At 72.8% G+C, this 56,041-nt stretch carries 49 protein-coding genes, 1 tRNA gene, 1 pseudogene and 1 riboswitch (1 of these 52 cut by a window edge); of the genes and pseudogenes, 36 read left to right on the top strand and 15 right to left on the bottom strand.

The window, feature by feature from the left end; all coding sequences use genetic code 11:
* A protein-coding gene (locus ACFFGY_RS05315) for an electron transfer flavoprotein-ubiquinone oxidoreductase (RefSeq protein ID WP_377043379.1) crosses the window boundary here: on the bottom strand, positions 1 to 174 show its 5' portion. 1,545 nt of this gene lie to the left of the window's left edge; 174 of the gene's 1,719 nt are visible here — the first part of the coding sequence; the start codon lies at positions 172 to 174; the stop codon falls past the left edge of the window.
* Between the two features lie 156 nt (positions 175 to 330).
* Between ACFFGY_RS05315 and ACFFGY_RS05310 the strand changes: the two genes are divergently transcribed.
* From ACFFGY_RS05310 to ACFFGY_RS05265, 10 genes are all read left to right on the top strand, one after another.
* Complete coding sequence (locus tag ACFFGY_RS05310; RefSeq protein WP_377043378.1) at positions 331 to 1,263, top strand: uracil-DNA glycosylase; 933 nt, start codon at positions 331 to 333, stop codon at positions 1,261 to 1,263.
* A gap of 285 nt (positions 1,264 to 1,548) precedes the next feature.
* A complete protein-coding gene (locus tag ACFFGY_RS05305; RefSeq protein ID WP_377043377.1) occupies positions 1,549 to 3,555 on the top strand; it encodes a lytic transglycosylase domain-containing protein in 2,007 nt (668 codons plus the stop codon).
* A 268-nt stretch (positions 3,556 to 3,823) separates the two neighbouring features.
* Positions 3,824 to 4,360, top strand: a complete 537-nt coding sequence (gene moaB / locus ACFFGY_RS05300) for a molybdenum cofactor biosynthesis protein B (RefSeq protein WP_377043376.1) — start codon at positions 3,824 to 3,826, stop codon at positions 4,358 to 4,360.
* A 72-nt stretch (positions 4,361 to 4,432) separates the two neighbouring features.
* Positions 4,433 to 4,933, top strand: a complete 501-nt coding sequence (locus ACFFGY_RS05295) for a cupin domain-containing protein (protein ID WP_377043375.1) — start codon at positions 4,433 to 4,435, stop codon at positions 4,931 to 4,933.
* 184 nt (positions 4,934 to 5,117) lie between these two features.
* Complete coding sequence (locus ACFFGY_RS05290) at positions 5,118 to 6,149, top strand: sulfate ABC transporter substrate-binding protein (protein ID WP_377043374.1); 1,032 nt, start codon at positions 5,118 to 5,120, stop codon at positions 6,147 to 6,149.
* Positions 6,146 to 6,991: a sulfate ABC transporter permease subunit CysT gene (gene cysT / locus ACFFGY_RS05285; RefSeq protein WP_377043373.1), complete on the top strand. Its 846-nt coding sequence runs from the start codon at positions 6,146 to 6,148 to the stop codon at positions 6,989 to 6,991. Before ACFFGY_RS05290 ends, cysT begins: the two co-directional genes overlap by 4 nt.
* A gap of 50 nt (positions 6,992 to 7,041) precedes the next feature.
* Complete coding sequence (gene cysW / locus ACFFGY_RS05280) at positions 7,042 to 7,845, top strand: sulfate ABC transporter permease subunit CysW (RefSeq protein ID WP_456316149.1); 804 nt, start codon at positions 7,042 to 7,044, stop codon at positions 7,843 to 7,845.
* Between the two features lie 96 nt (positions 7,846 to 7,941).
* On the top strand, positions 7,942 to 8,982 hold the full coding sequence (locus tag ACFFGY_RS05275; RefSeq protein ID WP_377043371.1) for a sulfate/molybdate ABC transporter ATP-binding protein: 1,041 nt from the start codon (positions 7,942 to 7,944) through the stop codon (positions 8,980 to 8,982).
* Between the two features lie 147 nt (positions 8,983 to 9,129).
* On the top strand, positions 9,130 to 9,588 hold the full coding sequence (locus ACFFGY_RS05270; protein ID WP_377043370.1) for an IS630 family transposase: 459 nt from the start codon (positions 9,130 to 9,132) through the stop codon (positions 9,586 to 9,588).
* Positions 9,573 to 10,136 carry an IS630 family transposase gene (locus ACFFGY_RS05265; protein WP_377043424.1) on the top strand — a complete coding sequence of 188 codons (564 nt, stop codon included), beginning with the start codon at positions 9,573 to 9,575 and terminating at the stop codon, positions 10,134 to 10,136. Before ACFFGY_RS05270 ends, ACFFGY_RS05265 begins: the two co-directional genes overlap by 16 nt.
* A gap of 33 nt (positions 10,137 to 10,169) precedes the next feature.
* Here the strand turns inward: ACFFGY_RS05265 and ACFFGY_RS05260 are convergent, their stop codons facing one another.
* Together ACFFGY_RS05260 and ACFFGY_RS05255 are read right to left on the bottom strand one after the other, a co-directional pair.
* Positions 10,170 to 10,913, bottom strand: a complete 744-nt coding sequence (locus ACFFGY_RS05260) for an SH3 domain-containing protein (protein WP_377043369.1) — start codon at positions 10,911 to 10,913, stop codon at positions 10,170 to 10,172.
* A 29-nt stretch (positions 10,914 to 10,942) separates the two neighbouring features.
* Positions 10,943 to 12,010, bottom strand: a complete 1,068-nt coding sequence (locus ACFFGY_RS05255) for a YihY/virulence factor BrkB family protein (protein ID WP_377043367.1) — start codon at positions 12,008 to 12,010, stop codon at positions 10,943 to 10,945.
* Between the two features lie 247 nt (positions 12,011 to 12,257).
* On the opposite strand from ACFFGY_RS05255, the gene ACFFGY_RS05250 reads away from it, so the two are divergent.
* Positions 12,258 to 13,229 (top strand): SAM-dependent methyltransferase, encoded by a 972-nt coding sequence (locus ACFFGY_RS05250; RefSeq protein ID WP_377043366.1) that lies wholly within the window; start codon positions 12,258 to 12,260, stop codon positions 13,227 to 13,229.
* Between the two features lie 114 nt (positions 13,230 to 13,343).
* Here the strand turns inward: ACFFGY_RS05250 and ACFFGY_RS05245 are convergent.
* Positions 13,344 to 13,427, bottom strand: a tRNA-Leu gene (locus ACFFGY_RS05245).
* 117 nt (positions 13,428 to 13,544) lie between these two features.
* Here ACFFGY_RS05245 and ACFFGY_RS05240 point away from each other — a divergent pair.
* The 4 genes from ACFFGY_RS05240 (at position 13,545) to ACFFGY_RS05225 (ending at position 18,670) form a co-directional block, all read left to right on the top strand.
* The gene (locus ACFFGY_RS05240; RefSeq protein ID WP_377043423.1) at positions 13,545 to 14,339 is read left to right on the top strand and encodes a YdcF family protein; all 795 of its coding nucleotides are present in this window, start codon (positions 13,545 to 13,547) and stop codon (positions 14,337 to 14,339) included.
* 351 nt (positions 14,340 to 14,690) lie between these two features.
* Positions 14,691 to 16,145 carry an aldehyde dehydrogenase family protein gene (locus tag ACFFGY_RS05235; RefSeq protein WP_377043365.1) on the top strand — a complete coding sequence of 485 codons (1,455 nt, stop codon included), beginning with the start codon at positions 14,691 to 14,693 and terminating at the stop codon, positions 16,143 to 16,145.
* Positions 16,146 to 16,379: 234 nt separating this feature from the next.
* Entirely contained in the window at positions 16,380 to 17,126 is a 747-nt protein-coding gene (locus ACFFGY_RS05230) for a glucose 1-dehydrogenase (RefSeq protein ID WP_377043364.1), read from the top strand.
* Positions 17,127 to 17,320: 194 nt separating this feature from the next.
* Positions 17,321 to 18,670: an MFS transporter gene (locus tag ACFFGY_RS05225; protein WP_377043363.1), complete on the top strand. Its 1,350-nt coding sequence runs from the start codon at positions 17,321 to 17,323 to the stop codon at positions 18,668 to 18,670.
* Between the two features lie 37 nt (positions 18,671 to 18,707).
* On the opposite strand, the gene ACFFGY_RS05220 is transcribed toward ACFFGY_RS05225, so the two are convergent.
* Entirely contained in the window at positions 18,708 to 18,956 is a 249-nt protein-coding gene (locus ACFFGY_RS05220) for a hypothetical protein (protein ID WP_377043362.1), read from the bottom strand.
* 179 nt (positions 18,957 to 19,135) lie between these two features.
* The gene (locus ACFFGY_RS05215) at positions 19,136 to 20,251 is read right to left on the bottom strand and encodes a DNA/RNA non-specific endonuclease (protein ID WP_377043361.1); all 1,116 of its coding nucleotides are present in this window, start codon (positions 20,249 to 20,251) and stop codon (positions 19,136 to 19,138) included.
* Between the two features lie 262 nt (positions 20,252 to 20,513).
* On the opposite strand from ACFFGY_RS05215, the gene ACFFGY_RS05210 reads away from it, so the two are divergent.
* Positions 20,514 to 22,559: a diguanylate cyclase gene (locus ACFFGY_RS05210; protein ID WP_377043360.1), complete on the top strand. Its 2,046-nt coding sequence runs from the start codon at positions 20,514 to 20,516 to the stop codon at positions 22,557 to 22,559.
* 328 nt (positions 22,560 to 22,887) lie between these two features.
* A complete protein-coding gene (locus ACFFGY_RS05205; RefSeq protein ID WP_377043359.1) occupies positions 22,888 to 23,985 on the top strand; it encodes an outer membrane lipoprotein in 1,098 nt (365 codons plus the stop codon).
* 25 nt (positions 23,986 to 24,010) lie between these two features.
* Here the strand turns inward: ACFFGY_RS05205 and ACFFGY_RS05200 are convergent, their stop codons facing one another.
* The 3 genes from ACFFGY_RS05200 to ACFFGY_RS05190 form a co-directional block, all read right to left on the bottom strand.
* Positions 24,011 to 24,775, bottom strand: coding sequence for an ABC transporter ATP-binding protein (locus ACFFGY_RS05200; RefSeq protein ID WP_377043358.1), 765 nt, complete (start codon positions 24,773 to 24,775; stop codon positions 24,011 to 24,013).
* Between the two features lie 117 nt (positions 24,776 to 24,892).
* Entirely contained in the window at positions 24,893 to 26,017 is a 1,125-nt protein-coding gene (locus ACFFGY_RS05195) for a FecCD family ABC transporter permease (RefSeq protein WP_377043357.1), read from the bottom strand.
* A gap of 196 nt (positions 26,018 to 26,213) precedes the next feature.
* Positions 26,214 to 27,425 carry an ABC transporter substrate-binding protein gene (locus ACFFGY_RS05190; RefSeq protein ID WP_377043356.1) on the bottom strand — a complete coding sequence of 404 codons (1,212 nt, stop codon included), beginning with the start codon at positions 27,423 to 27,425 and terminating at the stop codon, positions 26,214 to 26,216.
* 97 nt (positions 27,426 to 27,522) lie between these two features.
* A riboswitch (cobalamin riboswitch) is annotated at positions 27,523 to 27,805 on the bottom strand.
* A gap of 460 nt (positions 27,806 to 28,265) precedes the next feature.
* On the opposite strand from ACFFGY_RS05190, the gene ACFFGY_RS05185 reads away from it, so the two are divergent.
* The 6 genes from ACFFGY_RS05185 (at position 28,266) to ACFFGY_RS05160 (ending at position 36,174) form a co-directional block, all read left to right on the top strand.
* A complete protein-coding gene (locus ACFFGY_RS05185) occupies positions 28,266 to 29,936 on the top strand; it encodes a c-type cytochrome (protein WP_377043355.1) in 1,671 nt (556 codons plus the stop codon).
* Between the two features lie 217 nt (positions 29,937 to 30,153).
* Positions 30,154 to 30,651 carry a (2Fe-2S)-binding protein gene (locus ACFFGY_RS05180; protein ID WP_377043354.1) on the top strand — a complete coding sequence of 166 codons (498 nt, stop codon included), beginning with the start codon at positions 30,154 to 30,156 and terminating at the stop codon, positions 30,649 to 30,651.
* Positions 30,652 to 30,703: 52 nt separating this feature from the next.
* A complete protein-coding gene (locus ACFFGY_RS05175; RefSeq protein WP_377043353.1) occupies positions 30,704 to 32,947 on the top strand; it encodes a xanthine dehydrogenase family protein molybdopterin-binding subunit in 2,244 nt (747 codons plus the stop codon).
* Between the two features lie 169 nt (positions 32,948 to 33,116).
* Positions 33,117 to 33,578: a cyanase gene (gene cynS / locus ACFFGY_RS05170; RefSeq protein WP_377043352.1), complete on the top strand. Its 462-nt coding sequence runs from the start codon at positions 33,117 to 33,119 to the stop codon at positions 33,576 to 33,578.
* A gap of 356 nt (positions 33,579 to 33,934) precedes the next feature.
* On the top strand, positions 33,935 to 35,173 hold the full coding sequence (locus ACFFGY_RS05165; protein WP_377043351.1) for an MFS transporter: 1,239 nt from the start codon (positions 33,935 to 33,937) through the stop codon (positions 35,171 to 35,173).
* A 62-nt stretch (positions 35,174 to 35,235) separates the two neighbouring features.
* Positions 35,236 to 36,174, top strand: coding sequence for a 2-hydroxyacid dehydrogenase (locus ACFFGY_RS05160; protein WP_377043349.1), 939 nt, complete (start codon positions 35,236 to 35,238; stop codon positions 36,172 to 36,174).
* A 171-nt stretch (positions 36,175 to 36,345) separates the two neighbouring features.
* On the opposite strand, the gene ACFFGY_RS05155 is transcribed toward ACFFGY_RS05160, so the two are convergent.
* Positions 36,346 to 37,782, bottom strand: a complete 1,437-nt coding sequence (locus ACFFGY_RS05155; RefSeq protein ID WP_377043348.1) for a hypothetical protein — start codon at positions 37,780 to 37,782, stop codon at positions 36,346 to 36,348.
* Positions 37,783 to 38,100: 318 nt separating this feature from the next.
* Between ACFFGY_RS05155 and ACFFGY_RS05150 the strand changes: the two genes are divergently transcribed.
* From ACFFGY_RS05150 to ACFFGY_RS05105, 10 genes are all read left to right on the top strand, one after another.
* A complete protein-coding gene (locus ACFFGY_RS05150; protein WP_377043347.1) occupies positions 38,101 to 38,514 on the top strand; it encodes a VOC family protein in 414 nt (137 codons plus the stop codon).
* A gap of 491 nt (positions 38,515 to 39,005) precedes the next feature.
* Positions 39,006 to 39,728, top strand: coding sequence for a PIG-L deacetylase family protein (locus ACFFGY_RS05145; protein ID WP_377043346.1), 723 nt, complete (start codon positions 39,006 to 39,008; stop codon positions 39,726 to 39,728).
* Entirely contained in the window at positions 39,725 to 40,408 is a 684-nt protein-coding gene (locus ACFFGY_RS05140) for a 4-carboxy-4-hydroxy-2-oxoadipate aldolase/oxaloacetate decarboxylase (RefSeq protein ID WP_377043345.1), read from the top strand. The genes ACFFGY_RS05145 and ACFFGY_RS05140 overlap by 4 nt, the downstream gene beginning before the upstream one ends.
* Positions 40,401 to 41,255: a substrate-binding domain-containing protein gene (locus ACFFGY_RS05135; protein ID WP_377043344.1), complete on the top strand. Its 855-nt coding sequence runs from the start codon at positions 40,401 to 40,403 to the stop codon at positions 41,253 to 41,255. The genes ACFFGY_RS05140 and ACFFGY_RS05135 overlap by 8 nt, the downstream gene beginning before the upstream one ends.
* Before the next feature lie 170 nt (positions 41,256 to 41,425).
* Positions 41,426 to 42,427, top strand: coding sequence for a Bug family tripartite tricarboxylate transporter substrate binding protein (locus tag ACFFGY_RS05130; RefSeq protein WP_377043343.1), 1,002 nt, complete (start codon positions 41,426 to 41,428; stop codon positions 42,425 to 42,427).
* A 15-nt stretch (positions 42,428 to 42,442) separates the two neighbouring features.
* On the top strand, positions 42,443 to 43,495 hold the full coding sequence (locus tag ACFFGY_RS05125) for a Bug family tripartite tricarboxylate transporter substrate binding protein (protein ID WP_377043342.1): 1,053 nt from the start codon (positions 42,443 to 42,445) through the stop codon (positions 43,493 to 43,495).
* A gap of 196 nt (positions 43,496 to 43,691) precedes the next feature.
* On the top strand, positions 43,692 to 44,570 hold the full coding sequence (locus ACFFGY_RS05120; protein WP_377043340.1) for an NAD(P)-dependent oxidoreductase: 879 nt from the start codon (positions 43,692 to 43,694) through the stop codon (positions 44,568 to 44,570).
* 442 nt (positions 44,571 to 45,012) lie between these two features.
* Positions 45,013 to 46,065: a LysR family transcriptional regulator gene (locus ACFFGY_RS05115; protein WP_377043339.1), complete on the top strand. Its 1,053-nt coding sequence runs from the start codon at positions 45,013 to 45,015 to the stop codon at positions 46,063 to 46,065.
* A gap of 431 nt (positions 46,066 to 46,496) precedes the next feature.
* Positions 46,497 to 46,961, top strand: coding sequence for a hypothetical protein (locus ACFFGY_RS05110; protein WP_377043338.1), 465 nt, complete (start codon positions 46,497 to 46,499; stop codon positions 46,959 to 46,961).
* A gap of 195 nt (positions 46,962 to 47,156) precedes the next feature.
* Positions 47,157 to 47,963 (top strand): ABC transporter permease, encoded by an 807-nt coding sequence (locus tag ACFFGY_RS05105; protein ID WP_377043337.1) that lies wholly within the window; start codon positions 47,157 to 47,159, stop codon positions 47,961 to 47,963.
* A 102-nt stretch (positions 47,964 to 48,065) separates the two neighbouring features.
* Here the strand turns inward: ACFFGY_RS05105 and nagB are convergent, their stop codons facing one another.
* From nagB to ACFFGY_RS05080, 5 genes are read right to left on the bottom strand one after another with little or no spacing between them, the layout of a single operon-like run.
* Positions 48,066 to 48,857, bottom strand: coding sequence for a glucosamine-6-phosphate deaminase (gene nagB / locus ACFFGY_RS05100; protein ID WP_377043336.1), 792 nt, complete (start codon positions 48,855 to 48,857; stop codon positions 48,066 to 48,068).
* 13 nt (positions 48,858 to 48,870) lie between these two features.
* Positions 48,871 to 49,755 (bottom strand): PIG-L deacetylase family protein, encoded by an 885-nt coding sequence (locus tag ACFFGY_RS05095; RefSeq protein ID WP_377043335.1) that lies wholly within the window; start codon positions 49,753 to 49,755, stop codon positions 48,871 to 48,873.
* On the bottom strand, positions 49,752 to 51,230 hold the full coding sequence (locus ACFFGY_RS05090) for a sodium:solute symporter (RefSeq protein WP_377043334.1): 1,479 nt from the start codon (positions 51,228 to 51,230) through the stop codon (positions 49,752 to 49,754). Before ACFFGY_RS05090 ends, ACFFGY_RS05095 begins: the two co-directional genes overlap by 4 nt.
* Before the next feature lie 46 nt (positions 51,231 to 51,276).
* Positions 51,277 to 52,545 (bottom strand): anhydro-N-acetylmuramic acid kinase, encoded by a 1,269-nt coding sequence (locus ACFFGY_RS05085; protein WP_377043333.1) that lies wholly within the window; start codon positions 52,543 to 52,545, stop codon positions 51,277 to 51,279.
* Positions 52,542 to 53,486 (bottom strand): BadF/BadG/BcrA/BcrD ATPase family protein, encoded by a 945-nt coding sequence (locus ACFFGY_RS05080; RefSeq protein ID WP_377043332.1) that lies wholly within the window; start codon positions 53,484 to 53,486, stop codon positions 52,542 to 52,544. Before ACFFGY_RS05080 ends, ACFFGY_RS05085 begins: the two co-directional genes overlap by 4 nt.
* 171 nt (positions 53,487 to 53,657) lie before the next feature.
* On the opposite strand from ACFFGY_RS05080, the gene ACFFGY_RS05075 reads away from it, so the two are divergent.
* From ACFFGY_RS05075 to ACFFGY_RS05065, 3 genes and pseudogenes are all read left to right on the top strand, one after another.
* Complete coding sequence (locus ACFFGY_RS05075) at positions 53,658 to 54,608, top strand: N-acetylmuramic acid 6-phosphate etherase (RefSeq protein ID WP_377043331.1); 951 nt, start codon at positions 53,658 to 53,660, stop codon at positions 54,606 to 54,608.
* Positions 54,598 to 55,389, top strand: coding sequence for a GntR family transcriptional regulator (locus ACFFGY_RS05070; protein WP_377043330.1), 792 nt, complete (start codon positions 54,598 to 54,600; stop codon positions 55,387 to 55,389). Before ACFFGY_RS05075 ends, ACFFGY_RS05070 begins: the two co-directional genes overlap by 11 nt.
* Before the next feature lie 337 nt (positions 55,390 to 55,726).
* Positions 55,727 to 56,041: pseudogene (locus tag ACFFGY_RS05065) on the top strand (UDP-N-acetylglucosamine 1-carboxyvinyltransferase); the annotation flags it as partial.

Genomic DNA, 56,041 nt, shown 5'->3' with positions numbered 1-56,041 from the left:
GCGGGGCTCGATCACCGCGCCCGACAGGATATGCGCCCCCACCTCGGAGCCCTTTTCCACCACGCAAACGGAAGCGTCGGGCGCCACCTGCTTGAGCCGGATCGCCGCCGCCAGCCCGGCCGGACCCGCACCGACGATCAGCACGTCGAACTCCATGCTTTCGCGCTCGGTCATCGGGAAACCTCCTCGGGCAGTGGCATCGGTGGCGCGTTCAGAACGGGGTTCTTCAGCGAAACAGGGTTCTTCGGGCGGCGGCCTGATGTAGCGGCCCCCTTCCGGGCGGGGAACCCCGGTTGCACGCGGGGCCCCCAAGGCCCGATATGGGGCGTGATGCACCCTGTCGAGGACGAGACCGCCGCCCTTCGCGATGCGCTCCGCGATGCCCTGGCCCTGCAACTGGCCTGGGGCGTCGACGAGGCGCTGGACGAGGACCCGCGCGACCGCACCGCGCCGGCGGCCGACGTCACGCCCTTCCGCCTCCCGCCCACGGCCCGTTCCGCGCCGGCGCCCGCGGCCGCCACCACCGGGAGCGAGCCGGACCTGGCGGCGGGCGCAGGGGGCAGTGCGGGGGCCAACCTCTTCGGCGAGGCCGCGGCCCCCCGCCGCGCCGCGGCCCGGATCTCCGCCGCCGCGGTGCTGACGCCGGCCGCGCGCCGGGCGGCGGACCTCGCGGCCGAGGCCGACAGCCTGGAGGCACTCAAGGCCGCGATGGAGCGCTTCGAGGCCAGCCTGCGCGACACCGCCACCAACATCGTCTTCTCCGACGGCGTGGCGGAAAGCGGGCTGATGATGATCGGCGAGGCGCCCGGCGCCGACGAGGACCGGCTGGGAAAGCCCTTCGTGGGCGTGTCGGGCCGGCTGCTGGACCGTATGGTGGCCAGCATCGGGCTGGACCGCGCGAGCAACTTCTACCTCAGCAACATCCTGTGCTGGCGCCCGCCCGGCAACCGCACGCCCACCGATGCCGAGGTGTCGCTGTTCCTGCCCTTTATCCGCCGCCACATCGCGCTGGCCCGGCCGCGCCACGTGGTGCTGCTGGGCGGCACGGCGGCCAAGGCGATGCTGGGCGCCAAGGAGGGCATCACCCGCCTGCGCGGCCGCTGGCACCGTATGGAGATCGAGGGGCTGGGAACCGTGCCGGCGCTGGCCACGCTGCATCCCGCCTATCTCCTGCGGCAGCCCTCGGCCAAGCGCGAGGCCTGGCAGGACCTGCTGCTGCTGCGCCAGGTGCTGGACGGCACCGCGACGATCCCCTGGAGCTGACCGCAACGCGCAGGACGGGGGTTTCGGCGCCGTGGAAAGTCGTGCTGCAGTGCAGGTATGACGTGAACGTGACCCTCGGAAGGCGCGGAAACTCGCCAGCTACGCGAGTTTGTCTCAATATTTGATGAATGTCTCGCATATCGGTCTTGCCATCGCCGTCCCCGAGCCGTTAACGCCTCGGGCATGGGAGTTCATCGCCTCAGAGGCCTGAACCGTCCGGCCTATCGCCGAACCGTTCGTGGCCTCGCGCTTCACCCCCGGCCGTTGCGAAGACTTGGCCTCATCATGCTGGTGGCAACGCTGGGCGCCGGCTCCGCCGCGCAGGCCTCCACCACCTCGGGGCCTGCCGCCGGCCGGTCGGTCAGCCAGGCCACGGCCGCCTTCAGCGCCTCGGCCGGCCGCGACGCCGCGCGCGCCCGCGGCTGGGCCACCACGCCACGCCGCCAGGTCGCGACCCTGGCCGAGGCCGCCCGTTCCGCGGCACCCCGCCGCCCGGCCCGCAGCACCGAGCGCACCGTCGCGTCCTCCGGCAGCCAGGGCGGCGGCAACGTTTCCAGCCGCGCCATCTCCGACCGCGAACTGGCGCTGGCCCCGGCGCTGCGCCCCAGCGGCGCGGCGCCCCTGCCGGAGCCCCTGGCGCCCTCCGATGCGGCGCGGCTGCGGCGGATCTTCGCGGCCCAGGCGGCCGGCGACCTCAACGCGGCCAGTGCGGAAACCGCCCGGCTCGACGACCGCCGCCTGCTGGGCCACGTGCTGGCCGATCGCTGGCTGCGCCACCTGGGGCCGGCCCCCGGAACCGGCGAGTTGCAGAACTGGCTCGCCACGAATGCCGACCACCCGGACGCCCCGCGGATCTACGCCATGCTGGTGGAAGCCAGCCCGCGCGGCGCCAGCCTGCCGCCGCCGCCGCCTGACGCGACCCTGTCCTCCTCCACCGACATCGTGCCGGAGGAAAGCGTTCCCGCCAGCCGCAGCGTCGTGCGCAACCCGGCGCTGGACCGCAGCGTGGCCGAGCGCGCGGCCGCCGGCGACGCCGCGGGCGCCCTGCGGCTGATCAGCGGCACGCGGGGCATGACCCCGGCCTATGCCTCGCTGCTGCAGTCCGACCTCGCGCTGACGCTGTTCCAGCAGGGGAAGGACGAGGAAGCCTTCGGGGTGGCCGCCGCCGCGGTGCGCGCCACGCCCGGCCACGCCAATGCCGCCTTCGTGGCGGGGCTGGCCGCCTGGGGCCACAACCGCTTCGACGTGGCGCTGCCCTATTTCGAGGCTGCCGCCCGCGCCGACGACGCGCCCGCGGTGCTGCGCTCGGCGGCCGCCTTCTGGACCGCCCGCGCCGCGGTGCGCGCCCGCCGGCCGCAGCTCTACGTGAGCTGGATGCTCCAGGCGGCGCAGGAGCCGCGCACCTTCTACGGCATGGTGGCCCGCCGCGCGCTGGGCCTGCCCTCCAACTTCGAGTGGGAGCGCGACCTGAGCGGCGAGGCGGAATCCGCGGCCCTGGCCGAGACCGCCGGCGGCTGGCGCGCGCTGGCGCTGCTCCAGGTCGGGCAGCGCGACCGTGCCGAGGCCGAGCTCCGCCGCCTCTGGCCCGCGGTGCAGGGCAACCCCGCCCTGTCGCGCGCCTCGCTGGCGGTGGCGACGCAATCCGGCATGACGGAGTTCGCGGCCCAGCTCGCAGGCCTGGCGCAGACCGCCGACGGCCGCCCGCGCGACTTCGCCCGCTTCCCCGTACCGAACCTCAGGCCGCAGGGCGGCTACCGCGTCGATCCCAGCCTGCTCTACGGGCTGGCGCGGCAGGAATCCAACTTCGATCCCGGTGCCGTGTCGCCGGTGGGCGCGCGGGGGCTGATGCAGCTGATGCCGGCCACCGCCTCCTTTATCAGCGGCGACAGCTCGCTCGGCGGTCCGGGCGGGATGCAGCGTCTCCATGACCCGGCCTTCAGCCTGGAACTCGGACAGCGCTACCTGCTGCACCTGGCGGGGCAGGACGTGACCGGGGGCGGGCTGATCCGCGTGTTGGCGGCCTACAACGCGGGGCCGGGCAAGCTGCAGAGCTGGCAGCCCAACACCCAGGACCGCGACGACCCGTTCCTCTACATCGAATCCATCCCGATCACGGAAACCCGCCTCTTCGTGCAGCGCGTGCTGACCTATTCCTGGATCTACGCCAGCCGCCTCGGCCTGCCGGCAACGAGCCTGGACGCGCTGGCGGCGGGGGCCTTTCCGCGGCTGAACAATGCGGCGGAGCTGGAAGGGGCGATGAGCCGGGCGCGCTCGGTCTCGGCCTCGCGCTGAGCGCCGCAGCCTGTCCGGAAGGAACCCGACCGCCCGGGTATGATCAACCGGGCGTAGCCGTCCGGGCCTGATCGCCGGTGCCTGATTCGGGGCGGTCGTTCACGTGACGTGCACCGCGGACGGCCGCCCCGTTCCGTCCGGGCCGGCCGCTTCCGCGGGGTCGCCGCGGTGGCCTCGCCGCGGACGGGCAGGGCAGCCTCGCCCCGCGACGGCTGCGCTGAAGCCCCGCGACATCCTATCCTGCGTCCCGAACACGGAGGAGCCAGACATGCCGATCGACGAGAGCGCCACCTTCCTGCCCGTCAACATCGCAATCCTGACGGTGAGCGACACGCGCGACCTCGCCTCCGACCGCTCGGGCGAAACGCTGGCGGCGCGCATCACCGCGTCGGGCCACCGCCTCGCCTCGCGCGAGATCGTGCGCGACGAGCCCGCGGCGATCGAGGCGGTGCTGCGCCGCTGGGTGGCCGACGCGCAGGTGGATGTCGGCATCACCACCGGCGGCACCGGCATCACCGGGCGCGACGTGACGCCGGAAGCCTTCGCGCGCGTGCTGGAAAAGGAGATCACCGGCTTCGGAGAACTGTTCCGGATGCTCAGCTACGCGAAGATCGGAACCTCCACGATCCAGTCGCGCGCCATCGGCGGCGTGGCGGGCGGCACCTACCTCTTCGCGCTGCCGGGCTCCACGGGGGCGGTAAAGGACGGGTGGGACGACATCCTGCGCTTCCAGCTCGACGCCCGGCACCGGCCCTGCAACCTGGTGGAGCTGATGCCGCGCCTGCAGGAACATCTGCGCGGCTGAACGCAGGGGCCCCGCAACTGCCGGCCGCGCTGGGTCGTTTGCCTCGGCACGAAGAGAATGAGGCGACCGGCGATGGACATGCAGAAGCTGATCCTCAACGCGGCGGAGGTCGAGGCGGTGCCGCTGAAGATCCCCGGCGCCAGCGGCGAGTTCAAGGTGCAGATCCTCAACGAGGATCAGGACGCGGGCGTGGTCACCACGATCATCCACCTGCCGGCGGGCGGCACCATCCCCGCGCATTCGCACAAGGCGGGTGCCGAGATGCACTACGTCCTCGAGGGTGAGCTGATCGAGGCCGGGACGCCCTATCCGGCCGGCAGCTTCCTGACCTTCGCGCCCGGCGTCGTCCACGGCCCGCACGAGAGCAAGCAGCCCGCCAAGGTGCTGACCGTGCAGCAGTGGCAGAGCAAGGGTGGCCAGTTCGACTTCGAGCCGGCCGAAGGTGGCAGCAGTGCCGGATCCTCGGACGCGAAGCCCGCCGGGTCGGGGGCGCAGGCGGCTGCGGAAGGCAGCCCCGTGGAGGGCAGCGGAGCGGCCGAGCGCGAGCATTACGAAGGCAAAGGCTATACCTGAAGCCGGATGACGGGTCGCGCGGGAGAACAACATTCTCCCGCGCACGTCACGGACGACAAGCTTCGTCCCGTTCTTCTTGCGTGACACTTGCGCGGTATTATTGCGAAGACGCACCCTCCCGGCTTCGTCACGCCGAGACTTGCAAAACACGGCGGTTCAGCGGCATCGTCCGGCAAAACCGGAGTTGCAGACCGTGCCTCTGACCACACGCCGCGTGCTGGGTGTCCTGGCTGCTTCCGCCGCACTCCTTTCCACCCGTTTCGCAAGGGCGCAGGAAGCGACGTCGCTGCTCAACGTGAGCTACGATCCGACGCGCGAACTGTACCGCGACATCAACGCGGCCTTCGCGAAGGAATGGGCAGCCAGCCATAACGGGCAGCGCCTCCAGCTCCGCTCCTCGCATGGCGGTTCCGGCGCCCAGGCGCGCTCGGTGATCGACGGGCAGGCGGCCGACGTGGTCACGCTGGCGCTCGCCTACGACGTGGACGCCATCGCCGAGCGCGGCCTGATCGCGCGCGACTGGATGTCACGGCTGCCCGACAACTCCGCGCCCTATACCAGCACGATCGTCCTGCTGGTGCGCAAGGGGAACCCCAAGGCGATCCGCGACTGGGGCGACCTCGTGCGCGATGGCGTCGGCGTCATCACGCCCAACCCCAAGACCTCGGGCGGGGCGCGCTGGAACTACCTCGCGGCCTGGGCCTGGGCGCGCCGCCAGCCGGGCGGCAGCGACGCGACGGCGGCGGAGTTCCTGGGTCGGCTGCTGCGCAACGTGCCCGTTCTCGACACCGGCGCGCGCGGTGCCACCACCTCCTTCGTGCAGCGCGCGCAGGGCGACGTGCTGCTGGCCTGGGAAAACGAGGCGCAGCTCGCGCGCAAGGAGTTCGGCGCGGACGCCTTCGAGGTCGTCGTGCCCTCGCTGTCGATCCTGGCGGAACCCTCGGTCGCGGTGGTGGACCAGGTGGTGGACCGGCGCGGCACCCGCGCCCTCGCGGAAGCATACCTGCGCTTCCTCTACACCCCGGAAGGGCAGGAGATCGCCGCGCGCAACTTCTACCGCCCGCGCGAGGCCGCGGCGGCGGAGCGCGCCAAGGTCACCTTCCCACAGCTCAACCTCGTGACCGTGGACGCGGAGTTCGGCGGCTGGAGCAAGGCGCAGGCGGAGCACTTCGCCGACGGCGCTTCCTTCGACCGCCTGTACAAGCCGGCGCGTTGAGCGCGCTTCTCGCCCGTTCGCCCTCGCACCGCCATGACGTGGTGCCGGGCTTCGCCTTTACCCTCGGGGTGACGCTGGTCTGGCTGGGCGCGATCGTGCTGATCCCGCTCGCAGCTCTCGTGCTGCGTCCCTGGACGCTGGGCTTCGAGGGCGTGTGGAACAGCGTCACCGAACCGCGCGTCGTGGCGGCGCTGCGGCTGAGCTTCACCTCCGCGGCCCTTTCGGCCGCGTTCGACATCCCGCTCGGCCTGCTGCTGGCCTGGGTCCTGGTGCGCTACCGCTTTCCCGGCCGCCGGCTGCTCGACGCCGCGATCGACCTGCCCTTCGCGCTGCCCACCGCCGTGGCCGGCCTGTCGCTGACCGCGCTCTTCGCGCCCAACGGATGGCTCGGCGTGCCGCTCGCCGCGATCGGCGTGCAGGTGGCCTTCACGCCGCTGGGCATCTTCGTGGCCATGTGCTTCGTGGGCCTGCCCTTCATCGTCCGCACGGTGGAGCCGGTGCTGCGCGACCTGCCGGCCGAGGTCGAGGAAACCGCCGCCACGCTGGGCGCCACGCGGGCGCAGGTGATCGCGCGGGTGATCCTGCCCGCCATCGCGCCCACGGTGCTGACGGGCTACGGCCTGTCGCTCGCCCGCGCGGTGGGGGAATACGGCAGCGTTATCTTTATCGCCGGCAACCGCCCGATGGTGAGCGAGATCGCGCCGCTGCTGATCGTCACGCGGCTGGAACAGTACGACTACGCCGGCGCCGCCACGGTCGGCCTCGCGATGCTGCTGATCGCGCTGGCGGTGCTGCTCACGCTCAATCTCCTGCAATTCCTGCTGCGGCGGAACCGGCGGTGAGCGGCGCCTTGCGCGAGACTCCGGCATCGCCGCTGCAGGAAGCGCCGGCCCTGCGCCGCCTGCTGCTGGCACTGGCGCTGCTGGCGGCCGCGATGTTCCTGCTGCTGCCCACAGTGGTGGTCTTCGCCGAGGCGCTACGCCGCGGCTGGCCTGCCGTGCGCGAGGTGATGGAGGACCCCGACACCATGTCGGCCTTCTCCCTGACGCTGGTGGTCGCGGCGATCTCGGTGCCGGTCAACACGGTGGGCGGCATCGCCGCGGCCTGGTGCATCGCCAAGTTCCGCTTCCCCGGGCGCGGGCTGCTGACGGCGCTGATCGAGCTGCCCTTTTCCGTCTCGCCGGTGATCTCCGGCCTCGTCTGGGTGCTGCTCTTCGGGCTGCAGGGCTGGTTCGGCCCCTGGCTCCAGCGGCACGGCGTGCAGGTCATCTTCGCGCTGCCGGGGCTGGTGCTGGCCACGCTCTTCGTGACCTTTCCCTTCGTCGCGCGCACGCTGATCCCGCTGATGCAGGAACAGGGCCGAGACGCCGAGGAAATGGCGGCGACGCTGGGCGCCACCGGCTGGCAGACCTTTCGCCGCGTCACCCTGCCGGACGTGAAATGGGCGCTGCTGTCGGGCGTCCTGCTGTGCAATGCCCGCGCCATGGGCGAGTTCGGCGCGGTGTCGGTGGTGTCGGGCCATATCCGCGGCGAAACCAACACGCTGCCGCTGCACATCGAGATCCTCTACAACGAGTACCAGTTCGCCGGCGCCTTTGCCGTGGCCGCGCTGCTGGCGCTGCTGGCCCTGGTGACGTTGGTCGCGAAGGCGTTGCTGGAATACCTGTCGGGTCGTCGCCATACCCTGCACCCGTGACCGGCGCCGTGCCGCCCGCCTGCCCGTGACGCGTCGTCGCCGCCGTGCCAGGATCACCCATGCAGTCACGACCGGAGCCCGGATGAAGTTCTCCGAATGAGCGTTGAGGTCGTGGCCGTGTCCCGCCGCTTCGACGGCGGCACGCCGGCACTGAGCGATGTCAGTCTCAGCATTCCCGACGGCGAGTTCGCGGTGCTGCTCGGCCCATCGGGCTCGGGCAAGACCACGCTGCTGCGCATCCTGGCGGGGCTGGAATTCCCTGACAGCGGCGAGGTCCGCATCGGCGGCCGCGACGTCGCGGCGCTGCCGGCGCGCTCGCGCAACATCGGCTTCGTGCCGCAGAACTACGCGCTGTTCCGCCACATGACGGTGTTCGAGAACGTGGCCTTCGGGTTGCGCGTCCGCCCCGCCGCCAACCGCCCGTCGCGTCGCGAGATCCGCGGGCGGGTGGAGCAACTGCTGGACCTCGTGCAGATCGGTGCCCTGGCGCGCCGCTACCCCGACCAGATCTCGGGCGGGCAGCGGCAGCGCGTGGCGCTCGCCCGCGCGCTGGCGATCGAGCCCTCGGTGCTGTTGCTGGACGAACCCTTCTCGGCGCTCGACGCGCGCGTGCGCAAGGAACTGCGCGCCTGGCTGCGCGGCCTGCACGTGCAGCTCGGCCTCACCAGCGTCCTGGTCACGCACGACCAGGACGAGGCCATGGAGATCGCCGACCGCGTGGCGGTGCTCCAGTCCGGACGCCTCGTGCAGTACGACACGCCGCGCGCGCTGCTGGAACGCCCGGCGGCGCCCTTCGTGGCCGGCTTCCTGGGCGAGGCCAACGAGCTTCGCTGCATCGTGCGCGACGGCTACGCCCATTTCGCCGACCTGCCGCTGCCGCCGGTGCAGACCGACTGCCCCGCCGGCGAGGCGAGGGCCTTCCTGCGCCCCGGCGACGCGCTGGCGTCACCCGGTGGCGGCGCTTGGACGGTGCGGCATGCCACGATGGACTCCCGCGGGCTGCGCCTCGTGCTCGGCACCGCGCGGGGCGAGGGGACGCTGGATGCCGTGGCGCAGCCCGCCTGGCGCGACGCCACGCCGGGCGACCTGTGCTCGGTGAAGCTGCTCTCGGCCGCGGTGTTTCCCCGTCGGGACTAATACCGGCGAGCGGATGAACTGACTCTGGTGTGATTTCAGTTCTGGCGGGGATGGTGATTCGCTTCTGGCCTGACCTGATGGGACGGGCTGATGGGGCGAGCACTGGAGATCCGGACGGAGGTGGCGAGTGCGGGCGAACTCCGGTGCATGGCACGGCGCGAGCGGAACCGCCGGACCGCGACGCGGATGCTGGCGGTAGCGCACGCGCTGGAAGGGCTGAGCCGGGCGGAGGCGGCGCGGCTGGTGGGGCTGGAGCGTCAGGCTCTGCGGGACGCGGTTACTCGCTACAACGCGGAAGGGCTGGACGGCCTGCGGGATCGGCCCAAGCCGGGACGGCCCTCGACGCTGAGCGAGGCCGAGCAGGCGGTGCTGGTGAACGTCATTCTGCGCGGCCCCGACCGGGAACGTGACGGTGGCGCGGAGTGGACGCTGCCGATGCTGTGCCGCTGGATTGAGGAGCGGTTCAACAAGCGCCTGCACCCGGCCAGCCTGTCGCGGGTGGTGCGCGGGCTGGACCTGTCGCGGCAGAAGACCCGGCCACGGCACCCGCAGGCTGACGAGAAGGCCAAGGCGGCTTTCGCAAAAGGGGGCTGCGCCGCGCCGTAGCAGCCGCTGCCGCCGACCATCCGGGCCGGCAGATCGAGCTCTGGTTCCAGGACGAGGCCCGGGTGGGTCAGAAAGGCCGCACCGGGCACCGCTGGTGGGCACGGGGAGAGCGCCCGCGCGGGCTGTGCGATCAGCGCTACGACTGGACCTACCTGTATGCCGCCGTCCGGCCTGCTACTCGAGAAGCCTTCGCCCTGGTGTTGCCAGTGGTGTCCACCACCGCCATGGGCGTGTTCCTGGCGCATTTCGCCGCCGCTCTCGCCCCCAACGTCCACGCCGTGCTCGTGCTGGACCAGGCAGGCTGGCACGGCTCACGGCAACTCCGTGTGCCCGCCAACGTCACCCTTGTGCCGCTGCCGCCCTACGCGCCCGAGTTGAACCCGGTCGAGCGCGTCTGGCTCTACCTGCGCGAGCGGTTCCTGTCCCACCGCCTGCTCCACGGCAACGCCGACATCGTCGAAGCCTGCTGCCAAGCCTGGAACGCCCTCTCGCCCGACCGCCTTCGCTCCCTCACCAACTACCCCTGGATCAGAAGGATCACTTCATAAGCTCGGCGGTATAAGGCTGCGGCGCCCGGGCGTTCACGGGTGTTGCAGCACCATGCTCCCGTGCATCCAGCCGCCCGGGCCCGACGCGTCGCCCACCCGGTACCAACCGCCCGGCGCGGTGCCGTAAACCTTCAGCGACTGCCCGGCCGCCACCACCCGCAGCACCGAGCCGCCGCTGGGGCTGGAGCGGAGATTGGCGGCCTGCCGCGTCACCACCGAACCTTCCGCGCCCGTGCTGGCGGCAGGCGCGGCGGCGGCTTCTGCAACGGGCGTGGCGGCGGGGAAGCTCGCCTGGCGGAGGTAGGGCAGGTCCGCCGGGATGGTGGGCAGCAGCGGCGGCGCAGCCTGGCGCAGCGTCGGGCGCGGCCCGCCCATGTCCCGGCAGCGCGAGGTGCTTTCGACGTAGACGCGCGTCGCCTCGACGCCGGAGGTGGCGAGGAAGGACGTGACCTCGGGCTTGCCCGTCGCATCGGCCGGCAGGCTGACGGTGCTCACGAAGGGCACGAAATGTCCCTGCGCGCCGTCGATGCTCATCTCGCCGCATACCGCGAGGACGTCGCCCTCAGCCTGGGGAAAGCTCCGCACCTCGCGCAGCGCGAGGTTGCGCCCCAGCTCCTGATCCGCGCGCAGCTGCGCTTCCGCCAGCTGCACGGCCTGCTTCTGCTGCTGGGTGGAGGCCGCGGCATCCGCGGTCTTCTCGTTGCAGCCCGCGAGTGCAAGCCCGCTCACGGCAAGTAAGCAGAGGGCCATCCCCCGGGCCGTGATCTGGGCGTGCATCGACGTTTCTCCTGCTGGTGGTTGGCGGTTCAGTGCGAGGCGGGCTCGCGGAAGCTGTCGGGAACGTGGCTGGGCTTGCGGCGCAGCTGCTGGCTGGCGGTGCGCAGCATGCTGGCCACGCCGAGCACGCTCCACACCGCGCTGGTCTTGGGAACCAGCGGCGCCGGCGTCGCGAGGCTGGAGGCGGGTGCCGGCGCGATGCGGCGCGCGGTGGGCGCGTCCTTCTTGTCGGCCGGCACCGGCGCGTGCTGGTGGCTGCCTTCCTGGCCCGCATAGGCGCGGGTGAACTCGGCACCCATCAGGAAGATCTGCGAGGAGTAGTAGACCCACAGCAGGATGATCACGAGCGCGCTGGCCGCGCCGTAGCTCGTGGCCATGTTGCTGCTGCCGAGGTACCAGCCGATCAGCGACTTGCCGATGGTGAACAGGATCGCGGTGACGAAGGCGCCGACGCCCACGTCCTTCCATTCCATGTGATGGTCCGGCAGCACCTTGTACATCGCGGCAAACAGCACCGTGATGATGCCCAGCGACACGGCGATGTTGACGGCGCTGATCAGCAGCGTGACGCCCGGCATGCGCCCCTGCAGCCAGGTGCTGACGGCCGAGATGCCGGCGCTGACCACCAGCGACACCACCAGCAGGAAGCCCGTCGCCGCCACGAGGCCCATGCTGGCCGCCTTGGCGCGCACCAGCCGGGTCACGGTGGTCTCGGTGCCCGCCGCCGGCGGCTCCGTCTTCCAGATGGCGTTGAGCGAGGCCTGAAGCTCTCCGAACACGCCGCTGGCGGTGACCAGCAGCGTCACGATGCCGACGATGGTGGCGATGGTGGAGGAGGTCTTGTTGCTGGCGCCCTTGACCATCTCCTGCACCGCGCCGGCTGCGTCCTGGCCCAGCATGCCGCGCAACTGGTCATCGAGGGCGCCGTGCACCGCCTCGTCGCCGAAGAAGAAGCCGGCGATGGCTGTCATGATGATCAGCAGCGGCGCGATCGAGAAGATCGTGTAGTAGGCAATGGCCGCGCCACGGCTGAGGCATTCATCGTTGATGTAGCCTTCAACTGTGTCCTTGATCAGGCTCCAGACCTTGCCGAACATGCCGCCTCGCCCCAGTTCCCGTCGGGGATTGTCCCCGGGCCTCCGCTGCGAAACGTAACCGCGGCACCATGGGTTGCGCCGGCAATCGCGGTGCGGCAGGCGATCGCGCCCCCTTTCGTGTCCGAGATGTTCGCCCCGGCGCGCGCAACGACCCGGCCCCGTTCCGCCGTTGCTGCCAGGCAGGCGGGCGGCTGCTGCCGCGGCGAAGCGGGTTCAACGGCGGCGGAAATGCGCTAAAGCCCTGCCGATGCCCTGCCTCCTCGCTGCCAGTGAGCTTTCCGCCGACCAGGTGATCGGCGCGGCCTACCTCGCCCATGCCGGCTTCGAGCGCGAGGTCGAGGAAGCGCTGCGCCGCACCGGGCGCGCGGTGCTGTGCTGGCACGGACCCCTGGCCCTGACCGCCGAGCCGCCGGTGGAAGGCCCCTCCGGCATTCCCTGGGCGCTGGACACCTGGACGGCGCCGCAGCTGATCCCCGTGGCCTCCATCAAGACCGCGGCGGCCGCCCTGCGCGCGATCCAGCGCAACTGGTCGCTGCTGTCGGTGGACCACCACCGCCGCGCCTCGCTGATCGAGGCGGCGCTGCCGCCGGTGAGCGCCCGGCCGGTGGTGTTTCCCACCCCCGTGCCCACGGCACCGCTGGGTGGCTGGTGCCTCCTGCGGCCCGACCTGATGCTGGCCAGCGCCACGAAGACCAGCCCCTATGCCGGCGGCGCGCCGGTGCTGGTGGAAAACCGCACCGACCCGCCCAGCCGCGCCTACCTGAAGCTGTGGGAAGCCTTTCTCGCCGCCCGCGCCTGGCCGCAGGCGGGCGAGCACTGCCTCGACCTCGGCGCCTGTCCGGGCGGCTGGACCTGGGCCGTGGCGGCGCTGGGGGCGAAGGTGACGGCGGTGGACAAGGCGCCGCTCGACCCCAGGGTCGCCGCGATGCCGGGCGTGTCGGTGCTGCAGGACAGCGCCTTCGCCCTCGACCCGCGCGAGCACGAGGCGGTCGACTGGCTGCTCAGCGACGTGATCTGCTACCCCACGCGGCTGCTGGCGCTGGTGCGCCGCTGGATCGAGGCCGGCAAGGCGCGCCGGATGCTGTGCACGATCAAGTTTCAGGGCGAGACCGACCACGACGTGGCGGGTGAGTTCGCGGCGATCCCCGGCGCGCGGCTGACCCACGGCAGCTACAACAAGCACGAGCTGATGTTCCACTGGGCGCGGCCCGAGGAATGAGGCCGAGGGGCTGAGGCTGCTGGGGCGGGGGCGCCATCTCGGGCGTGGCGTGAGGCCGCCGGGCGAAACAGGACGCCTTGCTGCAGGGGCGGGATGGGTGAGGCGGGATCGGGATAGGGACGGCGGGACTCGAACCCGCACAGGCTGATCGCCCAGCCGATTTTAAGTCGGATCCGTCTACCATTCCGGCACGCCCCCCGACGGGCCGCAGGATACAGTGCCCGGTGCCCGGCCGGAAGCCGGCGCCGTTGCGTCGCGGCGCCGGGCCTGGAAGGTAAGGTGTTCCGTCACCGGGGAAGCGCGCCCTTGAGTTTCGTGTTGTCCAAGCTCCTCTGGATGCTGTTGCGCCCGAGCACGCTGCTGCTGCTCGCCAGCTGCCTCGGGGCGCTGCTGCTCGCCCGCTATTCCTCGCGCACCGGCCGCGCGCTGCTGCTCGTAGGCTTGGGCGGGCTGGTGCTCTGCTTCGTGCTGCCGGTCGGCCAGTGGATCGCGCTGCCGCTGGAGCGGCGCTTCCCGCCGCTCGACCCGCCGCCGCGGGTGGACGGCGTCGTCGTGCTGGGCGGTGCTGTGGAAACCACCCTGACGGCGGACTGGGGCCTGCCGGCGCTGAACGACGCGGCGGAGCGCATGACCGAGGCCGTGCGGCTGGCCCGCCTTTATCCGCAGGCCAGGATCGTCTTCACCGGCGGCTCCTCGATGCCCGCGCTCAGCCGCATCTCGGAGTCCGAGGTGGCGCGGCGGCTCTGGGCGGAGCTCGGCCTCGAAGGCCCGCGCGTCCTGTTCGAGCCGCACTCGCGCAACACCTGGGAAAACGCGCTCTTCACGCGCGAGATGGTGCACCCGCAGCCCGGCGAGCGCTGGGTGCTGGTGACCTCGGCGCAGCACATGCCGCGCTCGGTGGGCATTTTCCGGCAGCTGGGCTGGGAGGTCCTGCCCGACCCGGTCGGCTTCAAGGCCGGGCTGCACCCCGTGACCTGGTGGAGCAGCGGCACGCTGGGGCAGCGGCTGCAGGACCTCGACCTTGCGCTGCACGAGTGGTCGGGCCTCGTGGCCTATCGCCTGATGGGCCGCACCGGGGCGCTGTTTCCGGCGCCGCGCCCGGGGGGCTGACGCGCGGGGCGGCGTTTCCGGCGCCCCGCCTGGGCGAGTGACGCGCAGGGCGGCGGGGAGCACGGCCGATGCCGCCTGCGGTTGATGCCGGAGCCTCGGCAAAGCGCCACCTTTCTCCCCCGACCGCGTGGAGGCGGGGCGACGGTGCGGGGGAGGGCGCCCGTGTTTCCGCGGCGAACCCGTTCCGGGCAGAGGCGGCATGGATCATGCCGTGACCGGCCGCCTCATCCATCCTTTCGCACCCCTCGCATCCCTGGCGGTGTCGCCGCGCAGGCGATAAGCCGGGGAAAAGGCCCGCGCGCCCGCCCTAAGGGGGTGCCCGCGACGCGGCCCGCTCCGGAGGAACGCGCCATGGATATCCCCTTCGACACCCGCCTGAACCTCATCGGCGGCGCGTGGCGCCCGGCCGCGGGGGGCGACACCCTGCCGCTGCTCAACCCGTCGGACGGCACCGAGCTCGCCCGCATCGCCCGCGGCGGGGCGGAGGACATCGACCGCGCCGTGGCCGCCGCCGCCGAGGCACGCCGCGGCGCCTGGGGCCGCACCACCGCCACCGAGCGCGGGCGCCTGCTGACCCGCATGGGGCAGTTGGTGGCCGATCGCGCCGAGGAGCTGGCGCGGCTCGAGGCGCTGGACGTGGGCAAGCCGCTGCGCCAGGCCCGCGCCGACGCGCTGGCCCTGGCCCGTTACCTCGAATTCTACGGCGGGGCGGCCGACAAGCTGCACGGCGACACCATCCCCTACCTCGACGGCTACACGGTGATGACCCTGTGGGAGCCGCTGGGTGTCACCGGCCACATCGTGCCCTGGAACTACCCGATGCAGATCATCGGCCGCTCCGTCACCGCCTCGCTGGCGATGGGCAATGCGGTGGTGATCAAGCCCGCCGAGGAAGCCAGCCTCACCGCCATCGCCTATGCCCGCATCGCGGCCGAGGCGGGCTTCCCGGCCGGCGCGGTCAACCTCGTTTCCGGCCTGGGCGAGGAAGCGGGCGCGGCGCTGTCGGGCCATCGCGGCATCCACCACGTGTCCTTCACCGGCTCGGTCGTGGTGGGCGGGCTGGTGCAGGCGGCCGCGGCGCGCAACGCCGTGCCGGTGACGCTGGAGCTCGGCGGCAAGTCGCCGCAGATCGTCTTCGACGATGCCGATCTCGAGGCCGCGCTGCCCTTCCTGGTGAACGCCGGCATCCAGAACGCCGGCCAGACCTGTTCCGCTGCCTCGCGCATCCTGGTGCAGCGGTCACTGTATTCGACCGTCGTCGAGCGCATGGCCGAGCGCTACCGCAGCCTGCGGGTCGGGCCGGCGATGGCCGACCTCGACATGGGTCCGCTGGTCTCGGCGCGGCAGCGCGAGATCGTGGAGGGCTACCTCAGCATGGCGCGCGACGGCGGCGGGCTCGAGGTCGTGGCGCAGGGGCAGGTGGAGCGTGACGCGCCCGCCGGCGGCTACTACGTCGCGCCGACGCTGGTGGCCGCGCGCACCGGCGAGGAGCGGCTGGCGCAGGAGGAGATCTTCGGCCCCGTGCAGGCGGTGATCCCCTTCGACGACGAGGCCGACGCGATCCGCATCGCCAACGGCACCGACTACGGCTTGGTGGCGGGCGTTTGGACGGCGGATGGCAGCCGGGCGCTGCGCATGGCGCGCGCGATCGAGACGGGGCAGGTCTTCGTCAACAACTACGGCGCGGGCGGCGGGGTGGAACTGCCCTTCGGCGGCGTGAAGCGCTCCGGCCACGGGCGCGAGAAGGGTTTCGAGGCGCTCTACAGCTTCGCTTCGCTCAAGACCGTCGCGATCCGCCACGGCTGAGGCGCGCTCCCCGGCGCCGCCGTCCCGTGACATCGCGCGGGGCTGTCATGCCGGCAAGCCTCCGCGCGGCCGGCGGGACGGTCACGCAGCGGCAGGTCGCTGCGGCGCTGGCAGAAGGGTCGCGCAGCGGCAGCTTGATGCGGGCTGGCGCCATGCGCCGGCGAAGGCCCGCATAACCATTCAGCCTGCCGCACGGGCCGGTTCACGAACCACCAACACGAGGAAACGCATGCCATGAGACTTCAGAACAAGGTCGCGATCGTCACCGGCGGCGGCTCCGGCTTCGGCGAGGGCATCCTGCGCAAGTTCGTGGCCGAGGGCGCGCGCGTGGTGGTGGCCGATCGCGACGCCGCGGCAGCGCAGCGCGTCGCCGAGAGCCTGGGCGATGCCGCCGTGGCGGTGGAGGCCGACGTCGCCACCGCCGCCGGTGCGCGCAGCATGACCGAGGCCGCGCGGAACAGCTTCGGCGGGCTCGACATCCTGGTGAACAACGCCGGCGTCGGCCACACGCCGCAGCCGCTGGACACCCTGCCCGAGGACAGCTTCGACCGTATCGCCGCGGTCAACATGAAGGCGATCTACCTCGCCGCGCGCGAGATCGTGCCGCTGTTCAAGGAACAGCACCGCGGCGCGATCCTCAACGTCGCCTCCACCGGCGGCGTCAGCCCGCGGCCGAACCTGACCTGGTACAACGCCTCCAAGGGCTGGGTGATCACCGCCACCCGCGCCATGGCGGTGGAACTGGCGCCCTTTGGCGTGCGGGTGAACGCGATCAACCCGGTGGCGGGAGAAACGCCGCTGCTGAGCACCTTCATGGGCCAGGACACGCCCGAGATCCGCGCGAAGTTCCTCAGCACCATTCCGCTGGGCCGCTTTTCCACGCCCGAAGACATGGGCAATGCCGCCGCGTTCCTGTGCTCCGACGAGGCCTCGATGATCACCGGCATCGCCATGGAGGTCGACGGCGGTCGCTGCATCTGAGCCCTTCCGCCGGGCGTGGCCCCGTTGTTCCGGTCGGCCAGGGACGGCACCCGCCGCGCCGCGTCGGGCTATGCCGCGGCGCGGTTTTCCTTCTCCGTGGGAATGAGGGCTCGACCTCCCCGCCGTTCCCCCGCAGACTTCCCGCACAAGCCGGCGTGAAGCCGGCAACAGGGAACGAACAGGGGAGGGCGCGCATGGGCGCGATGTCGGGCGGGGCCTTCGCGCCCGCCGAGGGTGGTGGCGCGATCCCGGCGGTGGAGCGCAGCGCCGTGCGCAAGGTGGCCTGGCGGCTGCTGCCCTTCCTGGTGCTGTGCTACTTCGTATCCTACCTCGACCGGGTGAACGTGGGCTTCGCGGGCCCTGCGATGCGCAGCGACCTCAGCCTGAGCGCCACCGCCTTCGGCACTGCGGCCGGCATCTTCTTCCTGGCCTATTTCGTGTTCGAGGTGCCGAGCAACCTCGCGCTGCACCGTTTCGGCGCACGGCGCTGGATCGCCCGCATCATGGTGAGCTGGGGGCTCCTGTCGGGCGCGCAGGCCTTCGTGGTGGGCGAGACCAGCTTCAACGTCGTGCGCGTGCTGCTCGGCGCGGCGGAGGCGGGCTTCTTTCCCGGCGTGATCTTCTACCTCACGCTCTGGTTCCCCTCACGCTATCGCGGGCGGATCGTGGGCTGGTTCATGTTCGCCATCCCCTTCTCCTCGGCGCTGGGCTCGCCGGTGTCGGGCTACCTGCTCAACATGGACGGCGTCTGGGGCCTCCATGGCTGGCAGTGGATGTTCATTATCGAGGCCATCCCGGCGCTGCTGCTCGCGGTCGGCGTGCTGGCCTACCTGACGGACCGCCCGGGCGAGGCGCACTGGCTGACGGCGGAGGAGAAGCGCTGGCTCGACGACACGCTGCGCGAGGAGGAGCGGCAGCGCGAGGCCGTGCGGCGCTACGAGTGGTGGCAGACGCTGCTCAACGTACGGGTGATCGGCTACGGCTTCGTGTACCTGGGGCTGGTGTCGCCGCTCTACACGCTGGGCTTCTTTCAGCCGCAGATCATCAAGGCGATCGGCGAGGTGGGCAACGTTCAGCTCGGCTTCCTCAACGCCTTCCCCTACGCCGTGGGTGCGGTGACCATGGTGCTGTGGGGCTTCTTCTCGGACCGCATCGGCGAGCGGAAGTGGACCACCGCCTTCGCCGCCGCCTGCGCCACGGCGGGGCTGCTGATCGCGGCGGGCAATGACGGCCTCGTGCCGAAGCTGCTGGGCCTGGCGCTGGCCAGCTTCGGCATCTTCGCGGCGCTGCCGGTCTTCTGGTCGCTGCCCACCGCCTTTCTCAGCGGCACGGCGGCCGCGGCGGGCATCGCCTGGATCAATTCGGTGGGCAATCTCGGCGGCTATTTCGGGCCGCAGGTCTTCGGCATCATCAAGGACCGTTCGGGCGGCGGCGACTACTACGGGCTGCTGTTCATGGCGGCGCTGCCGATCATGTCGATCGTGCTGATCGTGCTGCTCGACCGCGGGCGTGCCACCGCGGCGCGGCCGATCGCCGCGGAATAGCGGCGCGTCCCCGGGCTCGCCGCTTCCAGGCCCGCCGCTAGCGGAAGGGGTTGGGGGTGCGGTCGGTGTGCTCGCCGGTGCGGACCCGCTCCGGCAGGTCCTCCGCTTCCAGCCGCGCGATGGCGGCCAGCAACAGGTCGCGGAGGTCGCGCGCCCGGGCCAGCCCTTCCTGGTCGCGCGTCACGTCCAGGCTGCCGTGGATCGAGATCCGGTCGAGCCGGTTTTCCACGGTCAGCTCGCCGATGCCCCGCACGGCGGCCTCGTCGGCGAAAGGCTCGAACTGCATCCCCTGCGTCCTCCATCCTGCGGTGCCGCCACGCTGCCGACCCTCCGGCCGGCGGGTGCCGGGCGTCGGGCGCGCTGCCGGCCCGGGGCCGCGCCGGCGGCGCATTCGCCTTACTTCCTTACCATCTTACTATCTTACTTCGCCGTCGCGCCCGGCCCGCGCCGCCGGGGCCGGGCGTCTCAGCGGCGGCCAAGAACGCGGATCAGCGCCACCACCGCCACGATCGCGAACACCGCTGCCAGGATCAGCGTCAGGCGGCTGCTCGCCGCCGGCTGCACCTGCGGGCTGCCCCGCTCGTTTCTCGGGCGGTCGACGCGCCGTTCCTCGACGGGGCTCCGCCGCGCCTCAGGCGGCGCGGCGGCGCGGCCAGCGGCGGGCGGCGGGGCGTTGTCGGCCTGCGCGACCTCGCCATTGTTGCCGTTGCTGTAGCAGCTTTCGCGGATGTTGCTGGGCCGCGGGTCGGGCAGCGCCAGCGCCGTGCCCCGCAGCGCGGCGGGCAGGGTGGGAAACACGTCGATGCCGGTGATGCGGCGCAGCTCCTCGATCGACACCGCGCGCCAGCGCACCCCCGGGGCATTGGGCGCGAGATAGGCGGCGGCCCCGTTCAGCGAGGGCACCCAGACCGCCTTGAACAGCGAGGTCGGCACCAGCACCCGGTTGTTCAGCCGCTGCAGCGATTCCCCCTCGAAGACCGGGCCGGTGACCACCCAGACCTCGTTCTGCTCGGTGGCGAGGCTGCGCACCGTGCTTTCCACGCCTTCCCACAGGCAGCGGTTCGAGCCCGGGTTCTGCGGCACGATGTTGGCGAGCGAGAAGCTTTCTCCCTGCGAGGCGGCGGTCGCCATGTCGCCCGAGGGCGCCATGTGCCCCCGATCGAAGCCGGAGCGGGCGTAGTCCGACAGGCGCGACTGGTCCTCGTCCGGCAGCGCGTCCTCGGCATGGAAGCGGTCGTCGCGCGGGACCTGTCCGGCCTGGCGGATGCGGGCGCGGGTCAGGTGCTCCGACACCGCGAGCGGCGTGCGCGACACGCCGCTGTGCAGCAGGGCGAAGCCGCCGAAGCAGAGTTCCTCGACGCGGTCGCGCAGCGAGGCGCGCTCGATCGCCGGGCCGGTGCCGCCGGGATACTGCGCGGCGCAGGCGGCCGGCGCCGCCGTGGCCGGGGCGGCGGGAAGCAGCAGCAGCGCCGACAGCAGCGGCACGGGCATCAGCGTCGCCGCCAGCCGGGCGGGCCAGGACCGGCGCGGGCCGGGGCTCCTGCGCCCGGTGAGGGCGGGTGCGGAACGAGCGAGGATCATGGTTCCCCGATAGCACGGGGCGGTGCGTCCTGCCTCGCCCGTCCTGCACGAAGTGCCCCGCGTCAGCCAGGCACGATGCTGGAATGCACAACCTTTGCGTGCAAAAATTTACCGGGATCACAGGGTTCTTTAAAGAATCCGGTGACGGACCTGACCTAGGGTTGTGCCGCCGGCGAATCGCGACAGGCATATCAGGGCGTGGTTGATCATGGACAGGATGCCGGCAGCTGACGAAAAAGTCCAGCAGAATCAGCGGCTCGGCATGGTTTCCCGCGCTGCGGAAAGGTCCGGCGCCGGCACGGCGGCCCCCGATGCGGCGGCTCCCTACGCGGCCGTCTCCGACGCGGCGATCCGCGGCACGGTGCTGCCTCGCGTGGCCAGCACGCCACCGCGCCGCCGCACCGGCATGCGCGGCCAGCTGGCACTCGCCTTTGCCGGGCTGGCGGCCGCCTGCGCGCTGTGCCTCGGGCTGATCCTGGGCCACCAGGCCTACGAGGAAGCCGGCGCGGCCCGTCGGCGCGACCTCGGCGCCCTGGCCGCGCTGCTGGACGGGCGGCTGGCCGCCGACATGGAAGGGCGCGTCGTGCTGCTGAGCGTCCTGTCGCGGCTGGATCAGTTCAACACCGAGGAAGACCTGCCGCGCGCCGGCGCCTTGCTGGACAACCTCCGGCGCGGCTTCCCGAACTTCGCCTGGCTGGGCATCGCCGACCCGGCGGGGCGCGTGGTGGCGTCCAGCAGCAACCTGCTGCTCGGCGCCGATGTTTCGGCCAGGCCCTGGTTCGCGCGGGGGCGCGACGGCCTGTTCGTGGGCGACGTGCACGACGCGGTGCTGCTGGCGCGGCTGCTGCCGCAGCGCGACGGCGAGCCGTGGCGCTTCGTGGACATCGCGCTGCCGCTGCGCAGCCCCGATGGCCGGCTGCTGGGCGTCCTGGGGGCGCATATCGACTGGCGCTGGGCCGCGGCGCAGGAACGTTCCACCGTGCTGCCCTTCGGCAGCCGGCGCGGCATCGACCTCCTGGTGGTGGCGCGCGACGGCGAGGTCCTGCTGGGCCCCGACGCGCTGGCGGGCACGGTGCTGCGGCTGCCGTTGCTGGATGAGTTGAACGGGCAGCGGGGTGCGACCGCGGGCGGGGCCGATGCCAGCGGGACTGATGCCAACGGCCTTGGGGCTGGCGGGACCGGGGCTGGCGGGGCCGCCACGGTCGGGACCGGCGGGTCGGGAACCGGGGTGGGCGAGGCTTCCCCGGGCGCGGCAGTTGCGCCGGCGGGCGGAACGGGATCGGCGGGCGAGGCTGCGGCGCGGCGCGGCGTGGACGGGGCGGCGGCCGCGCGCGGCGCACTGCCCGCGGTGACGCCGGCGGTGCAGCGCTGGCCCGACGGGCGCGACTACCTGACCGCGGCGGTGGCGGCGCGCGGCGGCGGGAGCTACCCGGGGCTGGGCTGGGCCATCCTGGCGCGGCAGCCGGCCGAGATGTCCTACGCCTCCGGGCGGCAGGTCATCACCACCGTGGCGCTGTGGGGCGGCGCCGTGGCGCTGTTCTGCGCGGCGCTGGGCTGGTTCCTGGCGGACTGGATCGCGGCGCCGCTGGCGCGGATCGCGCGGCTGGTGGACCGGCTGCGCCTGGGCGAGGGGCAGGACTTCCCGCCGGTGCGCGGTCCGCGCGAGGTCGAGGCGCTGTCGGACGCGCTGCGCCGGCTGCTCGGTGCCCTGACGCGCAAGGAGGCGGCGCTGAGCGCCGCCGAGGAAGCGGGGCGGCGCGACCCGATGACCGGGCTGCTCAACCGCGCCGGGTTGGCGGCGCAACTGGAAAGCTTCTCGCTGCGCGCCCGGCTGGGCGGGCGGGGCTTCGCGCTGCTCTGCCTCGACCTCGACCGCTTCAAGCCGGTCAACGACGAGCACGGCCACGCCGCCGGCGACGCGGTGCTGCGCGAGGCCGCCCAGCGGCTCGGCCGCTGCGTGCGCGGCAGCGACGTGGTGGCGCGCATCGGCGGCGACGAGTTCGTGCTGCTGCTGGAAGAACAGGCGGGGCTGAGCAGCGAGGGCGGCAGCGCCGAGGTCGGCCGGCGCGTGCTGGAAAGCATCGGCCAGCGCCCCTTCACGGTGCCGGGCGAGGACGGGCGCCCGGTGACGGTGAGCGTCGGCTGCTCGATCGGCGCCACGGCCTGGAGCCGCGGGGTCACCGACACGGCGGAGCTGCTGCGCCACGCCGACGCCGCGCTCTACGCCGCCAAGCGCGGCGGCCGCAACCGGATGGCCTTCCACCACCCGTCGCTGCCCGAGGCCGCGCCGGGCGGGGCTGCCGCCTGAGGGTGCCGGGCGGCGCGGCCCGCGCCGGAGGGGGGCGGGAGCGGCTGCGCCGGAGTCGCGCGGGGCGCGGAGCTGTGCCCGGCGTGGCCCGGCCGGAACAGTTGACCGGAGCCGCCCGGCGGAACAGGCCGACGGAACAGCCCTGCCAGGAGTGCGGCCCCGCCGGAACAGCGCCGCCGGAGCAGCCCTGTCGAAAAACGGTCCCGTCCGGAGCAGCCCTGCCGCAAACGCGATCCAGCCGGGGGCGAGCGCCGGCGGAAACGGGGTTGAGGCATCGGCACGGGGGCTCTACCTGACGGCCCCGGCAAGGGCGGAGCGGTGCGCGCGCATGGCGGGACGGGTGGATCGGGCGGCGGGCGGGCCGCGTGGATGGCGGGCGGCAACGGCCGCGAGATGTCCCGGGGAAGGTTCCAGGGATCGCGCCGGGCGCGGGTTTCGCGGCCTCCTGCCGGCCGGGCTGCTGCTGCTGTCGGGCTGCGGCGGCGATTATTCCCCCAACACCTATGCCACGCGCGCCGTGCAGCAGGCCAACAAGGTCGAGCAGGGGGTGATCGTGGGCGCGCGGCCGGTGGACATCCGCGCCGACGGCACCACCGGCGCCACGGCGGGGGCGGCGGCGGGCAGCCTGGCGGGCTCCACGGTTGGCGCCGGCAGCACGGCCTCGGCCTTCGGGGCAATCGGCGGCGGCGTGGTGGGCGGGCTGCTGGGCAGCGCCGCGGAGCGCGCCACGGGGGATGCCAAGGGCTACGAGTACATCGTCCGCAAGAGCAACGACGAGCTGCTGTCGGTGGCGCAGACCGACACCGTGCCGCTGGCGATCGGGCAGAAGGTGCTGGTGATCACCGGCAACCAGGCGCGCGTGCTGCCGGACTATACCGTGGCCACGGTCGGCACGGGGGCGACCGCCGGGGGCGGCAAGGAGGCCGGGGCGGGCCAGGGTGGCGGCGTGCCCGGGCCGGGTGGCGCTGGGGGCGGTGGTTCCGCGCCCGGTGGCGCGGCGGGCGCGACCGCCGCGGGGGTGTCCGGCGGGGCGCCGGGCGGGAGCGGCGTGGCGACGGGCGGCCTCCTGGGCAACGCGGTGCCGCCCGCGACCCCGGTGCAGTCGGCGCCGCTGCCGCCGCTGGCCGATGATACGGGCGGCGGCGCGGGAAAGGCGGAGGCCGCGGCGGCGGGGACCAGCCCGGCAGCGGCCGGTTCGGCAGGCGCCAATCCGACGGGAGCCAGTCCGATGGGGGCCAGCTCGGTCGGGGCCGGCGCGACGGTGGCCGGAACCGTGGCGGCCGGAACGGGGGCGGGCGCCGGGACCGCCGCCGGCACGTCCGGCGACGCGTCCACCGGCGCGGCGTCTGCTTCCGCGAGCACCCCGGCGGGCACGGCGACCGGCGACCGGTCGGTATTTCCGAGCTTCCCGACCTTCGCGCGCTGAACGCGGCCGCCCGCGCGGCGGTTTTTCAACCGGGGAGGTAGTGCACCTGCGGCCGGCCGTGATCGGCCGAGAGCGCGACGCGGGCGCGCACGCCGAAGACCGCCTCGATACGCGCTTCCGTCAGCACCGCCTCGGGCGTGCCGGCGGCGGCGAGGCGGCCGTTCTGCATCAGCGCCAGCCGGTCGCAGAACATCGCCGCGAGGTTGAGGTCGTGCAGCGCCACCACCGCGGTCACCGGCAGGCGCCGCACCAATGCCAGGATTTCGAGCTGGTGGCGGATGTCGAGGTGGTTGGTGGGCTCGTCCAGGATCAGCTCGCGCGGGTCCTGCGCCAGGGCACGGGCGATCTGGGCGCGCTGGCGCTCGCCGCCCGAGAGCGTTTGCCAGCGGCGGGCGCGCAGCGCGAGGAGGTCGGTCTCGCGCAGCGCCTGTTCCACCGCCTGCTCGTCGGCCTCGGTCCAGCCGGCCAGCGCGGCGCGGTGGGGCGTGCGGCCGAGACGCACCACCTCCTCCAGCGTCAGCGGCGTGTCGGTGTCGGCGCCCTGCGCCATGAGCGCCACGCGGCGCGCCACGTCGCGGCGGGGGATCACCGCGAGGTCGCCGCCATCCAGCGTCACCACGCCGCTGCGCACCCGGCGCAGCCCGGCCAGCAGGTGCAGCAGGCTCGACTTGCCGGAGCCGTTGGGACCCAGCAGGCCCAGCGTCCGGCCCGGCGTGGCCTCCAGCGTCACGCCGTCCACGATCAGGCGCCCGCCGGCGGACCAGCGGACGCGCTCGGTGGCCAGCGTCATCGGGCGCGTCCGGCGCGGCGGTGCGGGCGCGGCGCGGCGGGGGTGGGGCGTGTTGCCGCGGGGTGATGCCCGGCGGGGCGGAGGGCGGGATCGCTGCGTGGCTTCATGGCCTGCGCCTCATCGCGCGCGCCGGGCACGGCACAGGATCAGCGCGAAGCATGGGGCGCCGAACAGCGCCGTGACCACGCCGATCGGCAGGGTCTGGCCCGCCACCAGCGTGCGCGAGGCGAGGTCCGCCAGCACCGTCAGGATGGCGCCCAGCATCAGCGAGGCCGGCAGCAGCCGGGCGTGCGACGGGCCCACCAGGAAGCGGGCGGCGTGCGGCACCACCAGTCCCACGAAGCCCACCGTGCCGGCGATCGCCACCAGCACCGCCGCCAGCGCCGCGGTGGTGGCGAACAGCGTGGCGCGGACCCGGCCCACCGGGATGCCCAGCGCCGCGGCCGCGTCGGTTCCGAAGGCGAAGGCGTCCAGCGCGCGGGCGTGGAGCAGGCAGACCGCGGCGCCCCCCAGCACCACCGGGGCGGCCAGCGCCAGGTCGGGCCAGCGGGTGCCGCCGAGGCTGCCCAGCAGCCAGAACATCACGCCGCGCGCCTGCTCGGCATTGGCCGCGGTGGTGACGATAAAGGCGGTGGCGGCGTTGAAGAGCTGCGAGGCCACCACGCCGGACAGGATCACGCGCTCGCTGCCGCCGCCGGACGCCGTGGCCAGCGCCGCCACGGCTGCCAGCGCCACGGCGGCGCCGAGAAAGGCGCCCAAGGGGAGACCGAGCGGCAGGCCCAGCGACGCCCCCAGCGTGCCCGCGCCCAGCCCCAGGATCACCACCGCCACCGCGCCGGTGGAAGCGCCGGCCGAGATGCCCAGCACGTAGGGCTCCGCCAGCGGGTTGCGCAGCAGCGCCTGCAGCACCGCCCCCGCGGTGGCGAGGCCGCCGCCCAGGCAGGCGGCCATCAGCGCGCGGCTGAGGCGGTAGTCCCAGATCACGCCTTCCTGCAGCCGCGACACGGGGAAGCCCGCGCCGAGGAGGCGGTTGGCCATGGCCTCGAGCACCGTGAGCGGCGGGATGCGCATCTCGCCGGCCGACACCGCCAGTGCGACGGCCAGCGCCAGGATCAGCGGCGAGGCGGGCAGCAGCACCGTGGCCAGCCGCCGCTGCGCCGCGCCGCGTCGGGCCTCGTCGAGGGGCAGCAGCCGCGCGGCCCGGGCGCGCAGCGAGGAAGGGAGGGCGAGGGGGGCGCTCAAGCCGGTGATCCGCCGGGGGTGGCCGGATGCGCGGCAGGGCGCAGCCCCGGCGGGCGCATCGCGGCGGGCGGGCTGTTGGGCGGCTGCGCCACCTGGTGCCCGGGCGCGCCGGTCGCCCCGCCCTGCCGCCGGCCGCCGTGGGCACGCGCGCCGGATCCGACCGGGCGGGCGGGGGCCGGTATCCCGTGCCAGGGCGTCACGGCGCGGTGCCGAGGTTCTGGAGGCCGCGCGCCACGGCCTCGATGCCGTCGATCGTGCGCATGGTCGGGTTCATGGATTGCGCGTCGACCGTGATGACCTGCCCCGCCCGCACCGCCGGGATCTCGCGCGCCACGGGATCGGTTTCGAGGAAGCGGCGCTTCACCGCGGCGTCGTCGGCGGGGAAGCGGCGGCGCGACATCTCGCCCAGCACGATCAGGCGGGGTGCTGCGGCGGCGATGGTTTCCCAGCCCACCGTGGGCCACTCGTCCTCGGTGGTGATGACGTTGCGCAGGCCGAGAATGCGCATGATCGCGGCCGGGGCGCCATTGGTGCCGGCCACGAAGGCGTCGCCCGCCACGTCGCGCGAGGAAAACCAGAACAGCGTCGGGATCGCCCGGCCGCGCAGCGGCGCCACGGCGGCGACGGCCGCGGCCTCGCGCGCCTGGAGCTTGCGGATCAGCGCCTCGCCCCGGTCCTGCACATCAAAGATCGCGGCGAGGTCGCGGATCTCGCCGTAGAGCTGCGACAGATCGAAGGGCGTGCGGCGGACACCGTCGCCGGAGCCGCTGTTGTCCTTGCCGGTGCAGTCGGTGCGGGCGACGTAGGTGGGGATGCCGAGCGCGTCGAACTGTTCCCGCCGGCCGACCGCGCCGTGCGGGCCCAGGTGCCATTCGAACTGCGCGGTCACGAGGTCGGGCTCGCGCCCCACCACGGATTCGAAGCTGGGGTCGTTGTCGGCCAGGCGCGGGATGCGCGCGTTCGCCCCGGCGAGTTCGGGCAGCACCGGGCCGACCCAGAGGGCGGTGCCGACCAGCCGGTCGCCCAGGCCGAGCGAGAGCATGATCTCCGTCTCGTTCTGGCCGATCGACACGGCGCGTTGCGGCGCGTGGGGGAAGGTGACGTCGCGGCCGCAGTTGCTGAGCGTCAGCGGGTAGCGCGTGGGCCCGGCCTGGGTGGGCCCGGTCTGGGTGGGTCCGGTCTGGCTGGGTTCCTTTTGGGCGGGATCGGCCTTTGTGGGATCGGCCTGGGTGGGCTCGGTCCGGGTGGGCGTGGCCTGGGCGGGCGTGGCCGGGGCCAGCGTGACCAGGAGCGGCGCCAGCAGTGTAGCGGCGGCCAGGATCGCGGCCGGGAGCCTCGCCGCGGGAAAGCGCCGGCGACGGGCGGTCGGGGCCGACCCCGCGGGCAGGGCGGCCGTGGCGCTTGCCAAGGGGTATGCGGGGGTGGATGCGGGGACGGCCGGGCGCGGGTGGAGCGGGGCGTGGGTCACAGGAACTCTCCTGCCTCCGGAGCACCCCGCCCGGCGGCATGATGGCGCGACGACGGCAGGTCTCCTGGCTCGCGGCGCGTGGCAGCCGGGTTTGACCGGATGCGCCCCGCCACCGGCCCTGTCTTCCCGCGCTTCCCCGGCAGCAGCCCGGGGCGGCACAGTGACCCGCCACGCCGCTGCGGCGTGACGGACGGGCCAGCGGCACGCCGCTGACAGTTGCGGGGGCAGCCACCGACTTGTTCCCGGGCGCGGGGCCCTGCCGGAACGCACGGTGTTCCCTTTTCACCCGCTCGCGCGGGACCGTCGACCGGTGCAGCTAGCCACGGCGGCGTGGGCGCGGCAAGGCCGGACGGTCGGTGAGCGGCCGTGGGATCGAGGCGTGGCGGCATGGCTCGATGGTCTGTCATGTTATAACGTATCTATCAAGCGGGTGCGACGTGCCGCTTTCCCGTCCGATGGTGGGCGCAGGGACAAGTCGGGGTTCGGCCATCGGCCGCTGGCCAGACGCGGCTGCAACGAGGCCTGCCGCAGGAGGGGGAGTGGCCTGCGTGGGCAGCCAGGCGAGGTGCCAGCACGGCGAGGGTGCCGGCCGGGACGTATCGGCGCCGGAACGCTCCGTCAGCCGTGATGGGCGGGCGCGTTGACCTGAAGCCTGCGCGGGCGGAGCCTTCCGCGCAGCACGAACGGCGGGACTTCGGCCCGCGCCGCCTCGGGCGGGGAGGCCCAGGAACGGCGTGTTCTTCCCGGGAAACAAGAACGATCAGAACGGGATGCCGCAGCATGCGGGCACGGTACTTCCTCCTCGCGGGACTGGCGGCGGTGGTGCTCGGCGTGGGCGGTTTCGCGGCCTATGCCTGGCACCCGGCCATCGCGCCGGTCACGCCGCCGGCGCCCGGCAGCTTCGACGCGGATGTGGTGCGCCGCGGAGCGGAATTGGCCGCGATCGGCAACTGCAACGTGTGCCACACGGCGGCGGGGGGTAAGGTCTTCGCCGGCGGCTTCCCGATGCCGACCCCCTTCGGCACGGTGTATTCCACCAACATCACGCCCGACCCCGACACCGGCATCGGCCGCTGGAGCGAGGCGGCCTTCACGCGCGCCATGCGCGAAGGCCTGGACCGCGACGGGCAGCACCTCTACCCGGCCTTTCCCTACGACCACTTCACCCGCACCACGGATGCGGACAACCACGCGCTCTACGCCTTCCTGATGACGCGCGAACCGGTGCGGGCCACGGCGCCCGCGAACGACCTGCCCTTTCCGCTGAACCAGCGCTGGGTGCTGGCGGGTTGGAAGCTGCTGTTCTTCCGCGAGGGCGGGCGGGCGATCCCGGCGCCGGCGGACGGCGCGCAGGCGCTGGCGGCGCGCGGCGGCGCCCCGGCGGCTTCGCCGGACGCGGCCCGAGGGGCCACGCCCGTTGCGGCGCCGGGTGCCACGCCCGGTGGGACCTCCGACGCGCTGTGGCAGCGCGGCGCCTACCTGGCCGAGGGGCTGGGCCATTGCGGCGCCTGCCACACCCCGCGCAACGCCCTGGGCGCCGAGCGCGAGGACGCGCATTTCGCGGGCGGCGAGGCCGAGGGCTGGCACGCCTATGCCCTGAACGCGGCCTCGCCCGCCGCCGTGCCCTGGACCGAGGCGGCGATGGCCGACTACCTCCGCCACGGGTGGCAGGCGCAGCACGGGGTGGCGCGCGGGGCCATGGCGCCGGTGGTGGGCAACCTTGCCTCGGTGCCGGAGGAGGATGTGCGGGCCATCGCGCACTACGTGGTGTCGCGCATGGGCGTGCCCGCGGCGGAGCGTCAGCGGCAGGCACAGGCGGCGCTGGAGCGCGCGCGGGGCGGCGGGCCGGGCGCGCGGCCGGTGGCGGGCGACAGCCAGGTGGCGAGCGGGTCTCCCGCCGGCGGCAGCGCGGCGGGTGCCGGGGCCACGGCCGCGGGCACGCGTTCGGGCGGCACGGTTCCGGCCGGCGCCGCCCCGGGCGTCACCGCCACCGGCACCGATGCCGCCAACGGCACCCCCGCCCCGGCCGCCACGGTGGGCGCCACGGCGACGGGCACCGCCGCGAACGGCAACGAGGCCGGGCGGGCGATCTACGCCGCGACCTGCGCCACCTGCCACGAGGCCGGGCGCCCCTTGCCTTTCGGCGGCATGAACCTGGCGCTGAGCACCGGCGTCACCGGACCTTCGCCGGAAAACCTGCTGAACGTGGTGCTGAACGGGCTGCCGGCCTCGGCGGGGGAGCGGGCGCCGATCATGCCGGGCTTCCGCGGCACGCTGGACGACGCGCAGCTGGCGGCGCTGGCGCGCTACCTGCGGGCGGATTTTGCGCCCGGCCGGCCGGGCTGGGACAAGGTGGAGGATCAGGTGCGGGCGGCGCGAGACCGTGACCGCGCCTCGTCCCGCCCCATGGTAGCCTCGCGCGACGCGCCGGCCGAGCCGGCCCGGCCATGAAGGGCCGGTTCCGGGGCGCCGTGCCGCGAGGAAGGCGGCGGCGGAGTAGTGCCGGGGCCTCGTGACCGGGGCCTGAACGGCAGACCCCGAGGAACAGACCCCGAGGAACAGACCCCGAGGAACAGACCCCAGGGAACAGACCCTGGGAACCAGACGCTGAAGAACAGGGCTCCGGGCGGCGGCCCCGATGCCGGAGCGGGATGAGAGGAAGCGCCAGATGGTGACGATGGTCGTCAACGGGCAGCGGCACGTGGTCGAGGCGGAGCCCGACACCCCCTTGCTCTACGTGCTGCGCGACGAGCTCGGCCTCAACGCCGCGAAGTACGGCTGCGGGCTGGGTCAGTGCGGCGCCTGCACCGTGATGGTGGATGGCGAGGCGGTGTTTTCCTGCGTCACGCCGATCCTGCTCACCGAAGGGCGGCAGGTGACCACGCTGGAAGGGCTGGGCACCGTCGAGGCGCCGGGGCCGATGCAGCGCGCTTTCATCGAGGAACAGGCGGCGCAGTGCGGCTACTGCATTCCGGGGATGATGATGCGGGCGCAGGCGCTGCTGGCGCGCAATCCCCGCGCCTCGGAGGAAGAGATCCGGGCGCAGCTGCAGACCAACCTGTGCCGCTGCGGCACCCATGCGCGCATCCTGCGCGCGGTGCGACGCGCGGCGGGGCTGATGCAGACGGCCGACGCCACGCCGGCGGGCGGGAGCGTGGTGCGGTGAGGGCGCGCGGGACGGGAGGCGCGGCGGGCGTCCGGTGGATGGGAGTGGTGTCATGAACGCCTGGACCAGGGCCCCCGCCGCGGGCGGGGTGGCGCTGACGCGGCGCGGCGTGATCGCCGGGGCCGGGGCGCTGGTGCTCGGCTTCTCGCTGGCGCATCCGGCGGCCTCGCAGGAGCCCGACGGCAAGCCGCGCCTGCCGGGCAGCCTCCAGTCGAGCCCGGCGCTCGATGCGTGGATACGGATCGGTGCGGACGGGGCGGTGACGGTGTTCACCGGCAAGGCGGAGCTCGGCCAGGGCATCCGCACCGCGCTGATGCAGGTGGCGGCCGAGGAGCTGGAGGTCGCGCCCGGGCGGATCACCATGGTGACCGCGGATACCGGGCGCACGGCGAACGAGGGCTACACCGCCGGCAGCCATTCCATGCAGGACAGCGGCACCGCGATCCGCAACGCCGCGGCGCAGGTGCGCGCGATTCTGCTGTCCGAGGCGGCGGGGCGTTGGGGCGTCGATGCCGCCAGCTGCCGGGCCGAGAGCGGCGCGGTGATCGGGCCTGCGGGACAGCGGATCGACTACGGCGCGCTGGTGTCGGCTGAGGCGCTGAGCGGGCGGGCGCAGCCGAACTCGCCGCTGAAGGACCCGAAGAGCTTCCGGGTGATGAACACGCCGGTGCAGCGGCTCGACATCCCGGCCAAGGTCACGGGCGGGGCCGCCTATGTCCAGGACATGCGGCCGGAGGGGATGCTGCACGCGCGGGTGGTGCGGCCCTCGGGGCCGGGTGCCACGCTGCGGGCGCTCGACAGCAGCGCGGTCGAGCGGATGCCGGGCGTGGTCAAGGTGGTGCGCGAGGGCAACTTCCTGGCCGTGGTGGCCACCAAGGAATGGCAGGCGATCAAGGCGATGCGCGCCCTGTCCGCCGCGGCGCAGTGGCAGCCGGGGCCGGCGCTGCCCAGACAGGGCGACATCTTCCAGGTGCTGCAGTCGCTGCCGACCGAGGACATCCCGATCCTCGACAACCGGAAGCCGGTCGAGGGCGTGAAGCGGCTGCGGGCGCGTTACACCCGCGCCTACCAGGCGCATGGTTCGATCGGCCCGTCCTGCGCGGTGGCGCACTGGGTGGACGGGGCGGTGACGGTGTGGACGCACACGCAGGGCGTTTATCCCGACCGTGCCGCGATCGCGGAGATGCTGCGCCTGCCGCTCGAGAAGGTGCGCGCGGTGCATACCGAGGGTTCGGGCTGCTACGGCCACAACGGCGCCGACGACGCGGCCGCCGATGCGGCGCTGATCGCCCGCGCCGTGCCGGGGCGGCCCATCCGCCTTCAGTGGATGCGCGAGCAGGAGAACGGCTGGGAGCCGCTGGGCCCGGGCATGGTGACCGAGGTGGAGGCGGCGCTCGACGCCTCGGGCCGCATCGTGGACTGGGACTACGGCGTGTGGAGCAACTCGCACAACATGCGTCCTGGTTCCGCCGGCACGCTGCTGGCGGCGCAGCTGGTGGCCGATCCCTTCCCGATCCCGGTGCCGAAACCCGCGCCGCAGCCGGAGGGGGCTGGCGACCGCAACGGCATCCCGCTGTACCACCTGCCCAGTGCGCGGGTGGTGAACCACTTCCTGCGCGACATGCCGCTGCGCATCTCGGCGATGCGCTCGCTCGGTGCCTACATGAACGTCTTCACCATCGAGACCTTCATGGACGACCTGGCGCGCGCCGCCGGGGCCGACCCGGTGGAGTTCCGGCTGCGGCACATGGAGGATGCCCGCGCCCGCGAGGTGATCGCCACCGCCGCCGAGCGCTTCGGCTGGAAGGCCGGGCAGCGGGCGCCGCGCGGGCGGGGCTACGGCTTCGCCTTCGCGCGCTACAAGAACCTCGCCGCCTATTGCGCCGTGGCCACCGAGGTCGAGGTGTCGCACGAGACCGGCCGCGCGCGCCTCATCCGCGCCGTGGCGGCGGTGGACAGCGGGCAGGTCGTGAATCCCGACGGCCTGCGCAACCAGGTCGAGGGCGCGATCCTGCAGTCCTCGAGCTGGACGCTGTACGAGAGCACGACCTGGGACGACGGCGCGATCACCAGCGTGGACTGGTCCACCTACCCGATCCTGCGCTTCGAGGATGTTCCCGAGAGCGTCGAGGTGCACATCATCGAGCGTCCCGGCCTGCCTTTCCTGGGCGCCGGCGAGACCGGGCAGGGGCCGACCGGGGCCTCGATCGGCAACGCCATCGCCGATGCCACGGGCGTGCGGCTGCGCGACCTGCCGCTGACGCGGGAACGGGTGAAGGCGGCGATCGGGGTGTGAGCGCGGGCGGGTGGGCCCCGGCCGGTGGGCGTGTCCGCACCGCTCGCGGCCGGGGTGTCGGCGGCCTCCGGGGCGGCGTTGCCCGCGACGTGCGGAACGCTTCGTCTGCGCCGGGCAAGCTTCTTGCAGGGCGGGCGCCGCACCGCCCGAGCCCTGGGGAACCACACGCATGACCGCACGCGCCGAACTCACCGAGAAGATCGTCCGCCTCAAGATCGAGCGGGACCTGAGCTGGAAAGGGCTGACCGCGCTGGTCAACGCCGCGGGAAGCGAGCTGAGCAAGGAATACGTCACCGCCGCGCTGATGGGGCAGATGCCGCTGCCGAAGGCGGCCGCCGAGGCACTCGGCGCCGAACTCGACCTCAGCGACTACGAGGTGAAGCTGATGCAGCAGCCGCCGTACCGTGGCTCGCTGCCCACCGCGGTGCCGACCGACCCGCTGATCTACCGCTTCTACGAGCTGATCTCGGTTTACGGCACGACCTTCAAGGCGCTGATCCACGAGGAGTTCGGCGACGGTATCATGAGCGCCATCGACTTCCGCATGAACCTCGAGCGCGAGCCCAACAACGCCGGCGACCGCGTGGCCATCACCATGAGCGGCAAGTTCCTGCCCTACAAGCAGTACTGAGGGCGAGGCGCCCAAGGATGACCCTGGGACGTCCGTCGGGCGCAGGGCATCCGCGGGAACCGTGTGGCCGGTTCTTTGCCGGGCGGCTCCCGCCAGGCCCGGGGGCTGTTCGGGCGGGTGGGGCGCGGGTGTAGTCTGCGGGCTGCCTTTCCGGAGGGACTCGTGCCGCCACATCGAAACCCTCCGCCGCGCGTCACCGGGCCGGCCGTGGCCTTCGGGCTGGTGGTGTTCCAACAGATGTCGTCGCAACGGACGTTGTTGCGGCGGGCATCGGCCCGGCGGGCGCCTCGCCCGGCGGCGCTCCTGCGCCTTCCGCCGGCGTCGCGGGAGGCCCGTGGCCGCGCGGGCCTGGCGGCATGACGGCGCGCGAGCCTGGGCTGCGCACGCTGTGGTGCATGGTGGGCGTGCAGTTCATCATGAGCATGGCGCTCTCGGTCGCGAGCCCGATCCTGCCGCTGTTCCTGCCGGAGATCGGCGTCCAGCCGGGCGGCCCGGTGGAGTTCTGGGCCGGGCTGCTCGCCTCGCTCAACGCCTTCGTGGCGGCCTTTGCCTCGCCGGTCTGGGGTTCGGTCGCCGACCGCTACGGGCGCAAGGCGATGGTGCTGCGCTCCTCGCTGGCGATCTGCTTCTTCACGCTGCTGATGGGGCTCTCGACGCATCTGTGGCAGCTGGTGGCGCTGCGGGCCTGCATGGGCGCCTTCAGTGGCTTCTCGGCCTCCGCCATCGCGCTGGTGGCGACCCAGGTGCGGGAAGAGCGGCTGGGCTTCGCGCTGGGCTGGCTCAGCACGGGGCAGCTGATCGGTGGCCTGGTCGGGCCGGTGGTGGGCGGCACCGTGGCCGACGTCACGGGCCAGTACCGGATGGTGTTCTTCTGCACCGCCGCTTTCGCCGCCGCCGCCGCGACGGCTGCCTATCTCGGCGTTCGGGAAGAGCGCGCGCCACGCGCCACCAAGACCAAGCAGCCGATCTGGCAGTCCTTCGCGGCGCTGGCGCGCACGCGCGGCCTCCTGCCGCTGTTCCTGGTGCTGCTGATCGCGCAGTTCGGCGTGCGCACCGTGCAGCCGGTGGTGACGCTGTTCGTGCAGGATCTGGTGGGGTGGGAGCCGGGGTTGGCGACGCTGGCGGGCTTCGCCTTCTCGGTGACCGGCATCGCGGACCTGATCGCCTCGCCCTTCCTGGGCAAGCGCTCGGACGTGCTGGGATACCGCCGGGTGCTGCTGATCTCGCTGTTCGGCGCCGCGATGATGAGCCTGCCGCAGAGCCTGGTGGGCGCCTACTGGCAGTTCCTCGCCCTGCGCTTCGGCGTCGGGCTCTTCGTGGGCGGCATCCTGCCCACCGCCAACGCGCTGGTGGGGCGGCTGGTGCCGGCCTCGCAGCGCGGGCTGGCCTATGGTCTGACGGCCTCGGCGACCTTTCTCGGCAGCTCGATGGGGCCGTTCACCGGCGGCACCGTGGCGGCGCTGGCGGGGATACGCTGGGTCTTCGTGCTGACGGGCACGCTGTTCCTGGTGAACCTGGTCTGGGTCTGGCGCGTGGTGCCGGACCTGCGGGCGGGCGATGCGCCGGCGCGTGCCAGCGAGGCGACTGGGGATTGAGGCGCCTGAACGGCGTGAGCAGGGCGGCGTGACCGGGGCGACGTGAAGGAGGGGAGGCGCGGATGACGGTGCTGCTGTGCGGCGACATGGACGCGGCCGAATACGCCGAGTGGGGGCGCCACCTGCGCGCCTACCTGCCGGCACGCGAAACCCTGGTGCTGGCGACGGAGGACTTCGACCCGGCGGCGGTGGAAGTGGCCTTCGCCGCCAACCCGCCGCCCGGCACGTTGGCGCGGCTGCCGCGGCTGCGCTTCATCCAGAGCCTCTGGGCCGGGGTGGACCGCCTGCTGCGCGACCCCGATTTGCCGCGCGACATCCCCGTGGCGCGGCTGGTGAACCCCGCCATGACCGAGGCGATGGTGGAGTCCGCGGCGGCGGCGGTGCTGTTCCTCCACCGGCAATACCCGGCCTATGCCGCGCAGGCGGCGCGCGGGGAATGGCACCAGCGGGTGCAGCCCCTGGCGCGGGAGCGGCGCGTGGGCGTGCTGGGCCTGGGCGAGCTGGGCGGCGCGACGGCGCGGGCGCTGGCCGGGCTGGGCTTCGCGGTGCGGGGCTGGAGCCGGCGGCCGAAGCAGGTCGAGGGCGTCGCCTGCCTCCACGGCGCGGCGGGGCTGGGGCGGATGCTCGACGGCACGGAGATCCTGGTGAACCTCCTGCCGCTGACCGCCGAGACGGCCGGCATCCTGGGGCGCGACACCTTCGCGCGGCTGGCGCGCGGCGGCGGGGTGGTGAACCTGGCACGGGGCGGCCACCTCGACGAGGCGGCGCTGTGGGAGGCGCTTGACTCCGGCCAGGTGGGGCACGCGGTGCTGGACGTTTTCGCCACCGAGCCGCTGCCGCCGGAGCACCCGTTCTGGCGCCACCCGGCGGTGACGGTGTTTCCGCACGTCGCGGCCTACAGCCATCCCGAAACGGCCGCGGCGATCGCCTGCCGCAACCTCACGCGCTTCCGGGCGGGGGAGCGGCCGGAAGCGCTGCTGGACCTCGGCCGCGGGTACTGAGGGGCGGCCGGTTTTCCCGCTGCGGTCGCGTCACACAATCCCAGACTCGTGCTGGCCGCGACCCGTTGTGGCGCCTGCCATCCTGCCCGGCACGGCTATGGCCGCGGACGCGGGTCCCGGCGCCTGCCGCATGCTGGTCCGGCAAGGCGTGCCGGCCTGACCCCCGACGTTTCAATACAGGTCGCCGAAACCGGAACGTCCCTCGGCCGCGCCGAACTGCAGGAAGTGGTCCAGCGGATCGATGCCGGCGGCCGCCACGTCGTGGTACGCTGCCAGGTAGGCCGCGGTGCTGAAGTGGGTGGACGGATCACGGCCTTCCCGCCAGCCGAAGACCTCGTAGTGGGCAAGCGGGTTGACGTTCGCGGCCTTCACGTCCGGGTTCTGCGCCAGGTACCAGTTGGTGTCGAAGAAAGCGTCCGGGTTCCGGCCCTCTCGCCAGCCGAAATCATTGAAGTGGTTCAGCGCATCCACGCCTGCGCTCGAGACGTCGGCGTTGGCAAGGCCGTAATAGGTCGCGTCGAACCCGTTCCGCACGACGCCCGCATCCACGACGGGCGAGATCTTGCGCCCTTCCGCGATCCCGTACTGGAGGTAGTGCGCCAGGGGATCCAGCCCGGACGCCGCCACATCCGGGTTGAAGTCCAGGTACAGCCTCGTGTCGAAGGCCGCGGAAGGAGAACGCCCTTCCTTCCAGCCCGAAGCGTCGTAATGGTCCAGCGGGTTGACGCCGGCTGCCGCGACATCGCGGTTGAAGGCCAGGTAGGCATCCGTGTCGAAGAAGGCGTTCGGATCCCGGCCCTCGTGCCAGCCATAGGTGTCGTAGTGCTCGCGCACGTTGAGATCCAGGGCTGCGACGTCGGGGTAGTGCGAGTCGTAGAACAGGAAATCGACGAACCTGTCATGCTGGACCGTCAGCGTGATGTCGTTGAACACCAGGGTCGGCACGCGGGAAAACTGCACCGTCGCGTCGTCCGTGACCAGCACGAGGCTGTCGAGCGTTGGCTCGGGGTTCGAAATGCCGCCGTTGCCGCCGCGCGGCGTCGCGGTGTTGTAGTGATCCCTCAGCTCCGCGATGCTGATCGGCAGGGCGAGGGCGTGACCGTTGTCCACGTAGATGCGGGCACCGGTGGCGTGCTGTCCCTGATCATCCGGCACGACGCTGTAGGCGTGGATGGTGCCGTAGTACTCGCTCATGAGCGTCGCGTGATTGAAGCGCGTCGGCGGGCTGATCGTGGTCGGGTTCGGTGCCGCGGACCCGATCACCGGGCCGTACAGGTCGGTCGGGTAGCCGAGCGCATCGAGGTCGCCACCCGGGGTTCCGGCGATCAGGTCCACCCTGCCCGAGGTTTCGCCGGTGACGAGGTCCGTGGCGTAGTAGGTGCCGTAGCCGAGCGTAAAGAAGCTGAAGTCGTAGATGCCCTTGTCGTTCGCCGTCGGATTCAGGTTCGAGCTGGTTTCGCCGGTGGTGGCGTTGGTGATCGCGATGCCATGGCCGACGGGGGCCGTGCCCTCGATGAAGACGTAGGTCGGCTGTGGTTTGCCGGTCGGGCCGAAGCCCCCCTGGTCGTAGGACTGGTCGATGTAGTCGATCGTGGGTGACGGCGGCATGGCGTCGGTTATCCCCTCAGGTCACCCTGGCGCGCGAGGTTTCAGCCCACCATAGCGAACCGGCCGGTGCTGGGAAGCAATGAAGCCGGTGCAAGGCTTTCGCGCGGCTCAGCCCCGGCGGGCCAGCCGGGTCTTGACCCGTCTTGCGCCGTTCTGACAAAGCTTTGGGCAGCCGGCCGGGCTCCGCATCAGCAATGGGCAGGCACGGCGCGGAACCGGGGCGAAACACCCCCGCCCGCCATGGACAGCCTCGCCCTCCCGTGCTGCTCCTCCTGCCGCAGGGCGGACCGGCCCCATCGAGACACGGGAATTCTCAGCGTGAAGTCACTCTTCCACCTCGCCTACCACGTCACCGACCTCGACGAGGCGCGCCGCTTCTACGGCGGCGTTCTCGGCTGCGAGGAAGGCCGTTCCACCGACACCTGGGTCGATTTCGACTTTTTCGGGCACCAGATCTCGCTGCACCTGGGCAAGCCCTTCGAGGTGACGCGCACCGGCAATGTCGGGCACCACAAGGTGATGATGCCGCACCTGGGCGTGGTGCTGCCGCTGGACGACTGGTTCGCCCTGGCGGAGCGGCTGCGCAAGGCCGACACCGGCTTCGACATCCCGCCCGTGGTGCGCTTCGAGGGTGAGCCCGGCGAGCAGCGGACGATGTTCTTCTTCGACCCCTCGGGCAACCCGATCGAGGTCAAGGGCTTCAAGGACTTCGACAGCGTCTTCGCGCGCTGAGGGCGCAACGCCGGCCGCGCTGTTCGGACCGGCGCCCGGCGTGACGGAGGCCCCGGGGCGGCGGCCCTGCCGCCTGACCTCCGGGCCATGATCCGGGGGCGCGCTCCGGTCGCGCCCTTGACTGAACCTTTCCGCACCGGGCTCCAGGGCTGAGCCGTCGGTCCGGCCTTCCCACCGGGGTTGTTCCCGACACTGCTGCCAAGGAGGTGTCGCGCTATCCGGCGCGGCTATGCCCCCCGGCCGCGCCGGCAGCGCGGCTATGCCCGATCCTGATAACGCTGCCGGGAAAAGCGATACGACAGCCCGCCGCCGCCACGCCTAGGCTCCGCCCGAAGTTCCTGGCGCGGTGCGGCGCCGGGGTGGCGACCCTTTCCGGGTCGGATCGCGTCGCGGCGCGGTCCCCGGCGGGGCCGCCGCCACGGTTGCCGCCGGTGTTCGGCCCTGCTCCGCTGAAACCGTCGCCGCGCCGGCACCTGTGCTGGAGGAATCGCATGAGCGACAACAAGACCGCGCTGGTTGTCAGCGCCCATTCCGCGGATTTCGTGTGGCGCTCGGGCGGTGCCATCGCGCTGCACGCCGCGCAGGGGTGGCAGGTGACCGTGGTGTGCCTGAGCTACGGCGAGCGCGGCGAGTCCGCCAAGCTGTGGCGCCAGCCCGGCATGACGCTGGAGCGCGTGAAGGCCGCGCGCGAGGAAGAGGCCAAGAAGGCGGCCGAGGTCCTGGGCGTCCACGACATCCAGTTCTGGAACCTGGGCGACTACCCGATCGAGCTGAACAACGACTCGCTGTTCCGGCTGGTGGACGTGTACCGCGCCATCCATCCGAAGTTCGTGCTGACGCACTCGAAGAAGGACATCTACAACCACGACCACCCGGCGGTGACGGACTTCGCGCAGAACGCGCGCATCACCGCCCAGGCGCATGGCCACAACCCGCACCAGAAGGTGCTCGGCGCGCCGCCGGTCTTCCTGTTCGAGCCCCACCAGCCCGAGCAGTGCGACTGGAAGCCCGACGTGCTGCTCGACATTTCCTCTGTGTGGGAAAAGAAGCGCGCGGCCATCGAGTGCATGGCCGGGCAGGAGCACCTGTGGGAATACTACACCCGCGTGGCGCTGCAGCGCGGCGCGCAGGCGGCCCGCAACTCCGAGAAGTCGATCAAGTACGGCGAAGGCTACCAGAGCGTCTTCCCGCACGTCGTGGAAACCCTGGCGTGAGCCTTGTCCGCCGCAACCCGCCGCGCGTTTCCGCCGAGGTCGCGAAGGGCTTCGCGCCCTACGGCGTCGCCACGATCCACGAGGCGCAGGGCCGCAAGGGGCTGCTGAATTCCCGCATGCGGCCGATCTACGCCGGCGCGCAGGCGGTGGGCACCGCCGTCACCGTGTCGATCGCGCCCTGCGACAACTGGATGATCCACGTCGCGGTGGAACAGTGCCGGGAGGGCGACATCCTGGTGGTGTCGCCGACCTCGCCCTCCGACGCGGGCTATTTCGGGGAGCTGCTGGCCTCCTCGCTGCGGGCGCGCGGCGTGGTGGGGCTGGTGATCGACGGCGGCTGCCGCGACGTGGCGGCGCTGCGCGAGATGGACTTCCCTGTCTGGTCGGTGGCGGTGTCGGCGCAGGGTACGGTCAAGGAAACGCTGGGCGACGTGAACCTGCCGCTGGTCTGCGCCGGGCAGCTGATCAACCCGGGCGACCTGGTGATCGGCGACGACGACGGCGTGGTGGTGGTGCGTCGCGAGGAAGCGGAGGCGGTGCTCGAGGCGTCGCGCAAGCGCGAGGACAAGGAGGCCGCGACCCGCAAGCGCCTGCAGGCCGGTGAGCTCGGCCTCGACATCTACGGCATGCGCGAGGCGCTGGCCAAGAAGGGGCTGCGCTACGAGGACTTCGGTGGCTGAGGGCGCCGCACTCCCGGTGCTGCGCTCGGCCGTCGGGCGCTATCCGCACACCGTAGCCGCCCTCGACGGCGCGGTGCCGGGTGCGGCGCTGCGGCTCGACGACGCGGGGATCAAGCCGGCCAACCGCGCCTTCGCGCCGATGGTGCGCGAAGGGCGCTTCGAGCTCAGCGAGATGGCGATCGCCACCTTCCTGATGGCCAAGGCGGCGGCCAAGCCGCTGGTGCTGCTGCCGGTGGTGGTGGCGGAACGCTTCCAGGAAGCGGCGCTGCTGTGCCGGGTGGACGGTCCCGTGCAGGGGCCGGGCGACCTGGCGGGCAAGCGGCTGGGCGTGCGCTCCTACGGACAGACCACGGCGATGTGGCTGCGCGGCATCCTGGGCGACGGCTTCGGGCTGCGGCCGGAACAGGTGCGCTGGGTGTGCTTCGAGGACGCGCATCTCGCGGAATACCGGGACCCGCCCTGGTGCGAGCGCGCGCCGGACGGCGCCGACATGCTGGCGATGCTGCGCGATGGCGCGCTCGACGCGGTGATCGTGGGCAACGACGTGCCGTCGGACCCGGCGCTGCGCACCGTGTTCCCAGACCCGGATCAGGCGGGGCGGAAGTTCCTGGCGCATTACGGCTTCAAGCCGGTGAACCACCTGCTGGTGCTGCGCGCCGACGTGGCGGCGCGGCCGGGCGTGGCGGCGGCGGCGGTGTCGCTGTTCCCCGAGGCGCCGCTGCGTGGGCGCGCGGCGCTGGAGCCGGCGCTGCGCGTGGCCAGCCGCTTCTGCGCCGAGCAGGGGCTGATCCCGCGTGAGCTTTCGGTCGGGGAGATCTGGGAAGGGCTGCCACCCGAGGTAGGGTGACGGCGGCGGGCGCCGCGTTGCCTCGGGCAGCGGGCGCCCGCGACGGTTCGCGCCGGGCCGGAAGGCCTGTCCGGCGCGGGCGAGAGATCCGGGGTGCCGCGCGGGCTGTCCGCGCGGGCCACGGCAAGATCCAGGGCACGAAGAGGCCCGGTCGGGAAGGACGAACAGGAATGATGTTGGGACGTCGCGGCCTCGCCGCGGGATTAGGGGGCCTCGCGCTCGGCACCGGAATGGTGCGCGGGGCGAGGGCGCAGGGGGCGGCCGGCGGCTGGAAGCCGGACCGGCCGGCGCGGATCGTGGTGCCCTTCACGCCGGGCGGCAGCACCGACATCCTGGCGCGCGCCCTGGCGGCCGAGCTGCAGGAGGTCTTCGGTCAGCCCTTCGTGGTGGAGAACCGCGGCGGCGCCGGCGGCACGATCGGCACCGAGGTGGTGGCGCATGCCCCGCCCGACGGGCTCACGCTGATGATGGGCCATATTGGCACGCTGGCGGTGAACCCGGCGCTTTATCCCAACCTGCCCTTCGACACCGCCACCGCCTTCGCGCCGATCGTGCTGGCGGCCATCGTGCCCAACATCCTGGTGGTGAACCCCAAGAGCTTCCCCAAGGGCGGCGTGCCGGAGCTGATCGCGCTGGCCAAGAGCAAGCCGGGCGCGCTCAGCTACGGTTCCGGCGGCAACGGTTCGGCCGCGCATATCGCCGCGGTGGCCTTCAGCCTGGCGGCGGGCATCGAGATGACGCACGTGCCCTATCGCGGCACCGCGCCGATGATGAACGACCTGATCTCGGGCACCATCGACCTGACGCTGACGGGCGGGCCGCCGGTGCTGCCGCCGGTGCGCGCCGGGATGCTGCGGGCGCTGGGCGTGACCTCGCTCGATCGGCTGTCGGCGGCGCCCGAGCTTCCCACCATGGCGGAACAGGGCCTGCCGGGCTTCGAGGCGACGCAGTGGTACGGGCTGGTGGCGCCGGCCCGCACGCCGCCCGAGATCATCAACCGGTTTAACGTGGAATGCACCCGCATCCTCAAGAGTGCGAAGCTGCAGCCGCGGCTCGAGGCCGAGGGTGCCGTGGCGGCGCCCGACACGCCCGAAGCCTTCGGCCGCTTCATCACGGCCGAGCGCGAGCGATGGGGCGAGGTGGTCCGCCGCGCCAACGTGCAGGCGAACTGAGGGAGCACCGAGGCCATGGATAACCGTTTCGAGCCGGAGGGCGGCAGGCGTTCCGCCCCGACGGAGCCGGCGACGGGGCGCCGGACACTGCTGCGCGGGGCCGCGGCCCTGCTGGCGCTGCCGGCGGCGGCGCCGCTGCTGGCCGCGCCGCGCGTGGCGCGGGCGCAGGGGAAGTTCCCCGACCATCCCATCCGCATCGTGGTGCCTTTTGCCGCGGGCGGCGTGGCGGACCTGACCATCCGCGCCGTGGCCAACCCGATGGCGGAGCGGCTCGGCCAGCCGGTGGTGGTGGACAACCGCCCGGGGGCCGGCGGCATCACCGCGGCGCAGCAGGTGATGGGAGCGCCCGCCGACGGCCACACGCTGATGGCGGCCACCAACGGCACCGCGATCAGCCGGTCGCTGTTCAAGTCGCTGCCCTTCGATCCTTTGCGCGACTTCGCGCCGATCGTGACGCTGGGCGCCTTTCCGATCGCGGTGCTGGTGGCGCCGAACTCGCCGATCCGCACGCTGAAGGACCTGACCGACCGGATGCGGGCGGAGCCGGGGGCGGTGAACATCGGCACGATCAATGCCGGCAGCACGCAGAACCTGTCGGCCGAGCTGTTCAAGATCCGCACCGGGCTCAAGGCCGAAACGGTGGCCTTCCCGGCCACGCCGCAGCTGATCACCTCGCTGCTGCGCGGCGACGTGGACGTGGCCTTCGAGATCACGGCGCCGCTGTTGGGGCAGGTGAATGCCGGCGCGTTGCGCGCCATCGCGGTGACCTCGGCGGTGCCCTCCGAAAGCCTGCCGGGCGCGCCCACGCTGCAGTCACTAGGCGTGGCGAACTACGACGTGACCTCCTGGAACGCGCTGGTGGCGCGCACCGGCACGCCGCCGGCCGCGATCGCCGCGATCAACGCCGCCGCCAACGCGGTCTTGGCGATGCCTTCGGTGCGCGAGGTGCTGTCCAATTCCGGCGTGGAGCCGCGCGGCGGCACGCCGGAAGCGATGAGGCAGCTCCTGGCCTCCGACACGGCGCGCTGGGCCGAGGTGATCGAGACGGCGGGGATTCCGCGCCAGTGACGCAGGGTTCGCGGCGGGGCAGGGGGCGCCCCGCCGCGGGTCGGGCCGGGCGCCGGTTGGGCTCACGGTCCTTTGGGTGACACAGTTCCACTGGCAGGGGGCGGGCCGGCGCCGCCCGTGCCAGAACCCGTGAACCGCCCGGTTCGCGGCCAGCCACGTCGCCCGCCTGCCTGGGCGACAACAGGGAGACGAGTTCATGTCCATCGCCATCATCGGCTTCGGCGAAGTCGGCAGCATCTTCGCGCGTGACCTGCGCGCCGGCGGGGAAGCGGAGATCACCGCCTTCGACACCGCCTTCGCCGACCCGGGCAGCAAGGCGTCGCGCAACGCCGAGGCGGCCGGCATCCGCCGCGCGGCCTCGGCCGCCGAAGCGGCGCGCGGGGCGGAGATCGTGATCGTCGCCGTGACCGCCGGTTCCGACCTCGACGCGGTGCGCTCGCTGGCGGGGGCGCTGGAGCACGCGCCCTTCGTGGTGGACGTGAACTCCGTTTCGCCCGGCACCAAGCGCGAGGCCTCCGCCATCGCCACCGCGGCGGGCGGGCGCTACGTCGAGGCCGCGGTGATGACCAGCGTGCCGCCCAAGGGCCTGCGTTCGCCGATGCTGCTGGGCGGCCCGAACGCGCAGGCCTTCCTGGAGCGCATGGCGCCGTTCCACATGGCGCTGACGGTGTTCTCGGAGGAGATCGGCCGCGCGTCCTCGGTCAAGATGTGCCGCAGCGTGATGGTGAAGGGGCTGGAAACGCTGACCACCGAGTGCCTGCTGGCGGCGCGCCGCTACGGCGTGGAAAAGGAGGTCCTGGCCTCGCTGTCGGACACCATCCCGCATGCCGACTGGCGCGGCCTGGCGCGCTACGTCATCAGCCGCCCGCTGATCCATGGCCGCCGCCGCGCCGAGGAAATGCGCGAGGTCGCCCGTACCGTGAGCGAGGTGGGCGTGGCGCCGATCCTGAGCGGCCCGATCGCGCAGCGGCAGGACTGGTCGGCCGAGCACGGCGCGATGCTGTCGTCGGAGGTGCTGGCGACCGAGGACCTGGACACGCTGCTGGACGCGGTGCTGGCGACGATGGAGGAGTGACGTCCGGGGGGCGCTGGCCGGTCGTGGGCCGGTGCCGGTGGTGAGCCCCGGGGGTGGGGAGAAGGAATTCTCCCCATCCCCGGACCCCTTGCCCCTCATCTTTGTTCGAAACGCTGCCGCGGGACGATGGCCCGGGTCGTGCGCTCCGAGTCCACGACCCGGAGCGAGGGAAGCCTCAGTGAGCGCCGACAAGAACCTTCCGGGTTTTCAGCAGTGCCAGCGGCTGCCGTACCGCGACGGGCCTTCAACGTTCCTGCGGCAGCGTCCCGAGAAAAGATGAGTGGGGGTCCGGGGGAGAGAATTCTTTCTCTCCCCCGGAGAGGCCCGACGTCAGCCCGAACCGGACAGGCCTGGGATTGCGGCCGCGGCTGGTGCAGGATGCGCGCCCTGTCCGTCCGTCCGCGTTTCCCGCGGCCGGGTCGGGACGCGACGCCGGAACACGATGCCCAGGCACCTCGATCAGCAGCTCAAGCTCCGCCTGCTGCGGGCGGTGGACGCCATCGCGGCGCATGGCAGCATCCTGGGGGCTTCGCGCGCGCTGGCGGTGACGCAGCCGGCGCTGACCCGCAGCCTGCAGGAAGCGGAGTCGCTGCTGGGCTTCCAGTTGTTCGAGCGCAGCGGGCGCGGGGTGCATGCCACGGAGGCGGGCGAGGTGGTGCTGCAATCCGCCCGGCGGATGCTGGGCGAGTTGCGCCGCCTCGATGAGGAGCTGGACCGGCTGTCGGGGCGGATCAAGGCCACGGTGATGCTGGGTGCGCTGCCGGTGGCGGCGGCGGGCGTGCTGCCGGGCGTGCTCGGGCGGTTGCACGGAACGCATCCGGAGCTGGTGATCCAGGTGGTGCAGGGCCGCACCGAGGACCTGCTGCCACGCCTGGAGGCGGGCGAGATCGACCTGGTGGTGGGGCAGCTCTACCCGACCGAGAAGCCCGATGGCTTCCTGCGGGAAGCGCTCTACGAGGAGCCGATCTCGGTGCTGGCGCGCACCGGCCACCCGATCTTCGAGGCTGCCATCACGGCCGAGGCGCTGCGGCGGTGGGAGCTGGTGCTGCCGACGATCGGGCAGCAGGTGGGCAAGGAGATCAACCAGCTGCTGGCGATGCTGGGGCTGGTGCCCACGACCTCGCTGCGCTCGACCTCCTATTCCTTTATCCGCGAGATGCTGCATTCCACCGACTTCATCTCGGTGATGCCCAACACGATGATGGCGGGCGACCTCCTGCGCGGCACCATGCGCGCGGCGCCGCTGCCCGCGGCCTCCCGCGCCAGGCCGGCCGGGATGATCCGCCGCGCCGACACGCCGCTGACGCCCGCGGCCCAGGTGCTGGTGGAAGCGCTGCGCGGCTTCGTGGCGGAGATCGTGGCGCGCAATGCCGAGCCGGGGAGCGTGCCGGGCGATGGCCCGGATGTTTCGCCCGGCGCTGCCCCCGCGGCTCTTCCCAAGGCCGCCCTGAAGGTGGTGGAGGGCGCGCCCGCGCGACGTCGCTCGCACGGGTGAGCGGCGGGGGCGGAGCAGGAGTGCAGCGCGGGGGTGGCCGGTGGCGGTCTGCCGAGGGAGCCGGCGCCGGCGATGCGGCTACGGGCCGTGGGCCACTGGGATCCGGCAACCCGCGGGTGCCGGTGCCCGGTGGAACGGCGGGACCGCTGCCGTCCGCAGCCGTCCGCTTCGGCGCGAAGATCGGGTTATGATCTGTTTGCCCTGCCGATCGCCTGTTATTGCTTCGGCGCAGGAAAGTGGTGTCACCCTGGACAATTATTGCAATATTCGGTAAGTCCCGAAGGGAAAGTGCGATGCGGGAACCAAGCAAAAGATGTTGCGATGTTCCTGCATAAGGAAGCGGGAGAGCCGGGATTGGGTCGGATGGGGAACCCGGAAACTTCCTTGTTTTTCCGTGACAGCCGGAAAGCATCGCAAAGCAGGAGAATGACGTGAGGGATTTCCCGATCCACTGGTTCGTGGTGGTTGCGATAGTAGCCTGGATCGCCATCGAACTGCTCACCAGGGTGCGCGGCAAGAGCAAGCTGAAGCTGCGGGAAAACGCCCGGACCGGAAAAATCGAGGCGGAAGGGCATGGAAAGGCCCCCTTCGACGACATCGAGCCGCAAGGGGACCTGCTGGCGGATCACCTCGACATTCCGGCAGTGCTGCACCACGCGCGGCCCTCGGGCGCGATCGAGGTCAAGTCCGCCCGCATCCAGCGCATCTACGGGCGCAAGGACTTCGATGGCCTGCAGATCGGCACCGTGATGAGTGCCCCCGAAGCGGAAGGCAAGCCGAGAGGGACCTATCAGTTCTATCGCCTGCGCAGTATAGAAGACCCGGAATCAGGCGCGCTGCTGGTGAGCGATCTGGATAAGGCCCGCTGGCTGGCGGCCAAGGGAAAGCTGATCTGACGCGCCCGGGTACCCTGGTGGCGTGGCCCGACGCCGCCGCGGCCGAAACGGTTGGCGGGACGATGCTGCGCCGGCCGCTGCCGGGCGGCCCGGGCTCCGCGGGCAGGGCGCATCCTGGTCCGACCCGCGTCAGCGGGGCCGGTCCGCGCGGCCACTCGCCCTGCCGCCGTTGCGGCACGAGATAAGGACGAACCGATGAGCCACTACGGTGCGACCGGCGAAGGCTTCTTCGAAAGCCTGAGGATACAAAGGTCCGTCGTCTTCGCCATCATGATGCGGGAAATCCAGACCCGCTTCGGCCGGCACAACATCGGGTTTCTCTGGCTGTTCCTGGAACCGCTGGTGCTGGGCACGGCGGTCGGCCTGATCCACTACGCCTCGGGCCATACCATGCCGGGCGGGTTGGACCCCTTCCTGTTCAGCCTTTACGGCTACGTGCCGTTCTTCATGTTCCGGTCCGTGGTGACCAGGGCCGCCATGGCCATCCAGTCGAACATGACGCTGCTCTACCACCGGCGGGTCACGTTGCTGGACATCATGATGGGCCGCAACCTGATCGAGATCCTGGCGATCCTGGGCGTGGTGAGCATCATGATCGCCGCGACATCCCTGTTCATGGAGATGCCGCCGGCGAATATCGGGCAGATCTACCTGGGGCTGGGCGCCATGGCGGTGCTGTGCAACGGGTTGTCGCTGCTGGTCGCCTCCGCCTCCGCCTATTGGGAAAGCTTCGAGCGCATCCTGCACCCGGCCACCTATCTCCTGATGCCGATCTCGGGTGCCTTCTACGCGGCGGCGTGGTTCCCGCCCGAGATCAGGAACATCCTTCTCTGGATGCCGCTGCTGCACATCCACGAGATCATCCGCGAGGGCGCCTTCGGGGACCACATCAAGTCCTACTACAGCGTTCTCTACCTCGTGGAATGGTGCATCGGCTCCAACGCCCTCGGCCTGCTGGCGATGCGCGCCGTGCGGCGTCACCTGAGCTTCTCGCACGGCTGAGGGGATGATCCCGGAACGCCCCGCCCCGAGCCGGCGGGGCGTCGTCGCGCGGACCGGGGCGCGCCTGACCTGGCAGCGCTTCGTTCCCGTGCGGCGTCCGGCTCAGTCCCGGTAGGGGGCCCATTCCGGCTCGTTGGCAAAGACCCAGCGGTAGTACTCACCCTGCGTCAGCGCGGCGGCGGCGGCCTCGTCCACGATCACCTTACAGCGCGGGTGCAGCTGCAGGGCCGAGGCGCTGATCATCGCGGTGACCGGCCCTTCCACGGCGCGCGCCAGGATCGCGGCCTTGGCCGCGCCGGTGGCCACCAGGATCACTTCCCGCGCGTCGAGGATCGTGCCCACGCCCATGGTCAGCGCCCGCGTCGGCACCGCGTCGACGTCGCCGCCGAACATCGCGGCGTTCTGCTGCCGCGTGGTCAGGGTCAGCGCCTTGTCGCGGGTGCGCGACATCAGCGCCGAGAGCGGCTCGTTGAAGCCGATATGCCCGCTCTCGCCGATGCCCAGCAGCTGCAGGTCGATGCCGCCGGCCTCGCGGATCAGCGCCTCGTAGCGCAGCGCCTCGGCCGAAAGGTCCGTGGCCATGCCGTCGGGGACGTGCGTGCGCGCCGGGTCGATGTCGACGCGGCTGAACAGTTTCTCCCGCATGTAGTGCCGGTAGGATTGCGGGTCCTCCGCCGCGAGGCCGATGTATTCGTCGAGGTTGAAGCTGCCGCAGTTGCGGAAGCTGAGCGCCGTTTCGCGGTGCAGGGCGACGAGGTGGTCGTAGACGCGCTCCATGGTGCGTCCCGTCGCCAGGCCCAGCACGGTGTAGGGCTTGGCGCGCACCCGCTCGGCGATCAGGCGGGCCGCCAGGGCGGTGGCGGTCTCGGCGTCGGGGCGGATGATCACTTCCACCGAACGGGTCCTCTCAGCCGGCGAAGAGGGGGGCGAGGCTGCCGTGGCGGCCCAGGACCTGACCCGCGGGCAGGACCTCGTGCCAGGCGCCCGCTTCCCAGCGCCGCAGCCGGTAGAGCGTGGCGAAGGCGAGGTCGGGCGCCGTGCCGCCCTGGCCGCCCACCAGCTCCGCACCCCGGCGGACGTTGTCGATCATCCAGGCCGGCAGGCGCAGGTGGTAGGGGTTGCGGGCGACCTCGCCCCGGTGCAGCGCCAGCGCGGACACCAGTTCCGCCACATCCTCGGCCGAGGATTCCACCATGAGGTTGGGCGCGGCCATGGCGCCCCAGAACTCCGTTTCGACCGTGAGGCAGCGCAGCGCCGGGAGCCGCCGCATCGCCGCCAGCACCAGGCGGTGGGTGCCGGTATGGGTGACGTTCCAGTCGTGCTCGTGCGGCAGGAAGACCACCGCCGGGCGGTGCGCTTCCAGCAGCGCGGCCACCGCGGCGACGGCGGCCTCCCAGTTTTCCGGCTCGGCCTGTTCCGCCCGGGGGTTGATGCCCGACAGCCCGTCGGGCACCGGAAGGGCCAGGGCGAAGCCCAGCGCGCGGCAGGCGGCTCGGAGCTCCGCCAGGCGGCCGGGACGTCGCGCGAGGTTGCTGCCCAGCGTCACGGCCACGTCGGTGACGCGGAAGCCGAGCTCTCGCTGGAGGCGCAGCGCCAGGGCGCCCACGATCACCTCGTCATCCGGATGGGGCGCGAAGATCAGGGCCGTACGTTCCGGCGTGCCGGCGGGGGCGGGCGCCGGCGCCTCCGCCGGGGCCGGCGGCTCCAGGGCGGCGGCGGCGCGCAGCGAGGCTTCCAGCCCGCGCACCCAGTCCAGGTAGGGGTTGGCCAGGTAGGGGTTGGGATCGCTCACCGCGCCAGCCCCGCCGCCACGTCGTCGCGCCGCGGCGTGGGCGCCGCGTGGGTCAGCGACAGCAGCCCGCCCACCAGCAGCGTGACCACGACCCCCAGCGGCACGTACCAGGTAAAGGCCAGGGTATAGGAGCGCACCACCCAGCTCATCACCGCCACCGTCGCCAGGAAGGCCACCACCGCGTCGCGCTGGCTGGCGCGGCGCACCACGAGGCCCAGGACAAAGGCGCCCAGCAGCGCGCCGTAGGTGTAGCCGGCGATCCCCAGTCCCAGCAGCACCACGGAGCTCTTGGTGTCGGTGAAGAGGCAGGCGAAGCCCGCCATCACCACCGCCCAGACCACGGTGAAGATGCGCGAGATGCGCAGCATCCGCTCGTCCGAGGTGGGGCCGGCCAGGGTGCGCCACAGGTCGGCCACGGTGGAGTTTGCCATGGAGTTCAGCGCCGAGCTCAGGGAGCCCATGGTGGCGGCCAGGATGCCCGCGATCAACAGGCCGGAGATGCCGGCCGGCAGCTCATCCAGGATGAAGCGCGGGAACAGGTCGTCGGCCGAGCGAAGGCCCAGTTCGGCGATGGAGCGGCCGTCGAGGTGCACCCAGAGCAGCGTGCCCACCAGCGAGAACAGCGCGAACTGGATGCCCACCATCACCGCGCTGCCGATCATCGCCCGCTGTCCGTCACGCAGGGTGCGGCAGGCCAGCACGCGCTGCACCAGCAGCTGGTCGGTGCCGTGCGAGGCCATGCCGAACACCGCGCCGCCGATGATCGCCGCGATCCAGTTGAAGGGGCTGGTCAGGATCGGCGCTGCGAAGTTCAGCACCTGGAACTTGCCAGCATCCCAGGCGCGGGCGAGGCCGCCGGCGGGGATCTCGTTGGTCAGGATCAGCACGCAGAGCAGCGCGCCGCCGATGTAGAGCGTCATCTGGATCGCGTCGGTCCAGATCACCGCGCGGATGCCGCCGACATAGGTGTAGACCAGCGTGATCAGCGACAGGCCGACGATGATCGTGACGTAGTCCACGTTCACGCCGATCGCGTCGCACAGCAGCTTGATCGGGATGGCGGAGGCGAAGAGGCGAACACCCTCGGCCAGCAGGCGGGTGATGAGGAAGGTGACCGAGGCCACCACCTGCAAGCCCGTGCCGAAGCGGCGGCTGAGGTACTGGTAGGCGCTGACGAAGCCGTCGCGCATGTAGAGCGGCAGCAGCACCGTCGCCACCAGCGTGCGCCCGATGAGGTAGCCGATCGAGAGCTCCACGAAGCCGAAGGCGCCGAGATAGGCCACGCCCGGAACGCTGATCACGGTGAGGGTGCTGGTCTCGGTCGCCACGATCGAGAAGCACACCGCCCACCAGGGCAGGTCGCGCTCACCCACGAAATAGGCCGAGGCGCTGTTCTGTTGCCCCGACAGGCGCAACCCGATCGCGGCGATCGCCACGAGGTAGATCACGATCACCGTTAAATCGAGCAGGCGCATGTCGGGGGGACTTTCCGGTTCGTTCGGGTGGCTGCGCGGCGGGTCTTCAGGCCCGGTCGCTGGGGAGGTCTGGGGTGGCGGCGGGGGGGTAGTCGGCGGGTGACGGGCCGGGGCCATCCGCCGCGGGGAGGGCCGACGGGCCGGCGGGCTCGATCACCAGCGCGGTGGGGGCGGGCGCGGGATCGGGCAGGCGCAGCGGCGCGTCGCCGGGCGAGATCCGGCCCAGCACGCGCGGCGTGCGCGAGCCCGTGGCCCCCGGCGCCACGCCCGGCACGGCGTGCCAGGACAGGAAGCCCAGCAGCGCCATCAGGTAGGCTTCCTTGCCGTCGGTGGGCAGGCCGCGCTCCTCGCTGGTCAGCAGCACCGCGGGGGCGAGGTTGCGCCGCAGCGCCGCCATCAGCGCCGGGTTGCGCGTGCCGCCGCCTGAGGCCACGACCTCCACCACCCCGTGCGCGGCGCAGGCGGCGGCCACCGTCCGGGCGGTGAGTTCGGTGAGGGTCGCCATCAGGTCCGGCCCGCTGGCCGGCGGCAGGCCGCGAAGCCGCTCGCGGGTGTAGTCGGTGTGGAACAGCTCCCGCCCCGTGCTCTTGGGCGCAGGCTGGCTGTAATAGGCATCCTCCAGCAGCCGTGCGAGCAGGTCGGGGCGCACCGTGCCCGACAGCGCCAGCGCCCCGTCCGTGTCGCTGTTGCGCTGCCCGTTGCTCAGCCGCGCGGCCTCCACGTCGAGGAGGCAGTTGGCCGGTCCCGTGTCGAAGCCCAGCACCGGCTCGCCGGCGCGGCCCACCACCGTGATGTTGGCGATGCCGCCGAGGTTGAGCGCCGCGCGGCGCCGCCCGTCGGTGCCCGCCAGCCACAGCGCGTCCAGCGTGCTGGCCAGCGGCGCGCCCTGGCCGCCCGCCGCCACGTCGCGGGCGCGGATGTCGGAGATCACCGGCAGGCCGGTGGCCTCCACGATCGCGGCGGGCTGGCCGATCTGCAGCGTGCCGCGCGCCCGTCCGCCTTCGATCCAGTGGAACACCGTCTGTCCGTGCGACACGACGAGGTCCGCCCGGCCGCCCGCCAGTTCCCGCACGGCGCGATCCGCCGCCGCGCCGAAGGCCTCGCCCGCCAGGGTGTCGAGCGCGCAGACCTCCGCCATGCTGGTGCCGGCGGGGGGCAGCGCGTCGAGCAGGCGGGCGCGGGTGCCGTCCGGCCAGGGGAACTCGGCATGACCCAAGGGGCGCAGCACGATCTCGGTGCGGCGCCACAGGAACTCCGCGGCGGCGGCGTCGATCGCGTCCACCGAGGTGCCGGACATCAGGCCGATCACGATCATGCGGCGCCCTTGCTGCCGGGATGGGGGGAGGGTGGCGCGGCGAGTTCCGGCGGGAAGCGGCCGGTTCCCACCAGCCAGGCCCCGTGCAGCGGCGTCGGCTGCCGGCCCTGTGCCAGAAGGGTGCTGCCCAGGATGCGCGCCAGCCGGGGCCGCAGCGCCGGGGCGAGGCCGCCGCCGACCAGCACCGGCACCCCGGCCGAGGGTTCCAGCGCCAGCGCCAGCCGCGCGAGGTGGGTGGCGGCCTCGTCCAGCAGCGCCGCGGCGAAGGCGTCGCCGCGCAGCGCGGCCTCGGCCACCAGCGGCGCCAGCGTGGCGAAATGGGCGGGTGCGGCCTCGCGCAGCCAGGCGAGGATCGCGGTGCGGTCGGTGCCGAGGCGTTCCTCCACCGCGCGCCACAGCAGGGCGGAGCTTTCGGCGGTGTGGACGCCGTCGCGGTGTTCCAGCCAGGCGGTGAGGAGCTGCAGCCCGAGCCAGGCGCCGCCGCCGCGGTCGCCCACCGGGAAGCCCCAGCCACCGAGCCTGCGGAAGCCGCCGTCGCGGTCGCGCAGGCAGGCCACGGTGCCGGTGCCGACCGAGAGCAGCACCCCCGGCGCACCCCCGAAGCCGCCGAGCAGCGCCACGAAGGCGTCGCTCGACAGGTGGGCGGCGCCGAAGCCGCGGAACGCGTGGCCGAAGGCTTCCACGGCCCCGGCGGCGCTGACGCCCGCGAGGCCGGCGCTGAGCGCGGTCTCGCCGCGCGCGGTTTCGGGGTCGAGCGCCGCGCCGTCGCAGCAGCGCTGCCACAGCGACTCGACGGCCGCCAGCGCGCCGTCGCGGTCACGGAACAGGTTGGCCGGGCCGCCGCGCCCGCGCGCCAGCAGCGTGCCGTCCGCCCGGCGCAGCTCGGCCTCGGTCTTGCTGCCGCCGCCGTCGAGGGCGAGCACGTATCGCGGCGTGATCATGGTTTGGACGATACCAACCCGATACCAATTGGCAAAGCTTTACTTGATCGGTCTGTCCGGAATGGGCACTTCTTTCAGGCCCTGGGTCGGGGCACTGTGGGTGAAGCGGGTGCCCGGCGCACCTGGGCGAGGCAGCGGGAACCGAAGGTCCCGGTTTGGAGTGGTATCAGGATGGTTCAGCAGCCCGCACCGGCATCCCCCGCCGCCCCCGCGACCGAGGCCAGCCTCCGCCGCTACCGCGACGCGGAGGACTGGCCGCGCGACGAGGCGCTGGCGGCGATGCTGGAAAACCAGATCGGCGCCTTCGTGGCGGTGCGCGCGGCGCTGCCCGCCATCGGCGCCGCGGTGGCCGAGGCGGCGGCGCGGCTGGGGGAGCACGGGCGGCTGATCTATTGCGGGGCCGGGGCCTCGGGGCGGCTCGCGGCGCAGGACGGGGTGGAGCTTTACCCGACCTTCGGCTGGCCTCTGGAGCGCCTCCACTTCCTGATGGCGGGCGGCGAGCCGGCGCTGGTGCGCGCGGTGGAAGGCGCCGAGGACGATGCCGAGGCCGGCCGGCGCGAGATCCTGGCGCTGCGGCCCACGCCGGCAGACGTGGTGCTCTCGGTCGCGGCCTCGGGCACCACGCGCTACACCCGCGCGGTGCAGGTCGCCGCACGCGAGGCCGGCGCGGTGACGGTGGGCTTCAGCAACAACCCCGCGGCGCCCTTGCTGGCCGAGGCCGAGTTCCCCGTGGCGCTGGAAACCGGGCCGGAATTCCTGGCGGGCTCCACCCGGATGAGCGCGGGCACGGCGCAGAAGATCGCGCTGAACCTGTTCTCCACGCGGCTGATGACGGAGCTGGGCCGGGTGTACCGGGGGCTGATGGTCAACGTCGTGGCCACCAATGCCAAGCTGGTGGAACGCTCCAAGCGCATCATCGCGGCACTGGCGGAAGCGCCGCTGGAGGATGCGGCCGCGGCCTGGGAGGCTTCGGGCGGCGACATCCCGCGCGCGGTGCTGATGATCGACGGCTTCGGGCGCGACGAGGCGGCGGCGCGGCTGCGGGCTGCCGGCAACAATCTGCGGCGCGCGCGCGAGGCTGCTGCTGCGGAGCGCGGCGCGGTGGGGCGCGATGGTGGCTGAAGCCGGTGGCGCGGTGATGGGCGGCACGGCGCCCGAAGATCCGTGGCGGCCGATCCCGCCGGAGGAAGGCGGCAGCGCGCCGCTCTACCTGGCGCTGGCGGGACGGGTGGCCGCGGCGGTGGAGCGCGGCGTGCTGCGCCCGGGCGAGGCGCTGCCGCCCGAGCGCGTGCTGGCCACCCGCACCGGCCTGTCGCGCACCACGGTGCGCAAGGCGGTGGAGGAGTTGGCCTCGCGCGGACTGGTGGCCTCGCGCCACGGCTCGGGCACCTTCGTGGCGGCGCGCATCAACCAGCCGCTCGCCCGGCTGTCGAGCTTCAGCGAGGACATGGCCGCGCGCGGCGCCGAACCCGGGCAGACCTGGGTGGAGCAGGTGATCCGCCTGCCCTCCGCCGAGGAGGTGGTGGCGCTGGCGCTGCCGGCCGGGCGCCGGGTGGCCAGCTTCGTGCGCATCCGCCGCGCCGATGGGGAGCCGCTGGCGGTGGAGCGCGCCGTGGTGCCGGCGGACTGCATCCCCGACCCGGCGCTGGTGACGGGCTCGCTCTACGCGGTGCTGGAAGCGCGCGGGCACGCGCCGGCCCGCGCCCTGCAGCTGCTGCGCGCCGCCGCCGCCACCGCGGCCGACGCCCGGCTGCTGGGCATCGCGCCGGGCAGCCCGGTGATGTGCACGGTCCGCCACGGCTACCGCGAGGACGGCTCGGCGGTGGAGTTCACCCGCTCCACCTATCGCGGCGACCGCTACGACTTCGTGGCGGAGATGCGCCGGATCCCCTCGCCACCCTGAACGGGGTGACCTTGAGCGGGGTGGCCCTGAACGGCGGGGCGGCTGAACGGGTGCCCCGCGCTACGCCCGCCAGGGTTCTGGCCGGCGGATCGGCGCGACCCGGCGGCCCTGACGGCCCTCGCCCGGCCAGGTGCAAGCGCCTGTCCGATCCACCCCGCGGCGTGTATGCAGGCCGGCGAGGGGAAGTCCTGGGGGGCTTCCCGGTTCGTGCGGGTGCGGGGGCACCCGGGACCGGCCGGCTGCGCGATCAGGAGAAGGGTTTGTCGCCGGGCTGGCGAGGACCCGCCCTGCCGCGACGCGTGCCGGTCAGCGGACCGCAGAAGGGGGATTGGGGCTGATGGACCGGATACGCTTGACGGGTGGACGTGTTTTGCGCGGCACGATTGCGGTGGGGGGTGCGAAGAACGCGGCGCTGCCGCTGATGGCGGCATCCCTGCTGGGCGAGGCGCCGCTGGTGCTGGAAAACGCGCCTGCGCTGGAGGACGTGCGCACCATGGCGCGGCTGCTGGCCCAGCACGGGCTGTCGGTGGAGCACGACACGCGCGCGCGCACCCTCACCATGGGTGGCGAGGCGAGCAACCTCGAGGCGCCCTATGACCTGGTGCGCAAGATGCGCGCCTCGGTGCTGGTGCTGGGGCCGCTGGTGGCGCGC

Source organism: Roseomonas elaeocarpi (assembly GCF_042433915.1).
GTDB lineage: Bacteria > Pseudomonadota > Alphaproteobacteria > Acetobacterales > Acetobacteraceae > Roseomonas > Roseomonas elaeocarpi.
This window is presented reverse-complemented; position numbering and strand designations above follow the sequence as displayed.

What these genes read in the sequence shown, in the direction of transcription:
- ACFFGY_RS05105 (WP_377043337.1), top strand. Translation starts at nt 47,157, where the DNA reads ATGAGCCACTACGGTGCGACCGGCGAAGGCTTCTTCGAAAGCCTGAGG.
- ACFFGY_RS05305 (WP_377043377.1), top strand. Translation starts at nt 1,549, where the DNA reads ATGCTGGTGGCAACGCTGGGCGCCGGCTCCGCCGCGCAGGCCTCCACC.
- ACFFGY_RS05160 (WP_377043349.1), top strand. Translation starts at nt 35,236, where the DNA reads ATGACGGTGCTGCTGTGCGGCGACATGGACGCGGCCGAATACGCCGAG.
- ACFFGY_RS05075 (WP_377043331.1), top strand. Translation starts at nt 53,658, where the DNA reads ATGGTTCAGCAGCCCGCACCGGCATCCCCCGCCGCCCCCGCGACCGAG.
- ACFFGY_RS05115 (WP_377043339.1), top strand. Translation starts at nt 45,013, where the DNA reads ATGCCCAGGCACCTCGATCAGCAGCTCAAGCTCCGCCTGCTGCGGGCG.
- ACFFGY_RS05090 (WP_377043334.1), bottom strand. Translation starts at nt 51,230, where the DNA reads ATGCGCCTGCTCGATTTAACGGTGATCGTGATCTACCTCGTGGCGATC.
- ACFFGY_RS05255 (WP_377043367.1), bottom strand. Translation starts at nt 12,010, where the DNA reads ATGTTCGGCAAGGTCTGGAGCCTGATCAAGGACACAGTTGAAGGCTAC.
- ACFFGY_RS05130 (WP_377043343.1), top strand. Translation starts at nt 41,426, where the DNA reads ATGATGTTGGGACGTCGCGGCCTCGCCGCGGGATTAGGGGGCCTCGCG.
- ACFFGY_RS05125 (WP_377043342.1), top strand. Translation starts at nt 42,443, where the DNA reads ATGGATAACCGTTTCGAGCCGGAGGGCGGCAGGCGTTCCGCCCCGACG.
- ACFFGY_RS05295 (WP_377043375.1), top strand. Translation starts at nt 4,433, where the DNA reads ATGGACATGCAGAAGCTGATCCTCAACGCGGCGGAGGTCGAGGCGGTG.
- ACFFGY_RS05200 (WP_377043358.1), bottom strand. Translation starts at nt 24,775, where the DNA reads ATGACGCTGGCCACCGAGCGCGTCCGCTGGTCCGCCGGCGGGCGCCTG.
- ACFFGY_RS05205 (WP_377043359.1), top strand. Translation starts at nt 22,888, where the DNA reads ATGGCGGGACGGGTGGATCGGGCGGCGGGCGGGCCGCGTGGATGGCGG.
- ACFFGY_RS05250 (WP_377043366.1), top strand. Translation starts at nt 12,258, where the DNA reads ATGCCCTGCCTCCTCGCTGCCAGTGAGCTTTCCGCCGACCAGGTGATC.
- ACFFGY_RS05165 (WP_377043351.1), top strand. Translation starts at nt 33,935, where the DNA reads ATGACGGCGCGCGAGCCTGGGCTGCGCACGCTGTGGTGCATGGTGGGC.
- ACFFGY_RS05155 (WP_377043348.1), bottom strand. Translation starts at nt 37,782, where the DNA reads ATGCCGCCGTCACCCACGATCGACTACATCGACCAGTCCTACGACCAG.
- ACFFGY_RS05120 (WP_377043340.1), top strand. Translation starts at nt 43,692, where the DNA reads ATGTCCATCGCCATCATCGGCTTCGGCGAAGTCGGCAGCATCTTCGCG.
- ACFFGY_RS05070 (WP_377043330.1), top strand. Translation starts at nt 54,598, where the DNA reads ATGGTGGCTGAAGCCGGTGGCGCGGTGATGGGCGGCACGGCGCCCGAA.
- ACFFGY_RS05215 (WP_377043361.1), bottom strand. Translation starts at nt 20,251, where the DNA reads ATGATCCTCGCTCGTTCCGCACCCGCCCTCACCGGGCGCAGGAGCCCC.
- ACFFGY_RS05270 (WP_377043370.1), top strand. Translation starts at nt 9,130, where the DNA reads ATGGCACGGCGCGAGCGGAACCGCCGGACCGCGACGCGGATGCTGGCG.
- ACFFGY_RS05085 (WP_377043333.1), bottom strand. Translation starts at nt 52,545, where the DNA reads ATGATCGTGATCGGCCTGATGTCCGGCACCTCGGTGGACGCGATCGAC.
- ACFFGY_RS05080 (WP_377043332.1), bottom strand. Translation starts at nt 53,486, where the DNA reads ATGATCACGCCGCGATACGTGCTCGCCCTCGACGGCGGCGGCAGCAAG.
- ACFFGY_RS05180 (WP_377043354.1), top strand. Translation starts at nt 30,154, where the DNA reads ATGGTGACGATGGTCGTCAACGGGCAGCGGCACGTGGTCGAGGCGGAG.
- cynS (WP_377043352.1), top strand. Translation starts at nt 33,117, where the DNA reads ATGACCGCACGCGCCGAACTCACCGAGAAGATCGTCCGCCTCAAGATC.
- ACFFGY_RS05175 (WP_377043353.1), top strand. Translation starts at nt 30,704, where the DNA reads ATGAACGCCTGGACCAGGGCCCCCGCCGCGGGCGGGGTGGCGCTGACG.
- ACFFGY_RS05310 (WP_377043378.1), top strand. Translation starts at nt 331, where the DNA reads ATGCACCCTGTCGAGGACGAGACCGCCGCCCTTCGCGATGCGCTCCGC.
- ACFFGY_RS05225 (WP_377043363.1), top strand. Translation starts at nt 17,321, where the DNA reads ATGGGCGCGATGTCGGGCGGGGCCTTCGCGCCCGCCGAGGGTGGTGGC.
- ACFFGY_RS05145 (WP_377043346.1), top strand. Translation starts at nt 39,006, where the DNA reads ATGAGCGACAACAAGACCGCGCTGGTTGTCAGCGCCCATTCCGCGGAT.
- ACFFGY_RS05185 (WP_377043355.1), top strand. Translation starts at nt 28,266, where the DNA reads ATGCGGGCACGGTACTTCCTCCTCGCGGGACTGGCGGCGGTGGTGCTC.
- ACFFGY_RS05235 (WP_377043365.1), top strand. Translation starts at nt 14,691, where the DNA reads ATGGATATCCCCTTCGACACCCGCCTGAACCTCATCGGCGGCGCGTGG.
- ACFFGY_RS05260 (WP_377043369.1), bottom strand. Translation starts at nt 10,913, where the DNA reads ATGCACGCCCAGATCACGGCCCGGGGGATGGCCCTCTGCTTACTTGCC.
- ACFFGY_RS05230 (WP_377043364.1), top strand. Translation starts at nt 16,380, where the DNA reads ATGAGACTTCAGAACAAGGTCGCGATCGTCACCGGCGGCGGCTCCGGC.
- moaB (WP_377043376.1), top strand. Translation starts at nt 3,824, where the DNA reads ATGCCGATCGACGAGAGCGCCACCTTCCTGCCCGTCAACATCGCAATC.
- ACFFGY_RS05220 (WP_377043362.1), bottom strand. Translation starts at nt 18,956, where the DNA reads ATGCAGTTCGAGCCTTTCGCCGACGAGGCCGCCGTGCGGGGCATCGGC.
- ACFFGY_RS05275 (WP_377043371.1), top strand. Translation starts at nt 7,942, where the DNA reads ATGAGCGTTGAGGTCGTGGCCGTGTCCCGCCGCTTCGACGGCGGCACG.
- ACFFGY_RS05210 (WP_377043360.1), top strand. Translation starts at nt 20,514, where the DNA reads ATGGTTTCCCGCGCTGCGGAAAGGTCCGGCGCCGGCACGGCGGCCCCC.